Source organism: Marivita sp. (assembly GCF_020055675.1).
Lineage (GTDB): Bacteria > Pseudomonadota > Alphaproteobacteria > Rhodobacterales > Rhodobacteraceae > Marivita.
This window is the reverse complement of the sequence record NZ_JAIPUS010000001.1, coordinates 1-57,187: the sequence shown is the minus strand read 5'-3', so window position 1 is coordinate 57,187 and position 57,187 is coordinate 1. Positions and strand designations below refer to the sequence as shown.

General features: G+C 60.1%; 52 protein-coding genes (1 of these 52 cut by a window edge). 19 read left to right on the top strand and 33 right to left on the bottom strand.

Annotation, left to right across the window (positions count from 1 at the left end; translation table 11 throughout):
* The 8 genes from LCF59_RS00260 to mutM form a co-directional block, all read right to left on the bottom strand.
* Positions 1–901 carry the 5' portion of an acyl-CoA dehydrogenase family protein gene (locus LCF59_RS00260; RefSeq protein ID WP_292284480.1) on the bottom strand. Its footprint begins 329 nt before the window's first position, so 901 of the gene's 1,230 nt are visible here — the first part of the coding sequence; the start codon lies at positions 899–901; its stop codon lies off the left edge, out of view.
* A gap of 158 nt (positions 902–1,059) precedes the next feature.
* A complete protein-coding gene (gene gyrB, locus LCF59_RS00255; protein WP_292284478.1) occupies positions 1,060–3,477 on the bottom strand; it encodes a DNA topoisomerase (ATP-hydrolyzing) subunit B in 2,418 nt (805 codons plus the stop codon).
* A gap of 107 nt (positions 3,478–3,584) precedes the next feature.
* A complete protein-coding gene (gene recF / locus LCF59_RS00250; RefSeq protein WP_292284476.1) occupies positions 3,585–4,694 on the bottom strand; it encodes a DNA replication/repair protein RecF in 1,110 nt (369 codons plus the stop codon).
* Between the two features lie 29 nt (positions 4,695–4,723).
* Entirely contained in the window at positions 4,724–5,842 is a 1,119-nt protein-coding gene (gene dnaN / locus LCF59_RS00245; protein WP_292284474.1) for a DNA polymerase III subunit beta, read from the bottom strand.
* A gap of 154 nt (positions 5,843–5,996) precedes the next feature.
* A complete protein-coding gene (gene dnaA, locus LCF59_RS00240; RefSeq protein WP_292284472.1) occupies positions 5,997–7,361 on the bottom strand; it encodes a chromosomal replication initiator protein DnaA in 1,365 nt (454 codons plus the stop codon).
* A gap of 482 nt (positions 7,362–7,843) precedes the next feature.
* The gene (rpsT, locus tag LCF59_RS00235) at positions 7,844–8,107 is read right to left on the bottom strand and encodes a 30S ribosomal protein S20 (protein ID WP_292284997.1); all 264 of its coding nucleotides are present in this window, start codon (positions 8,105–8,107) and stop codon (positions 7,844–7,846) included.
* A 156-nt stretch (positions 8,108–8,263) separates the two neighbouring features.
* Positions 8,264–9,040, bottom strand: a complete 777-nt coding sequence (locus tag LCF59_RS00230; protein ID WP_292284470.1) for an enoyl-CoA hydratase — start codon at positions 9,038–9,040, stop codon at positions 8,264–8,266.
* Positions 9,041–9,105: 65 nt separating this feature from the next.
* Positions 9,106–9,957, bottom strand: coding sequence for a bifunctional DNA-formamidopyrimidine glycosylase/DNA-(apurinic or apyrimidinic site) lyase (gene mutM / locus LCF59_RS00225; protein WP_292284468.1), 852 nt, complete (start codon positions 9,955–9,957; stop codon positions 9,106–9,108).
* Positions 9,958–10,041: 84 nt separating this feature from the next.
* Here mutM and ubiE point away from each other — a divergent pair, with 84 nt between their 5' ends.
* From ubiE to LCF59_RS00190, 7 genes are all read left to right on the top strand, one after another.
* The gene (gene ubiE, locus LCF59_RS00220) at positions 10,042–10,794 is read left to right on the top strand and encodes a bifunctional demethylmenaquinone methyltransferase/2-methoxy-6-polyprenyl-1,4-benzoquinol methylase UbiE (RefSeq protein WP_292284466.1); all 753 of its coding nucleotides are present in this window, start codon (positions 10,042–10,044) and stop codon (positions 10,792–10,794) included.
* Between the two features lies 1 nt (position 10,795).
* A complete protein-coding gene (gene ubiB, locus LCF59_RS00215; protein WP_292284464.1) occupies positions 10,796–12,328 on the top strand; it encodes a 2-polyprenylphenol 6-hydroxylase in 1,533 nt (510 codons plus the stop codon).
* Positions 12,329–12,422: 94 nt separating this feature from the next.
* Entirely contained in the window at positions 12,423–13,070 is a 648-nt protein-coding gene (locus tag LCF59_RS00210; RefSeq protein WP_292284463.1) for a lytic transglycosylase domain-containing protein, read from the top strand.
* A complete protein-coding gene (gene flhA / locus LCF59_RS00205; protein ID WP_292284460.1) occupies positions 13,070–15,154 on the top strand; it encodes a flagellar biosynthesis protein FlhA in 2,085 nt (694 codons plus the stop codon). The genes LCF59_RS00210 and flhA overlap by 1 nt, the downstream gene beginning before the upstream one ends.
* Positions 15,155–15,156: 2 nt before the next feature.
* On the top strand, positions 15,157–15,924 hold the full coding sequence (locus tag LCF59_RS00200; RefSeq protein WP_292284459.1) for a flagellar biosynthetic protein FliR: 768 nt from the start codon (positions 15,157–15,159) through the stop codon (positions 15,922–15,924).
* Positions 15,921–16,994 carry an EscU/YscU/HrcU family type III secretion system export apparatus switch protein gene (locus tag LCF59_RS00195; protein WP_292284458.1) on the top strand — a complete coding sequence of 358 codons (1,074 nt, stop codon included), beginning with the start codon at positions 15,921–15,923 and terminating at the stop codon, positions 16,992–16,994. The genes LCF59_RS00200 and LCF59_RS00195 overlap by 4 nt, the downstream gene beginning before the upstream one ends.
* Complete coding sequence (locus LCF59_RS00190) at positions 16,991–17,413, top strand: hypothetical protein (protein WP_292284456.1); 423 nt, start codon at positions 16,991–16,993, stop codon at positions 17,411–17,413. The genes LCF59_RS00195 and LCF59_RS00190 overlap by 4 nt, the downstream gene beginning before the upstream one ends.
* Here the strand turns inward: LCF59_RS00190 and LCF59_RS00185 are convergent.
* The 9 genes from LCF59_RS00185 to LCF59_RS00145 are packed head-to-tail and all read right to left on the bottom strand — an operon-like array spanning position 17,410 to position 21,957.
* Complete coding sequence (locus LCF59_RS00185; RefSeq protein ID WP_292284454.1) at positions 17,410–17,907, bottom strand: flagellar basal body-associated FliL family protein; 498 nt, start codon at positions 17,905–17,907, stop codon at positions 17,410–17,412. The genes LCF59_RS00190 and LCF59_RS00185 overlap by 4 nt on opposite strands.
* 18 nt (positions 17,908–17,925) lie before the next feature.
* Complete coding sequence (flgH, locus tag LCF59_RS00180; RefSeq protein ID WP_292284453.1) at positions 17,926–18,657, bottom strand: flagellar basal body L-ring protein FlgH; 732 nt, start codon at positions 18,655–18,657, stop codon at positions 17,926–17,928.
* 1 nt (position 18,658) lies between these two features.
* Complete coding sequence (gene flgA / locus LCF59_RS00175; RefSeq protein ID WP_292284451.1) at positions 18,659–19,078, bottom strand: flagellar basal body P-ring formation chaperone FlgA; 420 nt, start codon at positions 19,076–19,078, stop codon at positions 18,659–18,661.
* Complete coding sequence (gene flgG, locus LCF59_RS00170) at positions 19,078–19,863, bottom strand: flagellar basal-body rod protein FlgG (protein ID WP_292284449.1); 786 nt, start codon at positions 19,861–19,863, stop codon at positions 19,078–19,080. Before flgG ends, flgA begins: the two co-directional genes overlap by 1 nt.
* A gap of 10 nt (positions 19,864–19,873) precedes the next feature.
* On the bottom strand, positions 19,874–20,587 hold the full coding sequence (locus tag LCF59_RS00165) for a flagellar hook-basal body complex protein (RefSeq protein ID WP_292284447.1): 714 nt from the start codon (positions 20,585–20,587) through the stop codon (positions 19,874–19,876).
* 1 nt (position 20,588) lies between these two features.
* Entirely contained in the window at positions 20,589–20,858 is a 270-nt protein-coding gene (locus tag LCF59_RS00160) for a flagellar biosynthetic protein FliQ (protein ID WP_292284446.1), read from the bottom strand.
* A 4-nt stretch (positions 20,859–20,862) separates the two neighbouring features.
* On the bottom strand, positions 20,863–21,150 hold the full coding sequence (fliE, locus tag LCF59_RS00155; RefSeq protein WP_292284444.1) for a flagellar hook-basal body complex protein FliE: 288 nt from the start codon (positions 21,148–21,150) through the stop codon (positions 20,863–20,865).
* Between the two features lie 24 nt (positions 21,151–21,174).
* Entirely contained in the window at positions 21,175–21,564 is a 390-nt protein-coding gene (flgC, locus tag LCF59_RS00150; protein ID WP_292284442.1) for a flagellar basal body rod protein FlgC, read from the bottom strand.
* A 9-nt stretch (positions 21,565–21,573) separates the two neighbouring features.
* Positions 21,574–21,957: a FlgB family protein gene (locus LCF59_RS00145; protein ID WP_292284440.1), complete on the bottom strand. Its 384-nt coding sequence runs from the start codon at positions 21,955–21,957 to the stop codon at positions 21,574–21,576.
* 86 nt (positions 21,958–22,043) lie between these two features.
* On the opposite strand from LCF59_RS00145, the gene LCF59_RS00140 reads away from it, so the two are divergent.
* Positions 22,044–23,378: a FliI/YscN family ATPase gene (locus LCF59_RS00140; protein WP_292284438.1), complete on the top strand. Its 1,335-nt coding sequence runs from the start codon at positions 22,044–22,046 to the stop codon at positions 23,376–23,378.
* Positions 23,379–23,409: 31 nt separating this feature from the next.
* On the opposite strand, the gene LCF59_RS00135 is transcribed toward LCF59_RS00140, so the two are convergent.
* The 4 genes from LCF59_RS00135 to LCF59_RS00120 all read right to left on the bottom strand — a co-directional run bounded on the left by LCF59_RS00135 (position 23,410) and on the right by LCF59_RS00120 (position 26,328).
* Positions 23,410–24,168 carry a DUF1217 domain-containing protein gene (locus LCF59_RS00135; protein WP_292284436.1) on the bottom strand — a complete coding sequence of 253 codons (759 nt, stop codon included), beginning with the start codon at positions 24,166–24,168 and terminating at the stop codon, positions 23,410–23,412.
* Between the two features lie 47 nt (positions 24,169–24,215).
* Entirely contained in the window at positions 24,216–24,620 is a 405-nt protein-coding gene (gene flbT, locus LCF59_RS00130) for a flagellar biosynthesis repressor FlbT (protein ID WP_292284434.1), read from the bottom strand.
* Positions 24,617–24,988: a flagellar biosynthesis regulator FlaF gene (flaF, locus tag LCF59_RS00125; RefSeq protein ID WP_292284432.1), complete on the bottom strand. Its 372-nt coding sequence runs from the start codon at positions 24,986–24,988 to the stop codon at positions 24,617–24,619. Before flaF ends, flbT begins: the two co-directional genes overlap by 4 nt.
* Positions 24,989–25,056: 68 nt before the next feature.
* The gene (locus LCF59_RS00120; protein WP_292284430.1) at positions 25,057–26,328 is read right to left on the bottom strand and encodes a flagellin; all 1,272 of its coding nucleotides are present in this window, start codon (positions 26,326–26,328) and stop codon (positions 25,057–25,059) included.
* Between the two features lie 319 nt (positions 26,329–26,647).
* Between LCF59_RS00120 and LCF59_RS00115 the strand changes: the two genes are divergently transcribed.
* A complete protein-coding gene (locus tag LCF59_RS00115) occupies positions 26,648–28,138 on the top strand; it encodes a hypothetical protein (protein WP_292284428.1) in 1,491 nt (496 codons plus the stop codon).
* A 9-nt stretch (positions 28,139–28,147) separates the two neighbouring features.
* Positions 28,148–28,789, top strand: a complete 642-nt coding sequence (locus tag LCF59_RS00110; RefSeq protein WP_292284426.1) for a flagellar hook capping FlgD N-terminal domain-containing protein — start codon at positions 28,148–28,150, stop codon at positions 28,787–28,789.
* A gap of 246 nt (positions 28,790–29,035) precedes the next feature.
* Here the strand turns inward: LCF59_RS00110 and carB are convergent, their stop codons facing one another.
* Together carB and LCF59_RS00100 are read right to left on the bottom strand one after the other, a co-directional pair.
* Positions 29,036–32,368, bottom strand: coding sequence for a carbamoyl-phosphate synthase large subunit (gene carB, locus LCF59_RS00105; RefSeq protein WP_292284424.1), 3,333 nt, complete (start codon positions 32,366–32,368; stop codon positions 29,036–29,038).
* Positions 32,369–32,502: 134 nt separating this feature from the next.
* Positions 32,503–33,738, bottom strand: a complete 1,236-nt coding sequence (locus tag LCF59_RS00100; RefSeq protein ID WP_292284422.1) for a cyclopropane-fatty-acyl-phospholipid synthase family protein — start codon at positions 33,736–33,738, stop codon at positions 32,503–32,505.
* Positions 33,739–33,907: 169 nt separating this feature from the next.
* Between LCF59_RS00100 and aspS the strand changes: the two genes are divergently transcribed.
* Entirely contained in the window at positions 33,908–35,686 is a 1,779-nt protein-coding gene (aspS, locus tag LCF59_RS00095; RefSeq protein WP_292284420.1) for an aspartate--tRNA ligase, read from the top strand.
* Between the two features lie 8 nt (positions 35,687–35,694).
* On the opposite strand, the gene LCF59_RS00090 is transcribed toward aspS, so the two are convergent.
* The 5 genes from LCF59_RS00090 to LCF59_RS00070 form a co-directional block, all read right to left on the bottom strand.
* Entirely contained in the window at positions 35,695–36,177 is a 483-nt protein-coding gene (locus LCF59_RS00090; RefSeq protein ID WP_292284418.1) for an RNA pyrophosphohydrolase, read from the bottom strand.
* A gap of 226 nt (positions 36,178–36,403) precedes the next feature.
* The gene (locus tag LCF59_RS00085; RefSeq protein ID WP_292284416.1) at positions 36,404–37,744 is read right to left on the bottom strand and encodes a S41 family peptidase; all 1,341 of its coding nucleotides are present in this window, start codon (positions 37,742–37,744) and stop codon (positions 36,404–36,406) included.
* The gene (locus LCF59_RS00080; protein WP_292284414.1) at positions 37,741–38,871 is read right to left on the bottom strand and encodes a peptidase M23; all 1,131 of its coding nucleotides are present in this window, start codon (positions 38,869–38,871) and stop codon (positions 37,741–37,743) included. Before LCF59_RS00080 ends, LCF59_RS00085 begins: the two co-directional genes overlap by 4 nt.
* Positions 38,868–40,385 carry a 2,3-bisphosphoglycerate-independent phosphoglycerate mutase gene (gpmI, locus tag LCF59_RS00075; protein WP_292284413.1) on the bottom strand — a complete coding sequence of 506 codons (1,518 nt, stop codon included), beginning with the start codon at positions 40,383–40,385 and terminating at the stop codon, positions 38,868–38,870. Before gpmI ends, LCF59_RS00080 begins: the two co-directional genes overlap by 4 nt.
* A 110-nt stretch (positions 40,386–40,495) precedes the next feature.
* Positions 40,496–41,101, bottom strand: coding sequence for a CDP-alcohol phosphatidyltransferase family protein (locus tag LCF59_RS00070; RefSeq protein WP_292284995.1), 606 nt, complete (start codon positions 41,099–41,101; stop codon positions 40,496–40,498).
* A 157-nt stretch (positions 41,102–41,258) separates the two neighbouring features.
* On the opposite strand from LCF59_RS00070, the gene LCF59_RS00065 reads away from it, so the two are divergent.
* The 3 genes from LCF59_RS00065 to LCF59_RS00055 all read left to right on the top strand — a co-directional run bounded on the left by LCF59_RS00065 (position 41,259) and on the right by LCF59_RS00055 (position 44,829).
* Positions 41,259–42,467, top strand: a complete 1,209-nt coding sequence (locus tag LCF59_RS00065) for an ABC transporter substrate-binding protein (RefSeq protein WP_292284992.1) — start codon at positions 41,259–41,261, stop codon at positions 42,465–42,467.
* Between the two features lie 87 nt (positions 42,468–42,554).
* The gene (locus LCF59_RS00060) at positions 42,555–44,198 is read left to right on the top strand and encodes an ABC transporter permease (RefSeq protein ID WP_292284990.1); all 1,644 of its coding nucleotides are present in this window, start codon (positions 42,555–42,557) and stop codon (positions 44,196–44,198) included.
* Positions 44,191–44,829: an ATP-binding cassette domain-containing protein gene (locus tag LCF59_RS00055; RefSeq protein ID WP_292284411.1), complete on the top strand. Its 639-nt coding sequence runs from the start codon at positions 44,191–44,193 to the stop codon at positions 44,827–44,829. The genes LCF59_RS00060 and LCF59_RS00055 overlap by 8 nt, the downstream gene beginning before the upstream one ends.
* 13 nt (positions 44,830–44,842) lie before the next feature.
* Here LCF59_RS00055 and LCF59_RS00050 read toward each other — a convergent pair whose 3' ends face one another.
* Positions 44,843–45,631, bottom strand: coding sequence for a WecB/TagA/CpsF family glycosyltransferase (locus LCF59_RS00050; protein WP_292284409.1), 789 nt, complete (start codon positions 45,629–45,631; stop codon positions 44,843–44,845).
* A gap of 218 nt (positions 45,632–45,849) precedes the next feature.
* Between LCF59_RS00050 and LCF59_RS00045 the strand changes: the two genes are divergently transcribed.
* The 5 genes from LCF59_RS00045 to LCF59_RS00025 all read left to right on the top strand — a co-directional run bounded on the left by LCF59_RS00045 (position 45,850) and on the right by LCF59_RS00025 (position 51,543).
* A complete protein-coding gene (locus LCF59_RS00045) occupies positions 45,850–46,977 on the top strand; it encodes a Gfo/Idh/MocA family oxidoreductase (protein WP_292284407.1) in 1,128 nt (375 codons plus the stop codon).
* Positions 46,965–47,900 (top strand): NAD(P)-dependent oxidoreductase, encoded by a 936-nt coding sequence (locus tag LCF59_RS00040; RefSeq protein WP_292284405.1) that lies wholly within the window; start codon positions 46,965–46,967, stop codon positions 47,898–47,900. The genes LCF59_RS00045 and LCF59_RS00040 overlap by 13 nt, the downstream gene beginning before the upstream one ends.
* On the top strand, positions 47,897–49,150 hold the full coding sequence (locus LCF59_RS00035) for a glycosyltransferase family 4 protein (protein WP_292284403.1): 1,254 nt from the start codon (positions 47,897–47,899) through the stop codon (positions 49,148–49,150). The genes LCF59_RS00040 and LCF59_RS00035 overlap by 4 nt, the downstream gene beginning before the upstream one ends.
* On the top strand, positions 49,150–50,118 hold the full coding sequence (locus LCF59_RS00030) for a glycosyltransferase family 2 protein (RefSeq protein WP_292284400.1): 969 nt from the start codon (positions 49,150–49,152) through the stop codon (positions 50,116–50,118). The genes LCF59_RS00035 and LCF59_RS00030 overlap by 1 nt, the downstream gene beginning before the upstream one ends.
* Positions 50,119–50,325: 207 nt before the next feature.
* Positions 50,326–51,543, top strand: coding sequence for a P-loop NTPase (locus LCF59_RS00025; RefSeq protein ID WP_292284398.1), 1,218 nt, complete (start codon positions 50,326–50,328; stop codon positions 51,541–51,543).
* Between the two features lie 114 nt (positions 51,544–51,657).
* Here the strand turns inward: LCF59_RS00025 and alaE are convergent, their stop codons facing one another.
* The 4 genes from alaE to LCF59_RS00005 all read right to left on the bottom strand — a co-directional run.
* Positions 51,658–52,065, bottom strand: a complete 408-nt coding sequence (alaE, locus tag LCF59_RS00020) for an L-alanine exporter AlaE (RefSeq protein ID WP_292284396.1) — start codon at positions 52,063–52,065, stop codon at positions 51,658–51,660.
* A gap of 59 nt (positions 52,066–52,124) precedes the next feature.
* Positions 52,125–53,459, bottom strand: coding sequence for a Wzz/FepE/Etk N-terminal domain-containing protein (locus LCF59_RS00015; RefSeq protein ID WP_292284394.1), 1,335 nt, complete (start codon positions 53,457–53,459; stop codon positions 52,125–52,127).
* Between the two features lie 166 nt (positions 53,460–53,625).
* Positions 53,626–54,582 (bottom strand): hypothetical protein, encoded by a 957-nt coding sequence (locus LCF59_RS00010; protein WP_292284392.1) that lies wholly within the window; start codon positions 54,580–54,582, stop codon positions 53,626–53,628.
* Positions 54,583–54,586: 4 nt separating this feature from the next.
* On the bottom strand, positions 54,587–57,187 hold a 2,601-nt coding region (locus LCF59_RS00005; RefSeq protein WP_292284390.1), incomplete at its 5' end, for a MupA/Atu3671 family FMN-dependent luciferase-like monooxygenase.

Genomic DNA, 57,187 nt, shown 5'->3' with positions numbered 1-57,187 from the left:
ACTCGACCAGAGGTTTGCCGAACGCCGCGCGATCCAGACCTCGTCGACACAGCAGTTCCAGCGCTTTTTCCGCCAACCCGATGGACCGCATGCAGTGGTGGATGCGGCCCGGCCCAAGCCGCCCTTGCGCCACCTCGAACCCGCGCCCTTCCCCCAGCACGATGTTTTTTGACGGAACGCGCACATCTGTAAATTTCAGGTGCATATGCCCATGGGGGGCGTCGTCCTGTCCGAAGACATGCATCGGGCGCAGGATATCGATACCGGGTGTGTCGGCGTCCATCACGAACATCGTGTGACGGTTGTGCTTGGGCGCATCGGGATCGGTGCACGCCATCAGGATGTAAAGGGCACAGCGCGGATCACCAGCGCCAGAAATCCAGTATTTTTCGCCGTTCAGGATATATGCATCGCCGTCTTTCCTGGCGTCGAACGCCAGTTGCGCAGCATCCGATGACGCGACATCCGGCTCTGTCATCACATAGGCGGAGCGAATCTCCCCCTCCAGGAGCCGCACCAGCCACCGGTCCTTCATCCAGTCGGTGCCATGGCGTTCCAGGACTTCCATGTTGCCGGTATCGGGCGCATTGCAATTGAACACCTCCGCCGCCAGATGGACCTTGCCCATTTCCTCGGCGAGATAGGCGTAGTCAACCGTGGTCAGCCCGTGGCCCTTGGCGCTGTCGGTCAGCCAGAAATTCCAGAGACCACGCTCCTTGGCTTTGCCCTTGAGCTCATCAAGGATCGCAATCTGCCGGACGGTCAGTTGAAATCGATCGCCAGACGGGTGCGTGCCAATCTCTGCGTGATACTCCGCATCAAGCGGTGTGATCTCGTTCTCGACCATGTCGCGCACCTGATCGACCAACGCCGATACGCGATCTGACAGCCCTAAATCCATTCTGATCCTCCCCGCCGCATGTTTGTCGCATGGTAGGATGAGTTTTCGGGAACAACCAGATCCCGTTCAATCTTCTTTGTTTTAAAAATATCCCGGGGAGCGCGAGGGGCTGGCCCCTCGCACCTGTCGGATTGGCGCAGCCAATTCGAAACCCGGGATCAAAAATCCAGGTTCTCGACACTCAGCGCGTTCTGCTGGATGAAATCCCGGCGCGGTTCAACCACGTCGCCCATCAGCTTGGTGAACAGGTCATCGGCCTCGGCAATGTCATCGACCTTGACCTGCAAGAGCGTCCTCGCATCCGGGTCCAGCGTGGTTTCCCAAAGCTGATCCGGGTTCATTTCGCCCAGACCCTTGTAGCGTTGCAGCGTGAGCCCCTTTTCGCCTTCCTCGAGGATCGCCTGCAAGAGATCGAGCGGGCCGTGGATCAACTGTCGCCGATCCTTGCGCTCCAGCGTGGCCGGGGTGTTGTAGACCGCCTGAAGGCTGTGTGTGAAGCTGCCGGTCTTGCGCGCCTCGCCAGAGCGCATCATCGGCCCGTCCAGCGTGCGCACCTCTTCCACGCCGCGCAGGATACGGGCGAGCCGCACACCGCGATCCTGCGTGATCCGGCCCTGCCAGCCGCGTTCGTATTCGAGCGCGATCAGGTCAAGCCGTTGCGCCACCCGGTCGGCCACACCTTGCAGATCCGCATCCACCGCGCCCTGCACGAAGGCGCCGGCAATCGCGGCCTGTTCGAGGATGTGTCGCGGGTAATGGGTCGGAAAGGCTTCGAGGACACGCTTGAGCTGACGCGCCTCGTCCACGATACGGGTCAGGTCCTGCCCGATGATCACTTCGCCATTGCCCTGCACGAGGTGCGCGCCGTCCACCCCTTGCTGGATCAGGTAATCGTCCAGCGCGCCCTGGTCCTTGAGGTAAACCTCGGATTTGCCCCGCGCGACCTTGTAGAGCGGCGGTTGCGCGATATAGAGATACCCGCCTTCGATGAGTTCGGGCATCTGGCGGTAGAAGAAGGTCAGCAACAACGTCCGAATATGCGCGCCGTCCACGTCGGCATCCGTCATCAGGATGATCTTGTGATAGCGCAGCTTCTCGATATTGAACTCGTCGCGGCCGATCCCCGTTCCCAACGCCATGACAAGGTTGCCGATTTCCTGACTGCTGAGCATCCGGTCAAACCGGGCGCGCTCCACGTTCAGGATTTTACCCTTGAGCGGCAGGATCGCCTGGGTGCCACGATCACGCCCGGTCTGCGCAGAGCCGCCCGCGCTGTCCCCCTCGACGATGAACAACTCGGTCTTGGAAGGGTCTTTTTCGGAACAATCCTTGAGCTTGCCCGCCAGGAAATTCACATCCATCGCCGTCTTGCGCCGGGTCAGATCGCGGGCCTTGCGGGCGGCTTCGCGGGCCAGCGCGGCCTCGATGATCTTGCCGACGATCACCTTGGCCTCGTTCGGGTTTTCCTCGAACCATTCCGACAGCTTTTCGCTCACGAGACTTTCCACCGCCGGACGCACTTCGGAAGAGACCAGCTTGTCTTTCGTCTGGCTGGAGAATTTCGGGTCCGGCACTTTCACGGACAGAACGCAGGTCAGCCCTTCGCGGGCGTCGTCGCCGGTGAAGTTCACTTTTTCTTTCTTCGCGATTCCGGATGATTGCGCATAGGCATTGATCGTCCGGGTCAGCGCGCCACGAAACCCGGCCATATGGGTGCCACCATCGCGCTGCGGGATATTGTTCGTAAAGGGCAGGACAGTCTCGTGATAGCTGTCGTTCCACCACATCGCGACCTCGACTCCGATGCCGTCCTTTTCCCCGGTCATGAACACCGGGTCGCTCATGATCGAGGATTTGGAGCGGTCCAGGTATTTCACGAATTCCCGCACCCCGCCTTCGTAGAACAATTCGGACTTGAGCGGTTCTGCCGGGCGTTGGTCTTCGAGGATGATGCGGACACCGGAATTCAGAAAAGCCAGTTCGCGCAGCCGCTTTTCAAGCGTGTGAAAATCGTAATCGAGGTTTGAAAAGGTTGTGGTAGACGCGAAAAAGCGCACCTCTGTGCCCTGTTCGCCGTTCGCGTCTCCGACAACTTCAAGATGCTTTGTGGTGTCGCCGCGTTCGAACCGTGCGACGTGTTCCTTGCCTTTGCGCCAGACCCGCAGTTCCAGCCAGTCGGACAGCGCATTCACGACGGACACGCCGACGCCGTGCAGACCGCCGGACACCTTGTAGGAGTTCTGATCGAATTTGCCGCCCGCATGAAGCTGGGTCATGATGACTTCGGCCGCCGAGACGCCCTCTTCCTCATGGATATCGACTGGAATGCCGCGCCCGTTGTCGCGCACCGAAACGCTGCTGTCGGCATGGATTTTCACGCGCACGAAGTCAGCATGACCGGCCAATGCCTCGTCAATGCCGTTGTCGACAACCTCGTACACCATGTGGTGCAGGCCCGAACCGTCGTCGGTGTCACCTATATACATGCCCGGACGCTTGCGGACAGCTTCCAAGCCCTTGAGAACCTTAATGGAATCTGCACCGTAATCTTCGCGTGCCTGTGCGGGGTCTGACATGAACGTGCCCTTTGTTAATTTGCTTATTTTATACCCGAAACCCAAAGGCTTGTCACGCAACTGACACAAGATTTGGGGGTCCGTGGAATTGCCTTGGCGATGGGTTGTCAGACCGTGTCCCGAGGGGTGAGCACTGTACCGGTATCGGTCTCCGTCACCTCGTAATACTGGGCCCGATCTTGCAGTTCGATGAACAGGTCCGGTTCGGTCCCGGTCATCCATGCCTGTGCGCCAAGGGCCGATATCTCGTCGTAGAGGGCTGCGCGGCGGCCTGAATCGAGATGCGCTGCCACCTCGTCCAGCAGAACAATCGGCGGCGCACCAAATTCATCCACCAGAGCGCGCGCGTTTGACAGGACGAGAGAGATCAAAAGGGCTTTCTGTTCTCCGGTAGAGCTGTCTGCGGCAGGCACGCCCTTGGCGGCGAATACACCATAAAGATCGGCGCGATGCGGCCCCACCAAAGTTCGCCCGGCGGCCAGATCTCGATATCGGCTTTCTTCGAACGCATCGCGCAGATCGTTTTCGGTTTCGGGCATTTCGCCCTCGGTTTGCACAAGGTCGAGCTGCGCGGCGGGGAATTGCGTGCTGGCCTGATCCTGCGCGCTGGCGATCCGGTCCAGCGCGCGATGCCGGTTGGCGTGTATTTGCGCGCCGGAGACCGCCATCTGGGATTCCAGCGCCCTGTACCACATCGGGTCGCGTATCTGCTCCTTGAGCAAGCGATTGCGTTCGCGCATCGCCTTTTCATAGGTCAGTGACAGTTCGCCATGAGCCGGAAAAAAGCTGAGCGTCATGCGGTCCAGGAAACGGCGACGCCCTTCGGCCCCTTCGATCCAGAGCCGGTCCATCGATGGCAGCAGCCACAACAAGCGCACCAGTTCGCCAAGGCGGGACTGTGGCGCGGGTTTGTCATTGATCCTGACCTGACGCGGCGCGCCCCGTTCGGACTGGAACGCGATGTCCTGCACCCCCCCGGGGCTTTGCACAACGCCGCTTACCTTCCAGCCGAGCGCTTCTGGCCGGCGTGTCATGTCCTGCGCCGAGGCGCGACGCATCCCGCGACCGGGGGAGAACAGCGACACCGCTTCGATCAGGTTGGTCTTGCCAGCGCCATTGGGTCCATACAGCACCACCGGCCGCGCATCGGGTGACAGCGAGACCTGCAGGTGTGAGCGGAAATGCGATAGTGTGAGGCGGTTGAGATGAAGCGGCAACGGCGCCCCCGTTCAAAGGCGCAGGTAGGTCAAACCCGCATGGGCATGACGACGTAGACCGCGCTTGTGTCATTGCCTTCACGCATCAGCGTGGGATCACCGGCAGAGTTGAACATGAACACTGCATTTTCGCGATCCACCTGGCTTGCGATTTCGAGCAGATACTTGGCGTTGAAGCCAATTTCCAGCCGTTCATCTCCATAGGCCACGGCAAGCTCTTCCTCGGCGGCGCCGCTGTCCGGCGCGTTGACCGAAAGGACAAGGCGGTCCTCGTCCAGGGACAGTTTCACAGCGCGGGACCGTTCAGACGACACCGTGGCCACACGATCTACCGCCTTTGCAAACTCTGCCGCGTCCACTTCGAGGCGGCGGGTGTTTCCTTGCGGGATCACACGCGTGTAATCGGGGAATGTGCCATCAATGACCTTGGACGTCAGGGTGATGTTCGGGGTCGCAAACCGCACCTTGGTTTCCGAAACCGATACGGCGATTTCCATATCATCATCGTCCAGAAGCTTGCGCATCTCGCCCACGGTTTTGCGTGGCACAATCACTCCGGGCATGTCCGCCGCGCCATCGGGCAGCGGCGCGTCGATCCGGGCGAGGCGGTGCCCGTCTGTCGCCACGCAGCGCAGCACCTTGCCGTCTTCCGAATCCGAGACATGCATGTAGACGCCGTTCAGGTAATAGCGCGTTTCCTCGGTCGAGATCGCGAATTTCGATTTATCGAACAGGCGGCGCAAGACCGGGGCCGGAGCCGAAAAATTGGCGCTGTATTCCGACGAGGCCATGACGGGGAAGTCTTCTTTCGGCAGTGTCGCCAAAGAAAAATTCGAGCGCCCAGCCTCGACCGTCAGACGGCCCGAGGCGCTGTCCTCGGAAACAGACACCAACGCGCCATCCGGCAGTTTGCGAACGATTTCATGCAACGTCACGGCAGAGACGGTTGTGGCTCCAGCGCGTTCCACCTGTGCCACGGCGCGGTCAACGACCTCGATATCAAGGTCGGTTGCGCGAAACTGCACGGTTTCGCCATCGGCTTCGATCAAAACATTCGCAAGGATTGGAATGGTGTTGCGCCGTTCGACAACGGATTGCGCCTGTGACACCGCCTTGAGCAGTGTTCCGCGTTCCATGCTGAATTTCATGCGTTCATCCCCCGACTGGCCGGACGTTGACAGTAACCCGCATCAGGGTTGCTCTCCAAGCCCTTGTTTTCCAATTTCTTGGCTGGATTCCAGCCGGGGTCAAGGGCAGGAGTCCAGTAAGACACGCAACAGCCCTTTTTGTTGTCTCCGGGTCTCAGGCTTCCAGCGACCGACGAAGCAGATCGACGTCGTCCGCGATCTGGGCATCCTGCTTCCTCAACTCTTCGATCCGGCGCACACCATGCATCACCGTGGTGTGATCCCGTCCGCCAAAATGACGACCGATCTCGGGCAGGGAGCGTGTGGTCAATTGCTTGCACAGATACATCGCGATCTGCCGCGGCCGGGCAAAGGTGCGCACCCGCTTGGGTCCGACAAGATCCGAATGACGGATCAGGTAATGATCCGCGACCTTGCGTTGAATTTCCTCGATTGACACCTTGCGTTCGGACACACGCAGAATGTCGGTCAGGCATTCCTGTGTCAGGTCCATCGAAATCGGTTTGTCCACGAGCGATGCGAATGCGAACAGGCGGGTCAAGGCGCCTTCGAGGATACGCACATTGCTGACGATACGCGCCGCGAGGAATTCCAGGATGCCGTGTTCGACTTCGAGTCCGGGATACATCCGGGAATACATCTCGGACTTGGCCTGAAGAATACCGAGCCGCAGCTCATAATCGGTCGGGTGCAGATCAACAACCAGACCGCTTTGAAGGCGCGAGCGGATCCGGTTCTCGAGCGCCTTGATCTCGTCCGGGGCGCGATCGGCCGAGATGATGATCTGCTTGTTCTGGTCGACGAGCGCGTTGAACGTATGGAAGAACTCTTCTTGCGTGCTGTCCTTGCCGGCGATGAATTGCACGTCATCGACCATCAGGACATCCACAGAGCGAAACAATTCCTTGAAATCCATCATCTTGCGGTCGCGCAACGCCTGCACAAAGCGATACATGAATTGTTCGGCTGACAGGTTCAGGACGTTCAGATGCGGGTGGCGGGTGCGCAATTCCCACGCGATTGCGTGCATCAGGTGCGTTTTGCCCAGTCCGACACCGCCATATAGAAAGAGCGGATTGAAGGTGACAGGGCCGCCTTCCGCAACGCGCCGAGCCGCGGCATGGGCCAGTTCGTTGGGTTTGCCGACCACGAAGGCGTCAAAGGTGAACCGTTTGTCGAGCGGTGACCCATTCAGGCTGTCGGACATCTGGTGTGACTTGGCCTGCGTGACAGGCGCCGGAGCTGACTGCGGAGCAGGTTTCGGGGCGTTTTGGGTTTCCGTGACCGTATCGAACACGACGCGCCGGACGGATGGGTCGATCCGATTGATCTTGGACAAGAGTATATCGCCGTAGTTTTGCGATACATAGTTGCCCATGAAATTGGTCGGAACTGCAAAGTGTGCGATGCCGTGTTCCGAGCCCAAGTATGTCAGGGGTTCGATCCAGCTTTGAAAGCAGTTGGCACCCATGGTCTGATGTAATTCATCACGAATAGTCCCCCACTGGTCCTGCGTCATGTGTCCCCGTTCCATCATTTGCATGCTGAGCCACATGCTGTCTCTATCTTGCGCGACATGCTCTTGTCGCGATGGCGGCACATCATAGGAGATACCTGTCTTGCGGACGCACCAGCGGTTTCTGGACGACCAAAAAACACGGACGTCGCGCCCCAGGCAACTAGGAGCACGCAACAGCCCTTGGCAACAATATGGACGAGGCGGTTGAACTTTTACCAATTTTACCGACGACTTCGGACCGAACAACAACACACATGTTCAATTTCGAAGCAGCAGCGCCTGGCCCCCCAAAACGCGATGTGACTCGCAGGACTGATTTATAAGGGTGGGGGGAAGACCATCAACTGAACTTCGCAGTTGACTCGGGGAATGTTCGAAAAGAATCCCAAACTGGTGCGCGGGTGCGCGGACGCAACAAAAAACGCCGCCCCGGATGGAGCGGCGACTTGATTTTATCAGTCGAGTTGGATCGACTGCGATTCTCAGCCGAGCGCTTTGACGCGCGACGCGAGGCGGGAAATTTTACGGGACGCCGTGTTCTTGTGGAAAACACCCTTCGTCACGCCGCGCATCACTTCCGGTTGTGCGATGCGCAGGGCGGTTTTAGCCGCGTCCTTGTCGCCGGATGCGATGGCTTCTTCGACCTTGCGAAGATAGGTGCGGATGCGCGAGCGACGCGCCTTGTTGATGGCGAAACGCTTTTCGTTGCGAATTGCGCGCTTCTTGGCCTGGGGCGAATTTGCCATGTGATCTATCCTGGTTCGTTCTGGTTCAAGTCGGGTTGCAAATGACAGCACGCCCGGAACCATTGACCGGATCGAATCTTGCCTGGGCGGGCATCACACGCATGTAGCCATGCGTATAGCGTCAGCTTTCGATGATGGAAAGTCCCTATTTCGGGTTTACCTGTCGCGGAATTGGGCTGTGCGTTTCTCCAGAAAGGCATCCATGCCTTCTTTCTGGTCCTCGGTCGCAAAAAGTGAATGGAACAGGCGGCGTTCGGCCAGCAGCCCCTCGCTGAGCGTTGTCTCGTAGGAGCGGTTGACGGCTTCCTTGACAGCAAAGGTCGCCAGCATGGATTTCTCTGCGATCTTGGCAGCGGCGGTTTGCGCTTCTTCCATCAGGGATTTCGCGGGCACCACGCGGCTGACCAGCCCGGAACGTTCGGCCTCCTCTGCATCCATGAAACGGCCCGTGAGGTGCATATCCATGGATTTCGATTTGCCGACAAACCGCGTGAGCCGCTGTGTGCCGCCGATTCCCGCAACAACGCCAAGGTTGATCTCGGGCTGGCCGAACTTGGCGGTGTCCGACGCGATGATGAAGTCGCACATCATCGCCAATTCACATCCACCGCCCAGCGCGTAGCCAGACACGGCTGCGATGACCGGCTTGCGTGTCTTGCAGACTGCAAGTGACTCTTTCCCGAAGAAGTCCGACATGAACATCTCGACAAAGCTCTTTTGCGACATTTCCTTGATGTCGGCGCCGGCAGCAAAGGCTTTTTGTGATCCGGTGAGAATAATGCAGCGAACTTTCTCGTTGGAATCTGCTTCTCCAAGAGCCGATGCCAGTTCTGAAAGCAACTGGCTGTTGAGCGCATTGAGCGCGTCGGGCCGATTCAATTTTATGGTGGCAACGTGATCTTCGATTTCGACGATGATCGTCTCATAAGCCATGGGTGAGGGCTCCGTTCGGTGGTCTCAGGAGTGAAGCCTTACGCATGTGCATTGCAGCGTTCAAGCTATCTTTGACAGCTTGGACAGTAGAAGGTTGACCGGCCGGATTGAACGATCCGGCGAATCGTCGACGTGCAGCCGGGCGTCCGGCATGGCGCCCCCTCGCGGCCGTAGACATCAAAGCTATGCTGGAAATATCCAAGTTCGCCATCAGCTTGGCGAAAATCGCGCAACGACGAACCGCCCGCCTCGATCGCATCGGACAGCACGGTTCGGATAATCGGTACGAGCCGCGAAATACGGTCTTTCGATACCCGGCAGGCAGGGCGCGTTGGATGAATTTGTGATCGAAACAGGGCTTCGCAAACATAGATATTGCCCAATCCGGCGATTGTTTTCTGATCCAGCAACACAGTTTTCATCGGTGTTTTGCGGCCGGTCAACGCTGCGACAAGGTACGGCTCATCAAAACTGTTCCCGAAGGGTTCGGGCCCGATGGTCGCCAGCAGCGGATGCGCTTCGGCTTGATCGGTCGCGAACAGGTCCATCGCTCCGAACCGGCGCGGATCGTTGAAGGTGATCCGCGCACCGTTCTCCATGTGCAGTACAACGTGATCGTGTTTCTGCGCCGCGGGATGGTCGTGCACGAATTGGCCCAAAGGGTCGCCAGAGACCAGCATCCGGCCCGACATGCCAAGATGGATCAAGGCAGTTTCGCCGCTGTCGAGATCGGCCAGTATGTATTTCGACCGGCGCCGCAGCCGCAGAACGCGTTTTCCTGTCAGCCGATCCGCCATGTTCGCGGGAAACGGCCAGCGCAAATCGGGGCGGTTCACCTCTGCCCTGGCGATCACGTCCCCCTCCATCGCGGGCGCCAGCCCGCGTCTTACCGTCTCAACTTCTGGCAATTCTGGCATTTGGGGGTCCTGTCTCGTGTCGTCGCATTGTAACGTCGGGTGGGCGCTCTATAAGAAAGCTTGGCAGGGGAAACGACAAGGCTTATGACAGACGACTCCCAATCAACCACTCATTTCGGTTTTCAGGATGTGCCCGAAGCTGAAAAGGCAGGCCGCGTGCAGGGCGTGTTCAGCTCTGTCGCGTCGAAGTACGACGCCATGAACGATGCCATGTCCTTTGGCGTCCACCGCATTTGGAAAGACGCGATGATGGACTGGCTCGCGCCGCGTGCCGGTCAGAAACTGCTGGATGTGGCGGGCGGCACCGGGGATATCTCCTTTCGGTTTCTGAAACGCGCAGGTCAGGGCCACGCCACCGTTTTGGACCTGACCGAGCCAATGCTGGTCGAGGGTCGCAAGCGCGCCGAGGCGAGCGCGATGGGCGGCAGCCTCGATTGGGTCGTGGGCGACGCGATGCAGTTGCCGTTTGAGGACAACAGTTTCGATGTTTACACGATTTCCTTCGGCATTCGGAATGTGACGCGCCCGCAAGAGGCGTTGAACGAGGCGTTTCGCGTGTTGCGCCCCGGTGGCCGGTTGATGGTGCTCGAGTTCAGCCAGATCCCGAATGACCTGATGCAAAGGGTCTATGATCTCTATTCGTTCAACATCATCCCGCGCATGGGGCAGGCAATCGCGCGCGATCGCGACAGCTATCAGTACCTTGTCGAATCCATTCGCAAGTTTCCAGATCAGGACATGTTCCTGGGCATGGTGCGCCAAGCCGGGTTCGAGAACGCCAAGTACCGCAACCTGAGCATGGGCATCGCGTGTCTGCACTCGGGCTGGAAGATTTGACGTGAGGGGCCCCCACAACATCCTGCGCCTGGTCCGTACGGGCGCGACGCTGGAACGTACGGAGGCGATGGGAGTCGTTCTGGATGCTTTTGACGCGCCCAAACCGTTGCGTGTTGCCGCAAGGCTGTTGGGCTGGCCTTTCAAATGGCTTGGCTACAATGGTGATCCGTCGGTTCCACCCGCTCCCAGAGCGCTGACGGCGTTGGGTCCGGCCTATATCAAGTTCGGCCAAGTCCTCAGCACCCGGCCCGATGTCGTTGGCGACAAGATGGCCAGAGAATTGCGCGTGCTGCAGGACAAGCTGCCCCCTTTCTCGGTTGCCGAAGCCAAGGCGATGGTCGAATCCGAATTGAGCGTGCCGGTCGATACCGTGTTTTCTGAATTCAGCGAACCCGTCGCCGCCGCTTCGATTGCGCAAGTGCACAAGGCCAAGTTGGCCAAGACCGGCGAGACAGTGGCCGTCAAGGTGCTGCGCCCGAATATCGAAAAGGATTTCCGAAAGGATATCGACGCATTCTACTTTGCGGCCGGCTTGATCGAGGGGCTGTCCCCGTCTTCCCGGCGCTTGCGGCCCATGGACGTGATCACCCATTTCGAAGGCGTCGTGATGGGCGAATTGGACCTGCGACTGGAATCCGCCTCGGCCTCCGAATTTGCCGCGAACACCGCCAACGATCCGGGCTTTGAACTGCCCGAGGTGAAGTGGGAACTCTCGGGGCGGCGCGTCATGACGCTTGGCTGGGCCGAAGGGCTGCCATTGGGGGATAATGACGCGCTGGACGCCGCCGGACATGACCGGGTCGCGCTGAGCGAGCGAGTGCTTCAACTTTTCCTGCAACACGCGCTGCGCGACGGGTTCTTTCACGCCGACATGCATCAGGGCAACCTGAAGGTAGCACCCAATGGCAATATCATCGCGCTTGATTTCGGGATCATGGGCCATATCGACGAATACACGCGCCGCGTCTATGCCGAGATCCTCTATGGCTTTATCCGGCGCGATTACAAACGCGTGGCCGAGGTGCATTTCGAGGCGGGATATGTCCCCGCTGACCGCGATGTTGACGAATTTGCCCGCGCTTTACGCGCGGTGGGAGAGCCGATTTTCGGCATGGATGCCACCCGGATCTCCATGGGGCGGTTGCTCAGCTACCTGTTCGAGGTAACCGAGCGGTTCGGTATGGAAACCCGGACCGAATTGATTCTGTTGCAACGCACCATGGTGGTTGTCGAAGGCGTCGCGCGGTCATTGAACCCCAAGATGAACATCTGGGATGTCGCGAAGCCGATTGTCGAGGATTACATAAAGACAAGCATCGGACCCCGTGCCTTTGCCAAGGACCTGGGAAAAACCGCTCTTGTGCTGGCCCGTTTTGGTCCCCGCCTTCCGGGGCTGATGGAACAGGTCCTGATTGCCCAGGGCCGCGATACCCCAGAGCCGCCTCCGAACCGGTTCAAGACCGCTGCTCTCTGGTCTCTTCTCGGGGCGGTGGTCGGTGGCGCGCTGGTCGCGCTGGTCGAAGCACTTTTGTAGGCGAACCGCCTTGTCGTAACCGAATCCTAACGCTCTGCCGTTTAGCATCTGCCAAACCGCAGAATGCGAGGGCCGTTGCGTGACCGGGATGTCGGTGAAATCGATTGTTTTTGGCGTGGTCATCGCGGCCATGGCCGTGTCCGGAGCAAACGCGAACATCTGCGATTCGGCTGCGCGCCATGCAGCAGCCGAAACCGGCGTGCCGGTCGATGTGATGCTGACCATAACGCGGCTGGAGACCGGGCGCGGCTCACCGGCCGAGCCATGGCCCTGGGCTGTCAACAACGCGGGCGACGGGTCGTGGTTTTCGTCCGAGGACGACGCACGGTCCTACGTCTTTTCTAGGGTGAAACGCGGCATAACCAACATTGATATCGGTTGTTTCCAGATAAACTATCGCTGGCACGCCGACGAGTTCCGCTCCCTTGACGACATGTTCAACCCGGAAATGAACGCACTTTACGCGGCGCGATTCCTGTCAGAGCTATACCGCGAATTCGGTGACTGGACCGAGGCGGTTGGCGCCTATCACAGCCGCACGTCAAAATACGCCGACCGCTACCTGTCAAAGTTCCACGATCTGCGCGGGGATGTCGCAAGGCTGGAGCCTCCTGCCCCGACTGAGGCGAAACCTGCAGATCAATCCCTCTTTGGACGGCAAGGCCGTGCCCGCCCCGGATCGGTCTTCATGAGCGATGCAACGCTTACCCAGCCCTTTATCCAGTTCAACAGGACCAACTGATGCCGGACCCGACGCGCTCCGTCTTTTCCAAGCCGACGGTGGCTCTCGCCGTCGCGCTCATGGCGGTCATCGTGATGATGATCCTGCCAGTGCCGGCTTTCGTTCTAGATATCGGGTTGGCGACCTCGTTCGCGCTGGCGATCCTGATCTTCACGGTGACGCTTTTCGTGGAACGGCCTTTGGATTTTTCCGCCTTTCCGACGATTCTGCTGGCGTCCTTGATGCTGCGCCTGTCGCTGAACATCAGTTCGACGAAGCTCATCATCGGGCAGGGGCATACCGGAACGAACGCCGCGGGAAATGTCATTCAGGGGTTTGCAGATTTCGTCATGGGCGGCAGCGTTTTTCTGGGATTGGTCGTCTTTTGCGTTCTGCTCATCGTCAACTTCATGGTGATCACCAAGGGGGCCGCGCGCATGGCCGAAGTCGGGGCGCGCTTTGCGTTGGACGGGATGCCGGGAAAGCAATTGGCCATCGACAGCGACATGGCCGCGGGCGCCATCACACATTCCGAAGCGCGCGCGCGGCGCGACCGGGAGTTGCAGGAGACCACATTTTTCGGATCCCTCGATGGGGCCTCGAAATTCGTCAAAGGTGACGCCATTGCCGGGCTTTTGATCACGCTTCTCAACATCGTGGTTGGCCTGATCATGGGCACGGTTGTCCACGGGATGCAGATCGGCGCGGCGTTCGAAACCTATGCCATTCTGACGGTCGGCGATGGGCTTGTAACCCAGATTCCGGCTGTCATCATTTCCATCGCGGCTGCGCTTCTGCTTGCGCGGGGCGGGGCGACCGGCGCGACCGATCTTGCCATCACCTCGCAACTGGGTCGCCATCCGGCCGCCTTGGCCACGGTTGCCGTGCTCATGGTTGTGTTTGCGCTGGTGCCGGGCCTGCCGTTTGTCCCCTTCCTGACCGGTGGTCTGATCCTTGCGGGGCTGGCCTACTGGGTTCATTGCAATGCCGAGGATCCACAGGACGAGAGTGCAGCCGAAGAGGAGCCGCTGCCGGTCAAGGACCGTCCGATCGGGGATGTGCTTGACCTTGACGACATCCATGTCGAATTCGCGCCAGATCTTGTGGACATGGTGCTTGATCCCGCCAGCGGATTGGATTCGCGGATCTCCAACATGCGCACACATGTCGCCAAAAGCTTTGGCACGATCATGCCCGAAGTGCGCCTGACGGATGATGCGACGCTGGTCGACGGCACCTATGTCGTGCGACTCCATGGAGTCGAAGTGGCGCGCGGCGTGCTGCATCCAGACATGATGCTTGCATTGATCCCCGAAGGCGCTGCCGCGCTGCCCAATGGAACGGACGTGGAAGAACCTGTCTATGGCGCGCCCGCCCGTTGGATCCAGGATGCAGAGCGTGAAGACGCCCAGCTTGGTGGTCTGACCGTTGTTTCACCGAGCGAGGTTCTGGCCACACATCTGCTCGAGATCATCAAGCGCCACCTTGGGCGCCTGATGACGATGAAATCGCTCAAGCGTCTTCTGGACGAACTGGGGACACTCTCCAATCCGGGTCGCGCCGAGGCGAACCGTGCGCTCATCGATCAAACGGTGCCGGACAAAGTGCCGATGGACACTCTGCTGCAGGTCTTGAAGCTGTTGCTCGATGAGCAGGTGTCGATCCGGAACTTTCAGCTCATCCTCGAAGCCATCGCGGAGATGCGCGGTCAGGGATATTCGGCCGAGACGATCTGCGAGCATGTTCGCCAACGGCTCGGGTTTCAGCTTGTCGCGGCCATGCGCCGAGAGGACGGGACGATTCCCCTGGTTCATCTGGCGTCCGATTGGGAACGGCGGTTTGAAGAATGTGAAGTGTCCAATGACCGCGGCGCACCGGATGTGGCCCTGCCGCCTAAGGATTTTGAAGACTTGGCAAAACGGATTGCCGAGGAATTGAATCGCGCTGGCCAAAAGGGCGTGTTCCCTGCGCTGGTCACGCCGGGCCGACGCCGACGTTTTCTGCGAAGCTTGCTGTCGGCGAAGGGCATCAGTAACCCGGTGATGGCGTTTGAAGAGATCGGGCTGGATGCCAAACCCGCCTTGGTTGGCACCGTGGCGGTCTAGCCATGATCGAGGGGGTCTACTCCGAGATTGCAGCGCAGTTCTGGCTGGTCGCGGCTGTGTTCCTGAGGCTGCTGCCGGCCATCTCCCTCGCGCCCGGATATGGGGAATCATTCGTTTCGGCGCGTGTCCGATTGGTCGTCACGCTGCTCCTGTCGGTTGCGGTTGCTCCGATCCTGGAACCGTACCTCCCTTCAGAAGCGCCGAACCCGGCAGACATTCTGGCCTTTGTCCTGAAGGAAACTGTCATCGGGTTCTTCCTTGGGCTGGTGGCTCGAAGCATCATCTTTTTGCTCGAAATGGCTGGCGCGGTGATCAGCCAATACGTGTCGCTTGCCCAGATGCTGGGAAATGCAACCGAACCCATGCCGGTGATCAGCCATATCATCACAACTGCCGGGCTTGCCATCATATTTGCCACGTCGCTGAGCGACCAGATCATTTATGGCTTTGTGGCGAGCTACTTTGTCGACATCCCCGGTTTGGCGGACCTCACGGGATATTTGGGGGCCAAAGTTTCCGCGCTGGGCAACTATATCTTCAACGAGGGTGTGGTCCTTGCAGCCGGTTTCGCCAGCTTGATGTTCGTTTATTACCTGTGCATCGGCTTCATCAACAAGGCGATGCCGCAATTCATGGTCTCGTTCATCGGCATCCCCTTCGTCGCGCTCTTCTCGATCTACTTCCTGCATGAACATGCGGAACTCATGCTCACCGTCTGGCAGGAAAAGGCGCTGACGATCCTGAAGATGCCCTTCGAGTCACTGCAATGAGCGAAACGGAAGAAAACCAGGCAGACAAGCCCTACGAAGCCACCCGTCGAAAGCTTGAAGAGGCGCGCCGGAAGGGCGAAATCGTCCGTTCCCAGGACGTTGTGAACCTCGTGGTTCTGGTGATGTTCCTGATCGCGGTCTACGCCATGTTCAGCGGGGTCATGTCGGGGATTATTCTGGACATCATGAGGTTTCTGGAAAATGCGATTGCCGCGCGCTCACCTCTGGATGGCGCGGGGACGCTAACTGTCGTGCTTGGCTGGCTCCTTCCGCTGATTGGCATCATTTTTGTCCTTCCATTTGTCGTCGTACTGTCCGGGTTGCTCGGCACGAAACAGCTCTTGTTCACCGGCGACAAACTGAAACCCAAGCTGAACCGGATTTCCCTGATCGCGAACGCGAAGAAGAAATACGGATGGTCGGGTCTGTTCGAGTTTGCCAAGAACTTTCTGAAATTTGCAGTGTTTGCCGGGATATTGGCGCTTTTTGCATTCGATAGCTACCGCCTGTTCCAGGTTGCCGTGTTGCGCGGTGAACATATGGCATTGGCCAACCTGTACGAAGTGGCTGTCCGGTGGCTCTGGTTCACGCTTGTCGCCTATATCGCGTTTGCGGGGTTGGATGTGCTCTGGCAGATGCACGAACACGCCAAGAAAAACCGCATGTCCCACAAAGAGATGAAAGACGAACACAAAACCGAAGAGGGTGACGAAAATATCCGACAGCAGCGGCGCGCCAAAGCTGAGGACATCGCGACAAACCGAATGCTGCTTGATGTTCCGAAATCGGCGGTTGTGATCACCAACCCCACGCATTTCGCGGTTGCCTTGCAATGGTCAGGCGAAGACAACACGGTTCCAAAATGCGTTGCGCGTGGGACCGACGAAACAGCGCGCAAAATCCGGGAAGTCGCGATCAGTTCTGGTGTGCCGCTCTATAACGATCCCCCGACTGCGCGGGCGCTCTATGCCGAGGTCAAAGTGGGCACCATCATCGACGAGGACCACTACAAGGCGGTTGCGGCGGCAATCGGCTATGCGCGCCGGATCCAGAACATGGCAAAGCGATGAACGATGTCACCGGCCTCCGCCAGGCGCTCGAGGTGCTTGATGCGCGGGTGCAGGCGATCGAAACCCTGATGGCGCGCGAATTGCATCTGCGGGACGAGCTGCGCGCACGCCAGACCGCGATCACACATCAGGAACGTGCTTTGGCCGGTTCATTGAATGAAATGGCGGCGTCGGATCCAGCGTCTTTCCGGTTCCATGAATTGAGGATTGCAAAGCTGTCCGAGGATCAGCGCCAGCTGCAACCGTCCTTGGCCAAGGCTGCGATCCAGCGGCGGAACGTGCAGGATGTATTGAGGTCGCTCTTGCGGCAAAGGCTTGGACTGCAACTCCAGATCAAGAAGATGAGCGAAACAAAAAAGGTCTTTGAGACCGAGCAGGAGCGTCAGCATTTCTTGTTCGAAATGCAAAAGCGTCGTTAAAACGCGTCCTGGCGTGCCATGTCCGTGATCAGCACGGTCGCGTTATCCATCCCGAGGACCTCCTTGGATCGCTCTGTCAACGCGCGTTTCACCAGCGTCAACGTTTTCCGCGAGATCAGTTCATCCTCGAACCCGCCCATCGCGGCGAGGCTGAACAATTCGGCCAAGAACGTGTCGCGCAGTTTTGGCTCAAGAGTGCGGACCTTGTCGCCCGTCCCGGTCTCCACCTCTAGCGCAACAGCTAGAATGACCATGGCCCGGACCCGGTTGTTCAGGATCACCGGGACCACGAATTGGTTGGGCAGCTTCACGATTTCCGTGTCGCCGTCAGCCCCATCACCGGGCTTTTCCGAAGGCGCGACAGATGTCTCGGCACTGGCTGCTGAATCGTCCATGCCTTGTTCTGCTTCGGGTGGAGCCAGAAGCATTGCAGCGCCACCGCCGCCGGCCAAACCGAGAAGCAGCGCCACAACGGGGAAGAGTTTCTTGATCATTTTCGTGTTCTTTCGTGATCAGAACGGCAGGATTGCATCCAGCATCTGCTGGCCGATGCGTGGTTGTTGCACGTCGCTGATCTGCCCGCGGCCACCATAGGAAATCCGGGCTGACGCCATCTTGTCGTATGTGATCTCGTTCTGGCGGGTTATGTCGGCGCGTCGGACAAAGCCCGATACGAAGAGTTCCCGCAATTCAAAGTTGACGCGAACTTCCTGGGTGCCTTCAATTCTAAGAAGTTCATTCGGCAAGACCTCCACGACGGTGGCCGCAATCCGGAGCGTGAGTTTTTCGTTTCGGCGCACCGATCCGTTGCCCTCACTCTGGCTGGCGGAATCAAGCTCAACCGCGTTGTCGAGGGTGGCGCCATCGGGCAGGTCTGCGTTGCCTCTTTGTGGAAGGCCGAACAACTGAGGCATCGCCAGGCTTTCTCGCGACGACCGCCCGCGGGACGAAGTGTTGGAGATCTCGGCCCGATCGTCGATCTCGATCATCACGGTGAGGATATCGCCCGTGGTATGGGCACGTCGATCGCCGAACAGCGATGTCTGATGTCCGCTCCAGAGCGAGGCTTGCCGATAGGTCGAAGTATCGGCCGTGGTGCCGGGCAGACCGGAGTAGACCATGGCGCTGCGTTCCACGCCCTCGTCCTGCGGAGACAGCGTGGGCGGCTTGCCCATGTGGTCCATGCGGGCGCAATTCGGAAGCACAAGCAGGGCGAAGAGGGAAACGAGCACGGGAGTTTTCATGTCAGGGGAGTACCTTCAATCGGCCATCGTCCATCACTTCGGCCCGGATCGGCGCACGCGATGTCAGGTTCATGGCGCGGATCACGTCACCAGCCGCCCCGCGCTCCATCGCGCGGGCTTCGGTGGCTATGGTCAATCCGTTCAGTGTGAATGTGGCAGCGACGATCTGGTTGCGTTCAACCAGCGCGGCCCGCGTGAGATTTGATGTCAGCACGGGCTGCCCGGAATAGACCGCACGCTTAACTTCCGCGCCGATCACGTCATCAATCCCTTGCGCGGCGCCAGCTATGTCGGCCTGTTGAAGCTGCACCGATTGCGCGGTGATAACCTCTTTCGGGCGCAGGGTCTGGGTGGCGACCACCGAGTCCGTGAAGGCGGGTGCCGGCAGCGTCACCAGAGCCAATATCATCAAATGCCGCATCAGCGCACCTGCGTGGTTGCGCCAAGCATCTGGTCGACAGCGGATATCACCTTGGCGTTCAATTCATACCCGCGTTGCGCCTCGATCAGCTCTGTCAGTTCGCGCACCGGATCGACCGAGCTGTCCTCGAGATAGCCTTGGCGCAAGGTGCCAAGCCCGTCCTCTCCGGGCGTTGCGGCCAGCGGTCCGCCCGATGCCTCGGTTTCGGCAAAGAGATTGCCGCCCAACGCCTCAAGACCCTTGGCGTTGGCAAATCCCACCAGGTTCATTTGTCCCAATAGCTGCGGTTCCGCAGTGTCCGCGAAATAGGCGTAGACTTCGCCTTCGGGATTGATCGAGATGCTGCGTGCGTCTTGTGGAATGACGATCTCGGGTGCGACGGGGAACCCTTCAGAGGTCACGATAAGCCCTTCAGCGTCTCGTTTGAGCGACCCGTCGCGGGTGTAGGCGGTCTGGCCGGTGGGCATCGCGATTTCAAGGTAGCCGTTTCCATCGATTGCGATGTCCAGATCGGAATTTGTCTGGCTGAGTGAACCCTGGGCCAAGTGGACCGAAACGGCTGCGGGCCGAACGCCAAGCCCGACCTGAACACCGGTGGGAAGAACCGTGCCATCGGCAGCGTTCACAGTTCCGGCCCTGGCGATTTGCTGATAGTGCAAGTCCGAGAATTCGGCCCGCCGCGCGTTGTAGCCGGTCGTGTTCATGTTCGACAAATTGTTGGAAATTGTCTCAACGCGCATTTGCTGAGCCGTCATTCCCGTTGCCGCAATTTTCAGGGCGCGCATGTCGCTTCCTTTATTTTATAAGGGTTTGAAGAGCGGTTTTGGTCCGTTCGTGATCCATATCCAGAAGCTTTTGCCCCATCTCGTAGGCGCGCTGGACTTCGATCATGCGGGTCAGTTGTGAAATCGCGTTCACGTTGGACCCTTCGAGGTGGCCTTGCAGGACCAGCCCATCTTCGGACGGGGCCAGAGCGGCGTCAGTTTTGAATAAAACACCGGATTCCCGTTCCAAATCGGCGCCCGGTTCCGGTGCGACCACGCCGATCCGGCCCAAGAGCCGATCTCCTACGCTGATCGTTCCATCTGCTGCGATCTTGGCATCCGCTTCGCCGGGGGGGACATTGATCGGCGCGCCGCCAATGTCCAAGACGCGGTGACCATCGGCAGAGACAAGATCGCCCAGAGGATCGACCTTGAACGCACCGGAGCGTGTCAGCCGGAGGCCGTTTGGCGTCTCTAGTTGAAAATACCCGCTGCCTTCGATTGCCAGGTCCAGCGCGCTGCCTGTTTGGGTCAGGATACCCTGCGCAGAGGATGTTTTCTTTACCCTTGCCGCGGCCATAGACAGGCTTTCACCACCCTCGACGGCCTGGACGTATTCGGAAAAAACAAGCCCCTGCTGGCGAAATCCGGTGGTCGCCGCATTGGCGATATTGTGCGCGATAATTTCCATTTCTCGCATCAATCCGCTTTGGCGGGTTAATGTGACATAGCCGGTGTTTTCCAAGTCAACCTCCTGCGATGGATGTGATGATCGTCGACTGGAAGAAGTCGATCAGGCTTTGTGTCATGAAGTTCATCGACATCCAGAAGACGGCGAGCATCGCCACCAGTTTGGGCACGAATGTCAGCGTCATTTCCTGAATGGATGTGAGCGCCTGGAAGAGACCGATCGACACACCTGTCACCAGCGCCGCGATCAGTACCGGGGCCGAAATGGTGACGGCAATCCGCAGTGCTTCTCGCAGAACATCATAGATGTAGCCTTCGGTCAGCATCCGGTCAGACCGGCATCCGCAGGATTTCCTGATACGCCTCGACCACACGGTTGCGCACAGTCACAGCCGTTTCGACGGCAAGTTGTGATTGCGACAAGGCTTCAACAAGAGCATGTGGGTCGGCATCGCCATACATCGACCCCATGGCTGTTTCCTCGGTCGATTTCAGGGTTTGCGCGAAATCCTCGGTAATCTTGGAAAAGCTCTCGGCAACCGATTCTCGTGGGTCGGGTTCGGTCGCCGGCTTCAGGGCGGCATATTGCTGCGAGGCAAAAAGCGATTTCACGTCCATCGGTAGTCTCCATTCTGGAAAGGGTTATTTGCGCAAAAGTTCCATCAGGCCGGACGACATCTGCCGGGTCTGATCGAACATCTTGAGATTTGCCTCGTAGCTGCGTTGCGCTTCGCGGGCGTCGGCGATTTCGACAACGATATCCACGTTCGAGCCGGTATAGTGCCCGCTCGCATCGGCCATTGGATGGCCGGGATCGTAAATCTTTTCTCCCTCGCGCCGGTCGAGCGAGACCCTGTCCAGCGCTACCTTGGCAATGCCCGACATCTCGGCCTGTTCGGAAAAGGAAACGGTCTTGCGGCGATACCCGGGCGTGTCTGTGTTGGCGATGTTTTCTGCCACAATGCGGAGCCGATGTGACTGTGCCTTGAGACCACTGGCTGATGCGCCAAGCGCGTTTGAAAATGCAGACATCTGTCCCTCCTATTGCTTGCTGAGCGCGCTGCGCAGCATGCCAAGCGACGCGCGATACACGGCCAAGGCGCGATCGTGCTGGCGTTTTGCGTCGACTGAATTCAGGATTTCGTTTTCCAGTACCACGCTGTTGCCGTTCGGCTCACTGTTTTCGCGATGCGTCACGGTTGCGGTGGATGCATCGGTCGTGGCGGCAAGGTGATTTGCGCGCGTCATGCGCAAGGCAAAGCCATCCGTGTTTGGTGGCACGAGATCGGCAAAAGGGCGGATCGATTGAGCGCGATAGCCAGGTGTGTCGGCGTTGGCGATGTTCTGTGACGTCAGCGCCTGTTGGGTACCGGCATGCCGCGCCATTGTCATGGCGGTTTTGAACAAATCCAAATTCTGGAACATGGCAGGGCTTCTCCCTCGTTTGGTTCAACGAAGGCTTAACCCTGATTCCTTTAGAAAGGGTTTTCAGAACACAAATGGAGCGTACGATGCAGAACGCCGCACTGTTGGACCTCAAAAGCAAGCTCGCCGATATTTCGCGAACGCGAACTGTTGGCCGCGTTGTGTCGGCCGATGGCCATACGCTCCGTGTGTCAGGACTCGAGGAAGAGGTGAAACTGGGGGACCGGCTTCGTTTGCTGCGCGAAGATGGCAGCTTCCTCATGGGCGATGTGCTTTGTCTCGGGGCCGATGGTGCCATCATGCTCCCCGATGATCCGCCTGCACGCGTTGCGCTGGGCGACCGCGTTGTCGCGCAGGGGGCGGTACGGATCGCTCCGGATCAATCCTGGCTCGGTCAAGTCATTGATCCCTATGGACATGCTTTGAACGGCCGGTTCTTGAAAAAGGGCGGAGCAGAATTCGATATTCAGAATGAACCTCCTGCCGCAGTTATACGAAAAGGGCTGGGTGAACGACTGGACACTGGATTCCACCTATTCAATACGATTTTGCCGATTGTCCGCGGTCAGCGTGTTGGCATTTTCGCAGGTTCGGGGGTCGGGAAGTCCCGTTTGCTGGCCGATCTGCTCAAGGCCATGGATGCCGACGTTGTTGTTGTGGCCCTCGTCGGAGAGCGTGGACGAGAAATCAACGATTTTACGCAAAATATCTTGGGCGAAGCCGGGCTGTCGCGCACGGTGGTGGTCGCTGCCAGCGCTGCCACCGCCGCCACCGCACGCATGCGCTGCCCGATGACAGCGATGCGTGTCGCAGAGTATTTTCGAGACCAGGGACAACACGTCTTGCTGTTTGTCGATTCGATCACGCGCTTTGCGGAAGCTCAACGAGAGGTCGCCATCTCTGCTGGCGAGTTTCCCAGCCTCCGGGGCTTTCCTCCATCCCTGCCGTCAAGAATCACGAAGCTTGCGGAGCGCGCTGGTCCTGGCGCCAAGGGAAGCGGCGATATTACAGCGGTGTTCAGTGTTCTTGTCGCAGCATCGGATATGGATGAACCCGTGGCGGACCTGCTGCGCGGTGTATTGGACGGACATGTCGTGTTGGACCGCCAATTGGCAGATCAAGGACAATTTCCGGCTGTCGACATTCTCAAATCTGTATCCCGCGCATTGCCTGCTGCCGCGACTCCAACCGAAAACAGTATGCTGGCCAAGGCACGCAGCCTCGTTTCGAAATACAACGAGTCGTCTGCACTGGTCAGGTCAGGGCTGTATACAGAAGGTGCGGATGTGGCTTTGGATCAGGCAATCGCGTTCCACCCGGTGTTCAAAGACTTCCGCGCCGGGCAAACACGTGATGGAATCGGGGCAAGTTTCGAACGATTGCGATTGACATTGCGAAGAAGTGGAGCGCTTACAGACTGAGTTATTCCCACTCTGCAAAATCCATCCCCTTTTAGAGCGGAGCTTTGTAAGATGCCGAACTCAATAAGACCAGGGCGGTCTGAAGCGAATTGTTCGAATTCATAGAACTTGCTTCTCGCATCACAAGGAAGCGACGTGTCATCTCTTCAATCTTAGATGGATCCGCCAGCTCTGAAAGGTCTTTGGTCCCAAAGACCCGGCTCACTTTCTCCTGAATACGTGTATGCTGATCATCGATGTCAAGCTGTGAAAATTCGGACGGTAACCCAATGGCGGTTTGTATTACCTCCCGCAGCGGTGGTGTCGCAAGAATCTGAAACCAGGCGGTCGAGTTTGAATTTGAAGACGCGATTGTCTCTTTCAGCGATCTTGTGAAGCCAAGTGCCAACCGCATATCAGTGTCGCTCTCTCCAATTGCAACTTCAAATGATTGGGCAAGGTAATTTGAAATTGTTCGCCCCGCCAAACCCGGACTTGAGGATGGCCCCAGCCCAATTTCTGAAAAATCATAATCTTGAGCGAGAGCTTTATACCGCTGATCAGAGAGCTTGTTGGCAAGTGCGGATCTGTCAGTTACACCCTCTGCCATGATCGTTTTTATGAAGTGCCGGTTGTCGATATCATCGGACAGCCCATAGGCGCCAAGTACGACGCGCAAAATTCGGCGATCTGAAACGATGTCCTCTGGTGTATTGAGCTGGGAAAATTTTTCCTTGAAATATGTCGTGTCTGACTGCGTTGCATAGTTTGCTTTGTACGCCGCTTTTTGGACTGACAAAGTTGTCTTCAAGAGAGACCATCCTGCCAGCCCGGACCCGAGAGTGAACGGCTGGAAGCTCATTGTTGTTTCTGAAAAAGAAGGCGTTCTTCCAGTGGGAGGAGCTGTCTTAGTAGCTTCAGGCAGGAATACGCGTTTTGTTCAGCCACCGCTTGGGATGCACGTCCGAGAATCTCGGTACTTTGTGGATCGCGGAGAATGTCGGCAAGGGACCCGATTTGACCTTCAAGACGGACCAGAAGTGTAGAAGCATCTACTTCACCGCTGAGAAGCAGTTGCGCCAGATAACAGGCACGCCGGACAGGTGTATTTGCTTCATCAGGATGGATGGCATCTTTTAATCGAAGAATATTCGCGCGCGATGTCAAAACTGTGATGCGGGATCTACGATCTCCGTTTTCAACAACCGCCCCATTTATCAGAACCCGCTCCTTCGGTCCAAGTTTCAGGACAAGCCCGCTCATTTCTGTGTTCCTTTCCCGCCCAACCCACGAAGAATTGCAATATTTACGTCTAGTAGTGGTTCAATGCTCAGATCATCCTTGAGAACTTTTTGAGTGTAATTCTGAACAAATTCGGAAAGATAGAATATTTGCGCCCGAAGGCTGCCTGGCAGCGGATTTTCAGAATTTGCAACATCCGCTGCCAAAATCGTCCAGAGCTTTCTGTTTCTATGTAAGCAGGATGTGAATTCGGCAAAATGTGATATGCGTTTGTAAGCAGCCGTTTTCAGTTGACGCGTCGTTTCAAGAATAATCTCAATTTCTGTATCCTTCTGGGATTTTGTTGATGATGACGCATAATTCTGATACGCTTGAACGGATGTACGCAAAATCCTAACCTCTGTCTAGCCGACGTTTTGAAGGTGATATGGGCCGCCAAGACGGCCCAAAATCAAATTTAGCGGAACAATGATAGCAAGGACTGAGGTGCTTGGTTCGCGATCGACAGTGCCTGGGTGCCCAATTGTTGTTGTACTTGCAGGGCCTGCAAGCGGGCGGAGGCTTCCTCCATATCCGCGTCCACCATCGTTCCAATACCGGATTTGAGAGAGTCTGTAAGACTAGAAATGAATTCGGCCTGCGTTTCGATCCGCCCTTGAGCAGAGCCGAAAGACGCTCCTGAATCGATAGCATTCTGGATCATGAATTCCACAGAAACCAGCGCAGCGTCAGCCCCACTATCCGTGGTTACGTCGATATCGTTCAGTTTTTCCAGGCCGCCACCGATCGTCACTTCTGTTGGAGATGTCAACGTATCGATGCGGGCCTCAACTGTATCGGTAGCATCAGTTACCGTTGAACTGATGTTCAGATTACCGCCGGAAGCCGTGACATTGAAGACATCGGTATCCATACCCTCCTCAGACGCATAAATTGCATAGGCCTGTTCCAGGCCTTTTGCGACATCGCCTGCGGTGTCACCATCACGTGCAATGTACATGATTTTTTGAGCATCCGTGTCCGTCGTTCCAGTGGTGTAATCGGCTGGATTGAAGTTGCTGCCATCGGTATCAACTCCGGTGATCCCGAGGCTGAAAATTTGCCCTGCACCTGTTGGATCTGTAACAGCGAGAGTTCCGGTTTGTGTAGCGTCAAGCGTTTCTGCGCTGGTCAGGTTTGCGACTGTCCCTCCCGTAACCGCGCTGGCGGCTGTGCTGAGGTCCTTCTTGTTGACGGAGATGTCACTTGCCGAAACACCGCTGTCTGAACGGTCAAGTGATGCCAGGACCTTGACAGTGCCTGATCCGGCGTCTGTTTCCCGGTTCGAGAGCAAATTCAGCCCATTGAATTGTGCTGCCCCGACCACCGCATTGATCTGATCGCGCAAGGCGACGATGTCGGTCTGGATCTTGGCACGATCGACGTTTTGCTCCTGTGATGCGACAATCTTGCCCTTCATCTCCGTTAGAAGATCGGTCACTGTTTCAGCGCCGTTCCTCGCGACAGCGACCGTAGATTCGCCGAGGTTGAGGCTGTCAGAGATTCCCTGAAATCCTTTTACGTCGGATTCCATAACTTTCGAAATCGCCCAAACAGCTGCATTGTCTTTTGCCGTTGCAACCGTTTTACCTGTAGAAATCTCGTTTTGTGTGTCGGTCAATTTTGTGTTGATCGACTTGAGAGTTTGTAGCGCAACCATCGCGCCATTATTTGTCAGAATGCTGGACATTGTGTTCCTTTCAACCGTGCTTTGCACATATGATTTCCATGTATCCGTAGTTTGGAACATGGATATTAAGGTCGTTCTGACTCATACAGAGATGAAGATCTCGCGCCACTTGTGGTGTGCAAGGCAAAGCTGAAAGAAAAAGATGAACAATTTATAAACGTGAGGCGGATGTGCTCTTTTAGTGCATGTAAAAGTTTAAGAAAAACTCCATCTGAGTTAGCATGTTAGAAGTATCTCATTATATAATCTGTCCTTAGAGTAGAAGACTGCGTCTGTAAAATTTCAACCTATCATAATCACTATGGTCTGGGAGTGGTACATGGCATCCACCACAATTTCAAATAGTTCGATAAAGATTACAGGTGCCAGTTCTGGCGAGGTTCACAAGCCCCGCGATCCTGGGCGGTTAGATCCCGTAGAAAAAGAGCCAAATTTGGATAATCGTCGGTTACAATTTTCCCTGGGGGAGGCAAGTGATCTTGCATTTGAAGGATCATCAGTGCCTCTGAAAGACGATTATCTTTTATCTAAAAAATATGAGTATGAAGATGAAAACAAAGATTTAAAATATGAGGTGAGAGGAAGCTTCCAATTTGGAATGTCCCCGAAATCTATTGGAAGCCAGGTACAAGCCAGAGTTGGCGATATTGATGAGATGGATTGGAGTGAAGTTAAAATTACTCACGATTTGAACAAATATAGGGTAATTTTGGAGAGCGATGGCCTTAAGCTCGTTTTTCAACATGAAGAAGCGACCTGGGGGGGAATCCAGAGGCAGACGGAGGATATTTCCCTGATTGAGCCCCAGTACCAGAAAGACCTGAATTTCGGTTCGATTGAAAATCGAGAAAAAAACTATTATTCACTTGGCAAGTTGGGAGCGAAGGATAGTTCACAAGCAGTAGAATTTATCAGGGAGCAGCCTGTCGCTCAGTTTGGGATGAATGGGGTTAATCCTTTCAGTAATTCGTTGCCGAATTCACGCCATGTGGGTAATCTAGAATCAGATAATTCAATTGAGTCAAATTCATATGCAACAAACTATCTGAGGGGCAAACCATCCCATAAGATTCCAAAAAGCATTTCACCATTAAAGTTGACTGTGTCGTCCAGTATTGATTTTCGAGGTGGTCATGAAAATACTAAGCCTGGGAATGAGGGAGAGCGAAAATTTGCCATCGCAGCTTCTGGCAATTGGTATCATCAACATAATGAGATAAGCCGTGGTTGGGTTGCAGAGGCAGATGTGGATGTTTTGGCAAATGCGAATCAGAGAACCTCAAGCATTCAGATCGATACTTTTGCTGAGCAAAAAATGAAAGGTCATCAAGAAACTCGAGAGCAAAATGCTCAGATGCCTTGGTCGCGCGAGCCTAAGGTTTTTGCGGCTGAACGGTTCGAGGGCCAGCTTTACAAGCTTGAAAGTAATATTGTGTCCACGCCCCAAACGAAATCAATTCCGCAGGTTGAATTTACCAAAGCGCATATTGTGGATTTGCCAAAACGTAAGCCAACTATAGGTGTGCATGTGCATAGAAATTTGGAATTTTCAGAGATTCAGATTGTTTCAGAAAACTTTGAAATAACTGAGCTATTGACCAAAAACCAGGCGGACTTGAAGTTTTCACTCAAAAAAATTGGAGTGGAGAATTTTTCTCTTTCTTTCAGTAACGATCAAGGCTTTTCGGGTAAAAAGTACGGATTAGCAACGGGAGCGACCGAAGACGGTACGGTTTCTCCGGAGACTACCAAGGCATCAGAAGTTGCCTATTCGACTGCTTTGGTGGACGGTTTGGATATTTTGATTTAGGAGATGACGGTGGACGTAACATCGATTGGTCAGACATCCGAGAAAGTAGATTCTGGGAATGTTGGTGCGACGACGAGTGATTTTGAGACATTTCTTCGGATGTTGACGACGCAAATTCAAAATCAGGATCCGTTGAGCCCGATGGAGGCGGAAAAGTTTGCGAGCCAGTTGGCATCGTTTTCGATGGTTGAGCAGCAGACGTTGACAAATCAGAAACTTGAGGCCGTGTTGCAGGGGCTTTCGAGCGGTGGGTTGGCTGGATACTCCGGGTTGGTTGGGCGCGAAGCTGTGCACGCCGGGGCAGTTCGGTTCTCGGGAGCGGCGGTGGAGTTTGAGATCGAGGGAACAGGAGGGGCGCCGGAAAATGCGATCCTGGCTGTTCTGGATGATGACGGTGGTCCGGTTGCGGAGCTGGCGCTGGGGGCCGGGCAAGAGCGTGTCACCTGGGATGGGACTGCGTCGGATGGACTGTCCGTGATGCCTGGTATTTACGAGGCAGAGCTGCGGCGGATATCCGATGGGGAGGCGTTGGAAAACCCGGTGGCGACCTCGGCTGTTGTGGAGGAAGTTCGATTTTCCGGGGATGAGGTGGAATTGCTGCTGGCAGATGGAAGCGTGATTCCGGAAAGCGGTGTTTCGAAGCTTCGATGAGCCGTCCCATGCGTGGGACAGTTTTGCCGCTAATGAAATCAAAGGCTTGCACGGGCAGTTTAACCGATTTTTAACCTTTGCTTGGCTTGCAGGACAGCGAGGGCCGGCCTTTTGTCTGGCCAGAGCGTGTCGCGGTCACTTGGATTTGGACGAGGTGCTCTGACCGTCGGATGAAGCAAAACCGGTCCGCAGGGCAGCAGGTGTGGCGCATATGTCTCGTCGACAGGCGCAAACGGACCGGCGCGCTTATGCCTGGAGCGGCTTGACCACCAGGTCGCCTTCTTCACGGGCCTTGATCGCCATTGCGGCGGCGTGGGCGCCTGCGGCGGTGGTGAAATAGGGAATCTTGTCGTAGAGCGCGACGGAGCGGATGTCCCTGCTGTCTTCGACAGCGGCGGTATCCTCGGTGGTGTTCATCACCAGATCAATGCCGCCATCCTTCATCAAGTCGACGATATTGGGCCGGCCTTCATAGACTTTTTTCGTCGTTTCGCAGGCGATATCATGCTCGGACAGGAAGGCCGCGGTGCCGGCGGTGGCGATGATGGAAAAGCCCAGATCGGTCAGAACGCGGGCGGTTTCGACAAGTTGATCTGTCTTGTCCTCGGTCTTGATCGAAAAGAACACGGTGCCGGTGCGGGGCAGGTGGTTGCCCGCCCCCATCTGCGCCTTGAGGAAGGCGCGCGGAAAGGAGCGGTCCCAGCCCATCACTTCGCCGGTTGAGCGCATTTCAGGGCCGAGGATCGTGTCGACACCGGGAAAGCGCGCAAAGGGCAGCACTGCTTCCTTGACCGAGAACCAGGGCATCATGGGATCGGCCAGCGTCATGGGATCGGCCAATGGCAGCACGGTGTCGTAATCCGCGTTTTCCGGATAGGCATCGCGCATCGGGAAGCTGTCCAATGTTTCGCCGGCCATGACGCGCGCGGCGATGGAGGCAATGGCCGAATCCGTTGCCTTGGCCACGAAGGGCACGGTGCGCGAGGCGCGAGGGTTGACCTCGATGAGGTAGACCTCGTTGTCCTTGATCGCGAATTGCACGTTCATCAGGCCGACAACATTGAGCGAAAGGGCCAGCTCCTCGGTCTGGCGCTTGATTTCGGCCATGAGCGAGTCGGAGATCGAATAGGGCGGCAGAGAACAGGCGCTGTCGCCGGAATGGACCCCGGCCTCTTCGATATGTTGCATGATGCCGGCGACATGCACGCGCGTGCCATCGCAAATCGCATCGACATCCAGTTCCACCGCGCCGGAGAGGTAGCTGTCGAGCAGCACGGGGCTGTCGCCAGAAACCACCACGGCGTCGGTGATGTAGCGTTCCAGATGCGCCATGTCGCGCACGATTTCCATGGCGCGGCCACCCAGAACGTAGGACGGGCGGATCACCAGCGGGAAGCCGATGGCATCGGCGATGGACAGCGCCTGCGCGTCGGAAGACGCGATGCCATTGCGCGGTTGTTTCAGGTTCAGCTTTTTCACAAGCGCCTGAAAGCGTTCACGGTCTTCGGCGAGGTCGATCGCGTCGGGGGTTGTGCCGAGAATCGGGATTCCTGCGGCTTCGAGCGCATTGGCGAGCTTCAGCGGGGTTTGGCCGCCGAATTGCACGATGACGCCATGCAGGGTGCCGTTGTCCTGTTCGACCCGCAGGATTTCCATCACGTTTTCAAAGGTGAGCGGTTCGAAATAAAGGCGATCCGAGGTGTCGTAATCCGTGGATACGGTTTCGGGATTGCAGTTGACCATGATGGTCTCGTAGCCCGCATCGGTGAGCGCGAAACAGGCGTGGCAGCAGCAATAGTCGAATTCGATGCCCTGGCCGATCCGGTTGGGACCGCCGCCAAGGATCACGACCTTCTTGCGATCCGAGGGGCGAGCCTCGCATTCCACCTCGCCCATCATGGGCGCTTCGTAGGTCGAATACATATAGGGCGTCTGCGCTTCGAATTCGGCGGCGCAGGTGTCGATACGCTTGAAGCTGGCTTTGACGCCGAGGCCAAGGCGCTTGCTGCGCACGGCCTTTTCCGTCTCGCCGGTAAGCGCGGCGAGCCGCGCATCGGTGAACCCCATCATCTTGAGCCCGCGCATGCCGGATTCGTCCTGCGGCATCCCTTTTGCGCGGATGTCTTCCTCGGTGTCGATGATTTCACGGATACGGGCGAGGAACCACGGATCGAACATGGTCGTTGCGTGGATCTCGTCGTCGCTCAACCCGTGGCGCATGGCCTGCGCAATGGTGCGCATCCGGTCCGGCGTTTGCTGGCTGATCGCCTTGATCACGGCGGATTTTTCCGGCGCGCCTTCGATATCGACCTCATCGAAGCCGGAGAGGCCCGATTCCATCGACGCCAGCGCCTTTTGCAGTGATTCGTGGATGGTGCGGCCAATGGCCATGGCCTCGCCCACGGATTTCATCGCTGTCGTCAGGTGCGGCTCGGATCCGGGGAATTTCTCGAAGGCGAATTTCGGAATCTTGGTCACGACATAGTCGATCGTCGGTTCGAAGCTGGCCGGTGTGACCTTGGTGATATCGTTGTCAAGCTCGTCGAGCGTGTAGCCCACCGCCAGCTTGGCGGCGATCTTGGCGATGGGAAAGCCCGTCGCCTTGGAGGCCAGCGCCGAAGAGCGCGACACACGCGGGTTCATTTCGATGACCACCATACGCCCGTCTTCGGGGTTGATTGCCCATTGCACGTTGGACCCGCCGGTTTCGACCCCAATCTCGCGCAGCACGGCGATCGAGCCGTTGCGCATGATCTGGTATTCCTTGTCCGTCAGGGTGAGCGCCGGGGCGACGGTGATGGAATCGCCGGTGTGCACGCCCATCGGATCGACGTTTTCGATGGCGCAGACGATGATCGCATTGTCGGCGCGGTCGCGCACGACCTCCATTTCGAATTCCTTCCAGCCGAGAAGGGATTCGTCGACGAGGATCTGGCCCACGGGGGAGGCATCCATGCCCGAGCGGCAATAATGGATATAGTCCTCGCGGTTGTAGGCAACGCCGCCGCCTGTCCCACCGAGCGTATAGGCGGGCCGTATAATGGCCGGCAGGCCGACATAATCCAGCGTTTCCAGCGCCTTGGCGACACCGGATTCGAGATCAACAGTGCCGTTTTCATCCTTCGGCGCGGTGACGATCGTGGCCTTGGGGTTTTCCAGCCCGATGCGGTCCATCGCCTCGCGGAAGAGCTTGCGGTCCTCGGCCATCTCGATGGCCTCGCGGCGCGCGCCGATCATCTCGACGCCGTATTTCGCAAGCACGCCCATTTCCTCGAGCGCAAGGGAGGTGTTGAGGCCCGTCTGGCCGCCCATGGTGGGCAAAAGCGCGTCGGGGCGTTCCTTTTCGATGATCTTGGCGACGATGTCCGGTGTGATCGGCTCGATATAGGTGGCGTCGGCCAATCCCGGGTCCGTCATGATCGTGGCGGGATTCGAGTTGACGAGGATGACACGGTAGCCTTCCTCGCGCAGCGCCTTGCAGGCCTGGGCCCCGGAGTAGTCGAATTCGCAGGCCTGGCCGATGACGATTGGTCCGGCTCCGATGATCATGATGGACGTGATATCGGTGCGTTTGGGCATGGTTGACCTCGTTTCAGGCGCGGCACGGCAGGGACAGCTGCTCCGCAAATTGTTGCGGGTTATAGGCATGCCGAACCTGTGTGCAAGGGGCGAATGCCGTTTGCGGCCCGCGGTCGGGCGGGGCGTTGATGTGGCTATTGCGCGGCGTGCGATGCGCTGTGCTGTTGCGGACGGTAAAGGTAGTCGCGCGTGGCCGGCACGACATGCTGGCGGTGGCTCAGCTGGATCTGGAACACCGCCTGATGCTGTTCCTCGAAGGCCATTTCGCAGGCGACAAGGTAAAAGCGCCACATGCGGATGAACCGTTCGTCGTACATCTGGCGGACCGTGTCGAGATTGGCCTCGAAGTGTTGGCGCCAGCGGTTCAGCGTCGGGCCGTAATGGCCGCGCAGCACCTCGATATCGGCGAGCCAGAAATCGGCCCGTTCCATCGGCGCGGCGAGGTCGGACAGGGACGGGACATAGCCGCCGGGGAAGATGTATTTCTCCAGCCAGGGCGAGGTTGGCAGCGGCGGGGCGACGCGGCCGATGGTGTGGACCAGCGCGATGCCGTCCGGGTCGAGAAGGTCGTGTATCTTGCCGAAATAGGTGGGGTATTGCGGCAGTCCAACATGTTCGAGCATGCCGACGCTGACGATCCTGTCGAATCGGTCGGTCACTTGCCTGTAGTCCTGCAGGCGAAACTCGGTCCGGTTTTGCAGGCCAGCCTCTTGCGCCCGGCGCTGGGCGGTTGCGTGCTGGTTCTGCGACAGGGTGAGCCCGGTCACGTGAACGCCGTGGTCGCGGGCGAGGGTCAGGGCCATTCCGCCCCAGCCGCAGCCGATGTCGAGAACCCTTTGCCCAGGCGACAGGCAGAGCTTGGCAGCGATATGCGCCTTCTTGGCGGCCTGCGCCTCTTGCAGTGTCATGTCGGGATCCGCGAAATAGGCGCAGCTATACTGCATGTCCGGGTCGAGAAACTGCGTGTAGAGCGTGTCGGAGATGTCGTAGTGATGCGCCACATTGCGATGCGCCCGGCGGGGATCGTTGCGTTGCATCCATTTGCGTAAGCCGGCACGCACCCGTGTCAGCCCGCGGTGGAAGGCGGGCATATTGCCCGCGTTCTGGTTGCGCACGAGAAGGGTGAGAAAATCGAACAGCCGGTGCTGGTCGATGATCAGCGTGCCGTTCATGTACCCTTCGCCGAGTGCAACCACCGGGCGCAAGCAAAGCTCGCGGGTCAGGGCCGGGTCGGTGAGTTGGATGCAGACCGGTCCGTCCTGGCTTTCGTCTTTTCCATATTGCCGGGTTGTGCCATCCGGATACGTGACGTTCAGCTCACCACAAGTGATCAGGCGGGCCAGCATTGCGTCGAGAGCTTTATCCCACATCGCCACCTCCTTTTTGATCATGGAACGGGACTGGGTGCGTGTTTGCCGGTGCCAAGCCTATCGCGAAAACGCTTTCCTGCCAAATCCCTTGGCGCGTCCCTTGACTTCCCCGCTGTTCGCAGGTGTATCGGCCCGTAATTCACGTACACGTTTTTCAAGGGGCATGACCATGCACGCCTTTCGCACCCATACTTGCGCAGATCTGACAGCGGCAAATGTCGGCGACACCGTTCGGCTGTCCGGCTGGGTGCATCGCATCCGCGATCACGGTGGTGTGCTTTTCGTCGATCTGCGCGACCATTACGGGATCACGCAGCTGCTCTGCGATCCCGACAGCCCGGTCTTCGCCGCGGTGGACAAGGTGCGGTCGGAATGGTGCATTCGCATCGATGGCGAGGTGAAGGCGCGTGATGCAAGCCTTGTGAATCCAAAGCTCCCCACCGGTGAAATCGAAGTGTTCATCCGCGATATCGAGGTTCTGGGCGCGGCGGAGGAATTGCCGCTGATCGTCTTTGGCGATCAGGAATATCCGGAGGAAACGCGCCTGCGCTACCGGTTCCTTGACCTGCGGCGCGAGGCGATGCAGCGCAACATGACGCTGCGGGCGGATGTTGTCACGTCGATCCGCAAGCGGATGTGGGACCAGGGGTTCCGTGAATACCAGACGCCGATCATCACCGCGTCGAGCCCCGAAGGCGCGCGCGATTTTCTTGTTCCCAGCCGTCTGCACCCGGGCAAGTTTTATGCGCTGCCGCAGGCGCCGCAGCAATTCAAGCAGCTGATCATGGTCAGCGGATTCGACAAGTATTTCCAGATCGCGCCCTGTTTCCGCGACGAGGATCCGCGCGCCGACCGGTCGCCGACGGATTTCTACCAGCTTGACATGGAAATGTCCTTTGTCAGCCAGCAGGACGTTTTCGACACGATCCAGCCGGTGATGCAGGGCGTGTTCGAAGAATATGGTGGCGGCCGCGCGGTCGATACCCACTGGCCGCAAATCTCGTACCGCGATGCGGCGCTGTGGTATGGCACCGACAAGCCCGACCTGCGCAACCCGATCAAGATGCAGGTCGTGTCCGAGCATTTCCGCGGTTCGGGCTTTGCCATCTTCGCCAAGCTGCTGGAGCAGGACGGCACCGAGATCCGCGCGATTCCCGCGCCGGGTGGCGGCAGCCGCAAGTTCTGTGACCGGATGAACGCCTTTGCCCAGAAAGAGGGTCTGCCCGGCATGGGCTATATCTTCTGGCGCGATCAGGGCGATGGGCTGGAAGCCGCCGGCCCGCTGGCCAAGAATATCGGGCCGGAGCGCACCGAGGCAATCCGCCAACAGCTTGGCCTTGGCGTCGGGGATGCGGCGTTTTTCCTTGGTGGTAAGCCATCGAGCTTCGAGACCGTGGCCGGCAAGGCGCGCGTCGTCATCGGCGACGAGCTTGGCCTGACCGAAACGGACCGGTTCGCCTTTGCCTGGGTCGTGGATTTCCCGATGTACGAGGCGGACGAGGAAACCGGCGTCGTGGATTTCAGCCACAACCCGTTCTCCATGCCGCAGGGCGGGATGGACGCGTTGGATGGCAATCCGCTGGATGTGCTGGGCTACCAGTATGACCTTGCCTGCAACGGCTACGAGCTGGTGTCGGGCGCGATTCGGAACCACAAGCCCGAGATCATGTTCAAGGCGTTCGAGCTTGCCGGCTATGGCGCGGACGAGGTGCGCAAGCGCTTTGGCGGCATGGTCAACGCGTTCCGTTTTGGCGCGCCGCCGCATGGTGGCTGTGCGGCGGGCATCGACCGGATGGTGATGCTTCTGGCCGACACGGCGAATATTCGCGAGGTCATCATGTTCCCGATGAACCAGCGGGCCGAAGACCTCATGATGGATGCCCCGTCCGACCCGTCAAGCGATCAGCTGATGGAGCTGGGCCTTCGGGTCATCCCGACCGAGGACTGATACGCGTATCACAGGTGCTCTGTAAACGCGGCAAGCACGCGTTCGTAGACGTGGCGCTTGAACGGGACGATATGGTTGATGAGCTGCTCTGGCGCCATCCATTTCCAGCGGCTGAATTCCTGATGTTCGGTCGCGATGTTGACCTGGTCGTCTGATCCGGCAAAGCGCATCAGGAACCATTTTTGCTCCTGCCCGCGATAGCGCCCCTTCCAGAGCTTTCCGACCAGGTCAGGTGGAAGGTCATAGGGAATCCAGTCCTTGGTTTCCGCTTCGATCCGCACGAGGTCGGAGGTGACGCCGGTTTCCTCCCACAGCTCGCGCAGGGCGGCATCGCGCGCGGCTTCTCCCTTGTCCACGCCACCCTGGGGCATTTGCCAGGCCGGGCCGGGGTTGTCGATGCGCTGGCCGACGAAGACATGGCCCTCGTGGTTCACGAGCATGACGCCGACACAGGGGCGATAGGGCAGGCGGGCGATCTCTTCGGGGCTCATCGTTGGGGGTTCCCGTTTCACTCTTGCGCAGCGGCCGTGGCCCTGGTCAGGCTCCACAGGACCGCCGTGCCGCACCAGGGTTCGATACATAAACGCGCGGCGATTTCAAATGCCAAGACGGGCGGTGACGCCTTGGCCACCCTTTGCCTTGATCGGTTCAGCACCAAACCCGGAGGCTGCCAGGCCTCCGGGTTCGAGCGTGTCAGGGACCGGGTCGCAGCGCGCCCTAGTCGTCGGAGGGTTGCAGCGCCGTCAGACCCTTGAGGATGTCGATGGCATAGGCCAGCTGGTAATCCTCTTCGCGCAGCTCGGCAGCCGCTTCGGCCTTGGCGCGGTCCTCCTCGATCTGCTGGATTTCGTCTTCGCTCAGGCTGTCATTGCCGAGGCTGCCGCGCAGATCGGCTTCGGAGCGGCTGAAGGGGCTTGTCTGCTCTTCTTCCTCTTCTCCGGCCACCGGGCGGCGGGGTTGGGCCACAACGATGTCGGGCGATACCCCAAGCGACTGGATCGAGCGGCCGGACGGGGTGTAGTAGCGTGCCGTGGTCAGGCGCATGGCGCCGTCGCCGCGCAGGGGCATGACGGTCTGGACCGAGCCTTTGCCAAAGCTCTTGGTGCCGACGACAATGGCGCGGCGGTGGTCCTGAAGCGCGCCCGCGACGATCTCGGAGGCCGAGGCGGAGCCGCCATTGATCAGCACGACGATCGGTTTGCCTTCGGCAAGATCCCCCGGGGTGGCGTTGTAGCGGTCGCCGTCCTCGGGCTGTCGGCCGCGGGTGCTGACGATTTCACCTTTTTCGAGGAACGCATCGCTGACGCGGATCGCCTGGTTGAGCAGACCGCCGGGATTGTTGCGCAGGTCAAGCACGATGCCTTCGATCGCGTCCATGCCGCCGGCGGCTTCGACCTGTTCGGAAAGACCCTCTTCGAGGTTCGAGAAGGTCTGGTCGTTGAAGGTGGTCACACGCAGCACAACCGTGTCGCCCTGCAAGCGGCTGCGCACGGCGGTGAGCGTGATCGTGTCGCGGATGATCGACACGTCGAAGGGTTCGGCTTCGCCCTCGCGCACCACGGTGATGATGATTTCAGATCCGACCGGGCCGCGCATCATGTCGACCGCTTCGTCGAGAGTCAGGCCAAGGACCGACTCACCGTCGACATGGGTGATGAAGTCGCCCGCCTCGATCCCGGCGTCATCGGCCGGGGTGCCGTCGATGGGCGAAACCACCTTGACGAACCCGTCCTCTTGCGTGACCTCGATCCCGAGACCGCCGAATTCGCCGCGCGTCTGGACGCGCATGTCGGCCGCATCCTCGGGCGAAAGGTAGCTGGAGTGCGGATCGAGCGAGGTGAGCATCCCGTCGATCGCGGCTTCGATCAAGTCGCTTTCATTGACGTCCTCGACATATTGCGAGCGAATGCGTTCGAAGATATCGCCAAAAAGGTCGAGCTGTTCATAGACGCTGGATGACCGCTCGGTTTCCTGTGCGACCAGGGGGCCAACCAACTGGGTCGTGGCAAGGATGCCCGCCAATGTCCCGCCGAAGGCCGCCATCAAAATCTTGTTCATTCGGTTGTTCCCTTATCTGCTGTGAACCACCCAAGGGGGTCCTCTGGCGTGTCGCCCGATCTGACTTCAATATAGAGCGTTTCGGACAGCGCTTCGCCAGTCCTTTCACCGGATGGTGATTGAATATCGTCGCTTTGCCCTGCCGGTCCACCCATCAGGCCCACCGGGCTTGCCTCTGGCAGGACCTGTCCGATTTCGCCAAACACCGTATCAAGCCCGGCCAACACAAACAGGATATCGGGTTCAGGTTCAAGGATCGTGACCAGACCATAATCCAGAAGGGGCCCCCGGTAGCGGATGGTGGCGGCGGTGGGTGTTGTCACCAGGGCGCGGGGCCGCGTGGCGATCAGGACGCCGGGGCGGGTCACGCCGGCGGCGTCGGTTTCTCCGGCGCGGCGCAGCACTTCGCCCGACACCGGCAGCGGCAGGCTGCCCTTGCGGGCGCGCGCCGCAGGCAGATCGAGATCCGTTTCGTTTTCGGTGATCTGGCTGAGACCGGCGGCAAAGCCATCGAGCGTTTCGCTCGCTCCGATCAGGATCGCGGTGCGCACGGGATCCTCGGTGAACTTGCGCGGCAGGTCGGTGCGGTCGGCGATTGCCTGGGACAGCGCGGTGCGCGCGGTCTGAAGATCGGCCAGCCCGGATTGCAGGGTGTTGGCCGCGTCCTGTTGCAACTGGCGCAGGGCGGTCGCCTCTTCAACATCGGCCCGCAGACCGGCGGCGGCATCGGACAACGCGGGTGTGACCGCCGCCATCAAAAGCCCCGCGCGGGCTGCCCCGATGGGGCCATCGGGATGCACGAAACTCTGTGGTCCGGCATCTGTTCCCAGCGCCGAGAGCGCGGCGAGCAGCCGCGTGACCTCGCCATCGCGCGCATCGAGCACGCGGCGCAATTCGGTTTCGCGGATCGAGGCGGCGCGCAGGCCGTCGCGCATCGCGGCCAGCCCGGTTTCGAAGGCGCGGACGGCCTCTGTCAGGGCGCGGACACGGTTGCGCGCGCTTTCGGCAGCGTCAAGCTTGCGGGTCGCCGCTTCCAGCTGGGATATGGCGGTACGCGCCGCCTCGGCCGGGGTTTGCGCCTGCACCGGCATGCCAAGCAGACAGAGAATCAGCGCCAGGCGCGTCACGGGCGAATCAGGCTTTGGCCCGTCATTTCCGCGGGCTGCGGCAGGCCCATCAGCGCCAGAAGCGTCGGGGCGAGGTCGGCAAGGCGGCCATCGGCCAGGCGCGCGTCCTCCGGCCCCCCAAAGAGCACCACCGGCACGAGGTTTGTGGTATGTGCGGTGTGCGGGCCGCCGGTGACGGGATCGACCATGGTTTCACAATTGCCGTGATCGGCGGTGACGATTATCGCACCGCCAGCCGCGTCGACAGCTTCGAGAACGCGTCCCAGCCCGGCATCGACCGCTTCGCAGGCCGTGATCGCGGCATCCAGATCGCCGGTATGGCCGACCATGTCGGGATTGGCGTAGTTGGTCACGATCAGGTCGTAGCCTGCGTTCACCGCGGCGACGAATTTTTCGGTCACCTCGGCCGCAGACATTTCGGGCTGCAAATCATAGGTGGCCACCTTCGGGCTTTTGGGCATGGCACGGTCTTCGCCGTGCTGTGGCGTTTCCTGCCCGCCATTGAGAAAGAAGGTGACATGCGGGTATTTTTCGGTCTCGGCAAGGCGGAACTGCGTGCGCCCCTGTTTGGCGATCCATTCGCCCAGCGTGTTGCGGATATCCTGCTTGGGGTAGGCCGTTGTCATGTAGGCGTTATGGTCGGTGGAGTAATCCACCATGCCCAGAAGCCCGGAGAGGTCGGGCCTGTCGCGGTCGAACCCGTCGAAATCCGGCGCTCCGATGGCGGCGAGGATTTCGCGCGCCCGATCAGCGCGGAAGTTGAGGCAAAAGACCCCGTCGCCGCTGGCCAACCCCTGATAATCGCCGATCACGCGCGGTTCGATGAATTCGTCGGACTGGTCCTTGGCATAGGCGTCTTCGATCGCCGCAAGCGCGCTGTCGGCGCGGGCTCCTTGTCCCAGGATCATGGCTTTGTAGGCGCGTTCGACCCGGTCCCAACGCGTGTCGCGGTCCATCGCGTAGTAGCGCCCGATCACGGTGCCGATGGCGGCATCCTTCGGCAGGCTCTTGCCCAGGTCGGCGATGAACCCCTTGGCCGAAGTCGGCGCGACGTCGCGCCCGTCGGTGATCGCGTGCAGCACGACATCGACGCCCAGCTCTGTGAGCATTTTCACCGCGGCCTTGATGTGGCTGATATGCCCATGCACCCCGCCGTCTGACACGACACCCATGAGATGCGCGCGCCCGCCGGCCGATTTCACCGCCTTGGCGAAATCGAGAATCGCGGTGTTTTCGAAAAAGCTGCCATCTTCGATGGCAAGGTCGATCTGGCCCAGGTCCATCGCCACGACGCGGCCCGCGCCGATATTGGTGTGTCCGACTTCGGAATTGCCCATCTGGCCCCTGGGCAGGCCGACATCGGGACCGTGTGTGACCAATGTGGCGTGCGGGCAGGTCGCCAGAAGGTGGTCCATCGTCGGGGTATGCGCCAGTTTCGGGGCATTTGCTGTCGCGTCATCGCGCAGGCCCCAGCCGTCGAGGATGGTCAGAACAACAGGTTTGCGGGTGATCATGCGGTGTCCTCTGCTCGGCCCGGTATCGTCACGCGGTGTAGCAGAGGTGAGGCGGGATGGGGAAGGGGGCGCTTGGTCCGTTTGATCGAACGGCTTGCGCGGTCGAGGCCCTAGCCGAACATCCGCCACCCGGCCAGCCACCGGCTCAGCGTGGTGATCGTGCAAAGCGCTGCGAAGGTATAGGCCAGCCAGGGAAAGGCTGCCGGCAACAGGCACATGGCAACGAACAGCGCGATGGTTTCGGTGCCTTCGGTCAGGCCACCAAGATAATAGATACCCTTGGTCGGGTAGTCTTGCGAGGTCAGCCCGCGTTTTTCGGCGATGATCGAGAAGGCGAGAAAGCTTGATCCGGTGCCGATGAAGCTGCAGATCAGCACCGCGGCGGGCAAGGCGTTGACGGCCGGGTCATGCAGCGCGAAGCCAAGTGGAAACAGGCCATAGACCATGAAATCGAGCGCGATATCGAGGAACGCGCCGCGATCGGTGGGCTGGGTGAGCCGCGCCACCGCACCATCGAGACCGTCTGCCAGACGGTTGAGGGCCAGTCCCAGCAGCGCCAGCCAGAAGAGGCCCGCCCAGATCGCCAGCACCGCCATGAGACCGATGGCAAAGCCCGCCAGGGTAACCTGGTCGGCGCTGACACCACGTGCCGCCAGCGCATGGGCCGGGCGGTCTAGGCTGCGTTTGACAAGCGGCACGAGCGCGGCGTCGAGCATGGTCTGGCCTTTCGAAACGGTCAGCCACGCCATATCGCCGCCTGGCCAAGCGGGCCATTGAAATCTTGCACACCGGTTTGTCATTTGACCGCAACCCGGCCCCGCTGGTTTACAGCGCGGACAGAACTGTTGCCCGAAGGACAGAGATATTATGACCATGCGCAGATTCATTGTCGCGGCCGCACTGGCTGCCTTTTCCACGGTTGCCGTCAGGGCCGAGCCGGATCCATCGGATTGGGGTGCGGTGACTGACGACGCACGGGGTCAGACGGTCTATTGGAACGCCTGGGGCGGGTCGGACACGATCAACGGGTTTATCGCGTGGATCGGCGACCGGGTGGCCGATGAGTACGGGGTGACGCTGGAGCATGTGAAGCTGTCGGACACTGCGGAGGCTGTCAGCCGGGTTCTGGCAGAGCGGTCCGCGGGCAAGGATACGGGCGGCGCGGTGGATCTTGTCTGGATCAACGGCGAGAATTTCGCCGCCATGAAGCAGCAGGATTTGCTGTTCGGTCCGTGGGTTGAGCAGATGCCGAGCTGGGCCAATGTGGATGTCGCGGGCAAACCGGCCGTGGTGTCGGATTTCACCGTGCCGACAGACGGACTCGAGGCGCCGTGGGGCATGGCGCAGGTGGTGTTCTATTATGACAGCGCTCGCCTGGAGCAGCCGCCGAAGACGATGTCGGCGCTGGCGGAGTATGCCGCGGCCCATCCGGGGCGGTTCACCTATCCGCAGCCGCCGAATTTCCTCGGCTCGACCTTTCTCAAGCAGGCTCTGACAGAGTTCGTGCCGGACGCGGAGATTTTGCAGGGCCCTGTCGAGGCGGCCGATTATGCCGCCGTGACCGCCGACTTCTGGGCGTTCCTGGAGGCCTTGGCGCCCAACCTTTGGCGACAGGGGCGTGCCTATCCGCAGAACGAGGCGCGGCAGATCCAGTTGATGGCGGATGGCGAGATTGACCTTGCGATCAGCTTCAACCCGAACGAGGCCAGCAACGCGATCGCGAATTTCCAGTTGCAGGACAGCGTGCGATCCTACGTGATGGATGCCGGGTCGATCGGCAATGCCAGCTTTGTCGCCATTCCGTACAACGCCAATGCCAAGGCCGGCGCGATGGTCGTTGCGAATTATATCATGTCGCCAGAGGCCCAGGCCAGGATGCAGGACCCGGAGGTCTGGGGGCTGGGCACGGTTCTGGACCTCGACACCCTGACCACGGCCGAACGTGCCCGGTTCGAGGCGCTGGAGCTTGGTGTCGCGACATTGCCGCCCGACGAGCTGGGATCAACCCTTCCCGAGCCGCATCCAAGCTGGATGGTGCGGCTTGAAGAGGACTGGATGGACCGGTTCGGCGTCGCGCGATAGAAGGGCGCGCGCGTGGCGGCAACCTGCGAGACACAATCGGTCCGGGCCCGGGTGCTGCCTTGGGCCCCGGTGCTGACGCTCGGCATCATGCTCGGTCCGGTGGCGGCCGGGGTGCTGGGCACGCTTGGCCCCGCCTTCGGGTACATGCCCGCGCTCGGGGGGACCGAGATCGGACTGGATGCCTTTGCCATGCTGTTCGACTGGCCCGGACTTGTCCCGGCCTCTGTCCTGAGCGTGACAACGGGTCTCGCGGCGACGGCGCTTTCGCTCTTGCTGGTGGCTGTGATCTGCGCGGCCTGGAGCGGATCGGTCGTTTTCCGGATGATCGAGCGGCTGCTGTCACCGCTCTTGTCGGTGCCGCACGCGGCGGCGGCGTTCGGGCTGGCGTTCCTGATCGCACCGTCGGGGTGGATCGCGCGGGCGGCCTCGCCCTGGTTGACCGGCTGGCATCGACCGCCGGATGTGCTGATCCTGCAGGACCCGCTGGGCCTGTCTCTCACCGCTGGGCTGATCGTCAAGGAAGTCCCGTTCCTGTTGCTCATGACGCTGGCCGCGATGTCGCAAATCCGGACGGCACAAGCGCGGGATACGGCAATGGCCCTTGGTTATGCGCCGGTCACGGCATGGTTCAAGACCGTGTTTCCGCGCGTCTATGCGCAAATCCGCCTGCCGGTTTACGCCGTGTTGGCCTTTTCCATGACCGTGGTGGACGTGTCGCTGATCCTCGGGCCGACAAAGCCACCGACGCTGGCGGTCCAGATCCTACGTTGGATGAACGACCCGGACCTGAAGCTTCGGTTTCTTGCCTCGGCCGCGGCGGTCTGGCAATTGGGGCTCGTGATCGCCGCCTTGCTTCTGTGGCGGATGTGCGAGGTCGGTGTCGCAGGTCTGGGGCGCCGCTGGGTTGCCTCGGGTGCGCGGGGCGGCGCGACACGAACGGTGCGCGCGCTGTCGCTGGTTGCGGCGCTGCTGAGTGGCGGTGCGATCCTGTTCGGCCTTCTGGGCCTGGTCGTCTGGTCCTTCGCCGGGTTCTGGAGCTTTCCCGCTCTTTTGCCCGACGGGTTCAGCACCAGGACATGGATGCGCCACGCAATGAGCCTATGGCCTGTCGCGACCGAGACACTGGTGATCGCGGCAAGCGCGACATTGGTGGCGCTGTTCCTGACATTGGCGTGCCTTGAGGCAGAGGAGCGGCACGGCCTGCGGCCCGGCGCGCGGGCGCTCTGGCTGCTTTATGTGCCGCTGATCGTGCCGCAGATCGCATTCCTGACCGGGTTGCAGACGCTGGCAATTTTCGCCGGTCTGGATGGCAACCGCATGGCCGTCATTGCGGTGCATATCATTTTCGTCCTGCCTTACGTGTTCCTGTCGCTGGCCGACCCGTTCCGCGCCTGGGATGCCCGATATGGCCATGTGGCGCGGGCCCTCGGGGCCGGATGCGACGGAGTTCTGTGGCGCGTGCGCCTGCCAATGCTGCTGCGGCCCATCCTGACAGCGGCGGCGGTGGGATTTGCAGTGTCGATCGGGCAGTTCCTGCCGACGCTTCTCGCCGGGGCGGGCCGGGTGCAGACGCTGACCACCGAGGCGGTCGCGCTGGCCTCTGGCGGCGACCGTCGCGTGATCGCTGTCTACGCGCTGAGCCAGACCGCGCTGGCGCTGCTTCCGTTTGCCCTGGCGCTGCTGGTGCCCGCCGTGGTTTGGCGCAATCGCAGGGGGTTGCGGCATGGCTGAGACCGGACTGACACTGGATGGCGTGGTGATCCGCCGCGACGGGCGCAGGCTGGTCGATATCTCGGACCATGTCGCACCTGGGGAGGTGTTGACCGTGATGGGGCCCAGCGGGTCCGGGAAATCAACGCTATTGTCATATGTCATCGGCACGTTGGCGTCGGGGTTCGCCGCGCAGGGGCGGGTGCGGTTGAACGGTCAGGACATCACAGATCTGGCCCCCGAAGCGCGGCACGTGGGCATCCTGTTCCAGGATGAATTGCTGTTTCCCCATTTGTCGGTGGGTGACAACCTTGCCTTCGGGCTGCGTGCGACGGTCCGTGGCCGTGCGGAACGGGCGCGCCGGACTGCGGCGGCCCTGGAAGATATCGGGCTGGGCGGGTACGGCGACCGGGATCCCGATACGCTTTCGGGCGGTCAAAAGGCGCGTGTTGCGCTGATGCGGATGCTGCTGTCGGGACCGAAAGCACTGCTTCTGGACGAGCCGTTTTCACGGCTGGATACGGAGCGGCGCGACAAGATCCGCGACCTGGTATTTGCCCAGGCGCGGGCAAAGGGGTTGCCCGTCCTGCTTGTGACCCATGACCACGCCGATGCCGAGGCGGCCGGGGGCCGTGTTCATCTGTTGGACTAGCGGCGCCTGGACACTAGCCGATGCGGAGTGCGAGCGCATGCGCCGCTTCGGCGGGCAGGATCAGGCCGCACTTTGCATAGCGTGGGACCATGCGGCGCGGGTGCTGCAGGACACGCCAGACCCATTCCATCGCGATGGCGCGCACCCATCGGGGCGCGCGGACCTGCGTTCCGGCGAAAAAGTCCAAACCGGCGCCGATTGACACGAACCCGACCGAGGGCAGTTTGCGCCGTCCGTAGGCCGCGAAGAGTTCCTGTTTCGGAGCGCCAAGCGCGAGATAGGCAAGATCGGCGCCTGCGCCCTCCAGTCTGGCCAGCACATCATCTGCCGACGCTCCTGTCGGATCAAAGCCCATGCACGGGGCAATCGTCGCCACGACGCGCGCGCCGGGGACTTCGCGTTCCAGATAGGTTCTTGCGCCGGTCAGCGCCTCCTCCGTGCTGCCGACGAGGGCGATGGTCCGGCGATGATCCGCAGCCAGCCGTGTGATTGGCAGGATCGCGTCCGAGCCGGGGATCAGATCGACATCGTGACCGGCCAGCCTCGACAGCCAGACGATGGGGTTGCCATCCGCGACAACCATGTCCTGAGCGCCATATGCCTCGCGGAAGCGGGGATCAGAGCGCAGTTTGACAAGGTGGTCGAGATTGATCGTGGCAAGGGAGAAGCCCTGATCTGCCGTGAACCGGGACGTCAGCTCATCAAGCAGGGCTGGCCAGTTGGGAACAGTCACCGGCACGTCATAGCCGGCGCCCCAGAAGCGCATGGGTTCGGCTCGAATGGATTTGTCATCTTTTGCCATGGCGTCACATCGTCGGGTGATCGGTGCAAAATCAAGACAAACCAAAGGAATTCCTGAGTCTTCATCAATAAAATGAGCTTTTGTCGAATTCTGACCATGATTGGTTGGTGTAAGCACGCCCAAGGCGATAAAAAGACCAGAGAGCAGAGTGTGACAGACAAGCGCGTTCGACTTCCACAAGCCATGGTATCCGCCCGTTTTCCAGTTGGAGGTTCAGTGTGAGCGGTGTCGTGTCGATCATTGGCTGCGGGTTCGTGGCCGACCTTTACATGACGTCCTTGCAGGCCATGGACGGGATTACCGTTGCCGGCGTGTACGACCACGACGCGACGCGTCTGGCGCAATTCTGCGCGCACTGGAACGTGCCGGCGGCGGAGTCGCGCGCGGCGTTGCTCGACCAGCATCCGCGGGATGGGGTGGTGCTCAACCTGACCAACCCCTCTGCGCATTTCGAGGTGAATTCGGCCTGTCTCGCCGCTGGGTGTCACACCTATTCGGAAAAACCGCTGGCACTGCGGCTGGAAGACGCCAAGACCCTGCATGCGAGCGCCGACGCGGCGGGGGTGATGCTGGCGTCTGCCCCGTGCAGCGTGCTGGGCGAGGCGGCTCAGACATTGGGTCATGCGCTGCGCCGCGGGACGTGTGGCACGCCGCGCGCCATCTATGCCGAGCTGGATGACGGTTTCGTGCCGCAGGCTGCCTACAAGAAATGGATTTCCGATTCGGGCGCGCCATGGCCGTTCGAGGACGAGTTCAAGGTGGGCTGCACGCTTGAACATGCAGGGTATTACCTTGGCTGGCTGATCTCGTGGTTTGGATCGGTCCGCACGGTCGTGGCGGCCTCGGCCGAGACGATCCCGGACAAGGAGGGTCGCGGTCCTCATGCTCCGGACCTGTCGGTGGCGACGCTGTTCTTCGACAACGGGCCGGTGACGCGGCTGACCTGCTCCATCGTGGCACCGCATGATCATCGGATCAGAGTGATCGGCGACCATGGCGTGTTGTCGTGCAAGGCGGCATGGGACAATTCGGCCAAGGTGACATTTGCCAAGCGCATGACGGTGCGGCGCCGGTTGATGGAATCGCCCTTTCCCAGAAGGCTGAAGCTGTCACGGCCGACGCATCCCAAGGTGAACCGCTGGGGCGCGGCGGCGATGAATTTCATGCTTGGCCCGGCAGAGATGCTCGACGCGCTCCACGAAGGGCGGCCGTCGCGCCTGTCCAATGATTTTGCGCTGCACATGACCGAAGTCGCGCTGGCGATCCAGAACGCCGGGGAACATGCGGGCGCACAGGCCATGACCACGACGTGCGACCGAATGGAGCCGATGCCATGGGCGATGTGACACGGGTCGCGATCACCGGGGCGTCCGGCTTTATCGGGCGCGCCACCGTTGCCGCTGCCGTCAAGGCTGGGCTCGAGGTGGTGGCCGTTCAACGCTCTGCTGTCGCGCTGGGCACCGGTGTGGCATCTGTGGCGATTGATCTGGGCGACGATGCGGCGGTTCCGGCGCTGGTTGACGCGTTGGATCGCGTCGATGCCGTGATCCACCTTGCCGCCGCCATGTCCGGCGATGCGCAGGAGCATGCGCGGCTGACCATCGGTGGCACCGCGCGGCTGACGCGGGCGATGGCAGAGGCCGGGACGCGGCGGCTGACATTGGCCAGTTCCATCGCGGTGTTCGACACCAGCCATGTGCCGATCGGCGGGACGCTGACGGATGATTGCCCGCTGGTGACCCCCGAGGCGCCGCGGGACGCCTATTCCGGCGCCAAGGTGGCGCAGGAAAACCTGGCAAAGGCGGCGGATCTGGACACGCTTGCGATCCTGCGCCCCGGTATCGTGCATGACGCGGATCACCTTTGGAACGCGCATCTCGGAATGGGTGTTGGGCCGGTGCTGTTCAGGAGTGGCGGCGATGATCCGTTGCCGATGTGCCATGTGAATCATTGTGCCGCGGCATTGGTGCAGGCGACAGTGCGGCAGGTGGATGGCGCATTCACCGTGATCGATCGCATTGTGCCGACACGGGCCAAGGTGATCGACGCGTTGCGCCGGGGCGGCTGGCCCAAGATGGTGGTGCCTGTCCCTTGGCGCGCGGTGTCCAGCCTGGCCAAACGCTTGCAGAAACAGCGCAACAAGCTGCCAGGGCTGCTGCGCGAGGAGGTGTTGCGCCAGCGGATGTTGCCCATGCGATACGATTTCACGCGGCCCGACTGGGCCAACGCCCTGCCCGAGGAAAAAACACCGTGGGGAGCCGTGCAATGACATTGCCAAAAATCGCCTATCTGACCGGCGAATATCCCCGCGCCAGCGATACGTTCATCCAACGTGAAGTGGCCAATTTGCGTGCGCTGGGCCATGAGGTTCTGACCTGTTCGATCCGCACAACCGGGGCCGAACATCTGGTCGGGCCGGAACAGCGCGCGGAGCATGCGCGCACCTTCGGAGTTCTGAAAGCGGTGCGTGATCCGGTCACCACAATCAAGGCGCATTGGCGCTGGATGCAGTCGCCGGGGCGCTATGTCTCGGCGCTGGGACTTGCATGGCGCACCGCACCCAAGGGGATCAAGGGGCGGCTCTACAACCTGATCTACTTTGTCGAAGCGGGCGTTCTGGCCGCCAGGTTGACCGATGACGGTGTGACCCATTTGCACAATCATATTGCCAAGGCGTCTTGTACCGTTGCGATGCTGGTTGGTGCGATGTCGGGAATCCGCTGGAGCTTTACCATCCACGGACCCGATATATTCTTTGAACCGCATCACTGGCGCATTGATGAAAAGGCCGCGCGCGCGTCGTTCGTGGCGTGCATCAGCCATTTCTGCCGGTCGCAGCTGATGTGTTTTGCCGGACCGGAGACCTGGAACAAACTGCATATCGTGCATTGCGGTGTGGATCCGTCGCGTTATTCCCGCGTGCCGGACCGATCCGGAGCCCAGGTGCTGTTCGTTGGCCGGCTTGCCGGGGTCAAGGGCGTGCCGATCCTGATCGATGCAGTTGCGCGGTTGGTGGACAGCTATCCTGACCTGACCGCGCGGCTGGTCGGGGACGGGCCGGAGCGCGCCGCACTTGAGGCAGAGGTCAAGGCGCGCGGCTTGCAGGACCGTGTGGTGTTCCTTGGCTACCGGTCACAGGCCGAAGTGGCCGAGGAATTGGCACAGACGGACGTGTTTGCCCTGCCCAGCTTTGCGGAGGGCGTGCCGGTGGTCTTGATGGAAGCGATGGCCGCGCAGGTGCCCGTGTTGACAACACGGATCGCGGGCATTCCCGAATTGGTTGAAGACGGGGTCAGCGGGCGCGTGGTGGCACCCGGCGACGGCGTTGCCTTTGCCGGGGCGATGGACGCGCTCCTCGCCGATCCCGAACAGCGCAAGCGCTATGGCGCGGCCGGGCGGGCCAAGGTCATGGCCGAGTATGACGCGGCACGGGAAGCGCGCTGGCTTTCCGACCTTGTCTGCTCTTACGCGTCAGGTGGACCCACCCTTGGTCTGCGCCCGCACCCGGAGGACAAGTGATGAGTGTTGATGTTGTTTTGATCGGACGCAACGAAGGAGAGCGGTTGGTTCAATCGCTGGCCACCGTTGTCCCGCAGGCGCGCAGGGTCGTTTATGTTGACAGCGGCTCGACGGATGACAGCGTGGCCAACGCGCAAAAGGCCGGGGCGGAAGTGATGCACCTCGACATGTCGGTTTCCTTCAGCGCTGCGCGGGCGCGCAATGTGGGGTTGACTATGCTGATGGCGCATGACGATCCGCCCGACTTCGTGCAATTCCTGGATGGCGATTGCCGGATGGTGGCGGGCTGGCTCGATGCTGCCGAGGCCAGGCTGCGGGCGGCGCCGGATCTTGGCTTTGTCACCGGTCGTCAGGCCGAACTGGATCGCGATCAAACGGTGTTCAACCAGATGTTGGATTTCGAATGGAAGCGTCCGGAGGGCGAGATCGAGAGCTGTGGCGGCAACATGGTCGTGCGCGTGTCGGCCTTCCAAAACGTTGGCGGGTTCGATCCGTCTGTGATCTCTTCCGAGGATGATGAATTCTGCTCTCGTCTGCGCAAGGCGGGCTGGCGGCTCGAGCGGATCGGGGCGGACATGGCGTTGCATGATGGCGGGCGGCTTCGGTTCGGCCAATGGTGGATGCGGGGTGTCCGCGCCGGGCACGGGTTTGCGCATGTGGGCGGTATGCACCCGGAGTATTTCGTGCGGGAGCGGCTGCGTGGATGGGTTTACGGGCTGATCTTGCCAATGATTGCAGTGCTCGGGGTTTTTGTGTCACCGATTGTGCCATTGCTTGTCCTGGCGGTTTACGGGCTGTCCTATCTCAAGACGGTGTTCGGCTTGCAGCGCTCTGGCTTGCCGGGTCACGAGGCACGGGCCCATTCGGTCTTGCTGACAGTGTCGAAGTTTCCCAATTGCCTCGGCATGATCCGCTATCACCTCCGGCGACTGAGCCACAGACAGATGCGACTCATTGAATACAAGTAAAAGATCGAGGCGAATGACGTCCTTCAAGACACGGGTTGGTCTGATCGGGGCCGGGCCACCCCGTTCGGGTCCTGAAACAGGATGTCCGATCAACAATGCCCTCAAAACCGACGTATTCTTGACAGAATGACCTGTCACCCAGGCAGGGAGTGATTATGTCCAGTAGATGGATCGAAAGGCGACCATGCCGCGTAACGAGGCTGAAACATGACTGACCAGCCGAAATTCCAACGCCGGAAACGGCGTGGGCAGGGAAACTCTGTGGACGCGCCGAACATTGCGCGCCCTGATCCCGACACCGAAGCGCTCTTGGCCCAGAAAGACGCGTTGTTACAGCGCAAGGCCGAGCGTGACGCCGAAGATGCGAGGCGCGCCCGGCACGAGACGGATGTCACCGCGGAACAGCAGCGCGCGGCCAAGCAGAAAGCCGAACGGCAGCGACTTGCAAAAGCGGAGGCGTCGCGTCAGCGCGATGCGGGCAGGAAGGCCGAACAGGCCCGTGCGGAGGAGTTTGAGGCGGAGCTGCGCCGATTGGGACAGCTTGAGGAGGAACAGGTCCAAGAGGCCGAGCGTCAACGCGCAACCGAATTGGAGGCGCAAAAGCCGCGGATTTCCAAGGCGCCCGCCGCGTCGAAGACACCGCTGGTACTGGCCAGCCCGTCGGTGGCGCAGACCCGGCCGGAGCCCGTACATGACCCCGAAGAGGCATGGCGCGGGCTGGACCGGTTCGAGATTGATGTAAAGCGCCTCACCAAGTCGAACATCGTCACCGCGCTGCGCGAGGACCCGGCGCATACGCGGTTCGACATTCTGCGCACGCGGATGCTTCAGGCTTTGGTGGAGAACGGGTGGAAGCGGGTCGCGATCACCTCGCCCACAAAGAACTGCGGCAAGACCTTTACCGCAGCAAACCTCGCGGTGAGCCTGTCTCGACAGGAGAATTGCCGCACGGTTCTGCTCGATCTGGATATGCGCAGCCCAAGCCTTCACAAGATTTTCGGAGTTCGCGATACCGGCTCTATCGGTGACATGCTGCGCGGCCAAATCGCGGTCGAGCGGCATTTGCAGGGTTTTGCGCCCAATTCGATTTCGGCAGGAAGCCATGTGGCGTTGGGGTTCAACGGGATCACGGAGCCATATGCGGCGGAATTGCTACAGGACCCGTCGACCAGCCGGGCGCTGCGCGATATCGAGACACAGCTTGACCCCGACGTGATGCTGTTCGATCTGCCGCCTGCGTTGCTCAATGACGATGTGATCGCGATGCGTCCGCATATTGATGCGCTTTTGATCGTCGCCGCCGGCGGGTTGACCAAGGCGAATGACATCAAGGAAACGGAACGCCGGCTGGGCGAAACGACACCGCTTCTGGGCGTTGTGCTCAACAAGGCTGAACAGAACGAGTCCAGCGAATACGCCTATTAGGGTCCAGGCCTTGATTTGTGTGGCGATCATGTGCCGTCATGTGGCAGCCCTTTGCGTCTCGTGGTGCAGAAACCCGATCGCCGGGCTTGGAGTGGGGATACCCGCTGCGAGGTATCACCGGACGGACGTGCCCGCCCATTGTCTCAGCGCATCGAGGAACAGCCCGTATGGACGGCTCAGCACGATCATGAAGACGATAGCAGCCCCGACGGCGGAAACGATCTCGGCAAGTGTTGCACCGGCAATTGCGAGTGTCGTCACGTAGACCGGTACCTGAAATGTCAGGAATGCAAGGATATCACAGATGACACCCGCAAGTCGCCGTTGCGGCCTCAGCATGTTGAAGACGAAGTCTCGCCATATGCCATAAGGTCGCCCGGTCAGCATCATCACCGGTATCATGATGAGCCGCGCGATCAGGACCTGAGCGGGGTGCATCCCGGCGATTATCAGTTCACTGAAGCCAGCAACGGTCGTGAAAAACACGACCGCCCCGAGGGTGTCGACAAAATAGCCTTTCATGCGCGTGGGTTATTCGGTTCCTCACGCCCTGTCGAGCATTTTGCCCCAGTGTCTGGACCCTAAGGGGCGGTGCGCGGGTTGAGATTGAAGCCGATCAACCCGGCGAGCGGTTTCGCGATCAAGGCAATCAGGCCCACAAGCATCGCCACAAGGACGCCCAGACCAAACTTCGATCGCTTTTTCTTGTCCGGTTTTGATTTCTGCGTCCCGGTGCCGAGCATCGGAACAGAAATAACCGGGCGAACACCGAGGGCGCGTTCCATCTGGCCGCTGGTGCGCAATGGCGGGTTGAGGATTTCCAGGACAAAGGCCACGCCCAAGGCGAACAGGCCGCTTGCAATCCCGCCCAGCATCGCGATTGACCGCTTGCTGCGCGAGATCGCGTAGCTGGGCGGGATCGCGGGTTCGAGAACCTCGAACCGGGTGAGCTGGCGCTGCTGCTCGAGGCTCTGGCTCATTTGCGCATCGGCCTGCCGGCGCGAGATGACGGTAAATTGTTCGTTGAGCTGCGAAAGTTCGCGCTCCAGCGCCGCCAGATCGCGCTCGACCGTTGGTGCGCGTGTAAGCAGGTCGTTGATTTCGGCAATCCGCTCTTCGATCAGGGCGATCTGGTCTTCCAGCCCGTCCACCTGCCGCGCCAGCGTCTCGGGGCGGACACGCGAGGTGTTGGATTGCAGGCTCAGGATTTGCTGGCGCAGGGTCAGAAGCGATCCGTTCAGTGTTGTCAGTTCGCCTTGCAGCACACTGACATTGCCGGGCAGCACCTCGGCATTGTCTGATTTGAACACGCCGATCGCCTCTTCAGCCGCAACGATCTCTTCGCGAATGCGCGCCTCTTCGGCATTGAAGAACTCAAGCTCGACCTGGGCGCGGCCCACGCTGCGCGCGCGAGCCTCGTCGAGCACGCGGGCCATGATTTCGTTGGCCACATCGGCGGCGGTCTCGGGATCGTCAAGGTCGACCTCGATCACCACGCCCGAGACGGCCCTGTTCGTCTGCCATGTCTCACCGGTGAGAATCGGATTGATCGAAGCGGCTTCGCGCATCCGGGCCAGACGCTGTGTCACTGTCATGCTGGGGTCTTCGTTGAAAAGACCATAGGTGTCCATGATGTCGACCAGAGAGCCACGCGACATGACCCGTTGTTCGATCAGACGCACGGTGCGGCGCGCATCAAGGCCACCGCGGGCTTCGGTCGGGGTGCCGGGTGACGAGTTGGTGCTGCTGACTTGCGCGTCCTCGATCTGAACGACCGCGGTCGCCTTGTACACCGGGATTTGCGACAGGGCGATCAGGACCGACAGGACGCATCCGATCAAGGTGATCAGGATGATCAGCCACAGACGCCGCTTGATCGCAGCGAAAACCTCGTCCAACGATTGAAAGTACACCACGTGTTCGGCTCCAAAACCAAGGCCCCCGCCTTGCCCAGCTTGCGGTCGAATTGTGACCGCACGCCTCGGACAAGACATAATCTAACTAAAATACGGCGCAACTGCGACCGCAAAGACCCGCGTGTCTGGAAACAACGCGTTTCCCGCGAGCCGTCGAGACGCGGTGTTATTTCGCGCCCTGCGAGATGCCGGTGACCGGCACGCGCGAAACGACATCCCAGACCGTCTGTTGCATCAGTTCGGCCAACTGCGGGCCCGGCGCCTTGGCTGGCGTGCCATCGGCGCGGTTCAGCTGCGCGGGAAGGCCGACAGGCGAGTCATGGTACAGAACCGCGTAATGGGTCAGAGCCACGAGATAGGCGCCCAGATCATTGAGGTGAATGGGATCCAGCGATCCGTCTTCCTTGCGGGCAAAGAGGTCCTCGCGCGAAGTCACGCCATCCACGCCATCGCCCGCTTCGATCCGGCGGGTGAATTCCGCCATCACGCGACCGGCCGGGATCACGTAGATCGGCGGTGCGTCAGGCTCGGTTGACATCGCCCGCGCCAGAAGCACGCCTTCCCAGTATCGGGCGGGATCCGCATCGAGCCGGGTGAGCCAGCCTTGGGGATCGGTCAATTCGTGCCAGGATTCGTAAAGGTAGACGCGGATTCCCGGGTTCCCGTCGCGCGCCGCCCTGGCCCACCTTGCGACATATCGGGGGGATGCGAAATGGTCGATCGCCGCCTCGATCTCTACCATCTCGGTCAGGATGAAGGCGTCGTAATCGCCGCTGGCCAGCGCCTTTTTGGCATCGCGGAAGTGATCATGGGCGTTTTCTGCATCAAAGCCATTGATCGGCGTATTCGGTTCCCAATGCGCCTTGAGCGGCGTGCCCCATCCAAGCTGCGACGCATGCAGGTGCCCTGCCATTTGCGCCAGCATTGCGGGCATGTCGCGACCGACAAGCGAATGGCCGAGATGATACACCGTCAGCGGGTCATTGGGGGGCGAAAGTGGCGTGTCGTACCGCGCGGCGAGTGCATCAGGCGACAGGGCTTCTGGCGGTTTGAGATAGGTCCAGACGGCGATGCCGCAGATGATCACGGCAAGCGCTGCCACCAGGATGATCGTTGGTTTCATCGCATTACGCCTGTCGCCTGGCGCGCATGGCGCGACGGCGGGCCATCGCATCGGCGCGGGCTTGCGCACGGTCCCGGCCGGCCGGTTTGGTCATGGGTGTCACGGTTGCCGGATCCGTTGAAGCTGATGCTGTGCCTTGAGCGGCGCCACCCAGTTTGGCCACGCGGTCGGCCAGACCTGCCAGGGTCGGATACTGGAAGATGTCGGTGATCGAGAGTTTGGCCAAGTCCAACCTGTCCCGGAGCGCGCGATGGGTCTGCACCGCAAGCAGCGAATGCCCTCCGAGGTCGAAGAAATTGTCGTCTGGCGCAATCGACTGAACGCCCAGAACCTCGGTCCAGATTTCTGCGACCCGGCGGCGCAGCGGCTCGTCGGCCTGCCCGGCCCCCTGTTGCGGCGCGGCAACCTGCGGTTTTTTGGGCGCCTCCGGGGCCGCTGAGAAGGCGGGCAGCGCGTTTCGGTCAATCTTCTGGTTCGGAGTGACGGGAAAGGCGTCGAGCGCCACGAAATGGGCCGGGATCATGTAATCCGGCAGGCGCGCGGCGAGATCGGCGCGCAGGGCTTTCGTGTCGATTGCCGTGCTTGCCGTGAAATAAGCCACGAGCCGCACGTCACCGGGTGTCTTCTCGTGGGGCATGACAACCGCATTGGTGATGCCGCCTGTCTCCTGGAGGGCGCTTTCGATTTCGCCAAGCTCGATGCGGAAGCCGCGCAGCTTGACCTGTGTATCGGTGCGGCCCAGGAAATCGATCCGGCCATCGGCGCGACGGCGGACCAGATCGCCGGTGCGGTAAACGCGGCCCTGCCCGAACGGGTTGGCGCGGAACCTGTCTGCTGTCATCGCGTCGCGCTGCCAGTAGCCACGTGTCACGCCATCGCCGCCGATCCAGAGTTCTCCGGTTTCGCCGATGCCCATCGGAGCGAGCGCGTCATCCAACACGTAAAGCTGCGTGTTGGCGATAGGGCGGCCGATATTGACTGTCGCCTCATGCGCCGAGCCGGGTTCGGTTGCGGACCAGATCGTGGTTTCTGTCGGTCCGTACATGTTGGTGATCGTGGCATCCGTTGCCCGGTTGAGCTGCGCGACCAATGCACCGGGGAGCGCCTCTCCTCCAAGAAAAACATGCTTGAGCCCGCGCAGCTGCGCCCGGGCGTCATCGTCCATGACAATCATCTGTGCCATCGAGGGCGTACACTGCATGTGGGTCACGCCGTGTCGTGCCAGCATGGCTGCCATGGAAAAGTCGGTTTCCTCGTGGTCGGTCTCGGGGGCCGATCGGTACACCACCTCGGCCAGCGGTTTCAATCCCTCCAGGACCTGATCCGTCGCGATGCCATAGTCGATCAGGCAGGCGATTTCGGACACGCCGATGGCCTTGAGCTGATCGACACGGGCCAGCGCGTCCTCGATCGTGCCAAACAGGCCGCTGTCGTTGAAATACCGCTCGAACGCGAAATCGAGAATGCCTTCGAGGTCTTCCTCGCTCAGGTCGCCAAGGTCCAACTCGAACGCGTTTTTCACACCGTCCGGCCGTTTGAAAGCCGGGAAGGCCCAGGCGTATTGCTTGATGAGACCGGCGGCGGAGCGCAGGTAGTCCTTCATCGGTTCGCGTGCAATCTCGCGTGCCGCGTCGCGCGTTTCGGCAAGGCAGGTGTGCAGCATCAGCGTAACGGTGAAGTCTTCCGGATCGTGTCCGGCATCGCGCAGGGCCTGACGGTACAGCGCGATCTTTTCCGCAACCTCCTCCACGGATTGACCCAGGAGATGGGTGAGGACATTGGCCCCCTTGGCCCCGGCCTCTCGCCACGTGTCAGGATTGCCGGCGGTCGTGACCCAGATCGGCAGTTCCCTGGAGACAGGGCGCGGCTGTGTGACAACCTCGTGCATCTGGCCGTCCTTGCGCGGAAAGGCCACCGCTTCACCGCGCCAGAGTTTGCGCACTTGCGCGATCGACTCGAACATCGCGGTCTTGTTTTCGGGCGGTGTGTTTTCCGGGCGCAGGACGAAATCATCCGGCTGCCAGCCGCTGGCGATCGCGAGGCCGGCGCGCCCGTTGGTCAGGTTGTCGATCACTGCCCATTCCTCGGCGATGCGGGCCGGATGATGCAGCGGTGCGACGCAGGAGCCCGCGCGCACCCCGATATGCTTGGTGATAGCTGCCACGGCGGCCCCGGTGACGGACGGGTTCGGGTAGAGCCCGCCGAAGGCGTGGAAATGCCGCTCGGGCGTCCAGACCGCCTGGAAGCCGTTCTCGTCGGCGAATTTTGCGCCTTCGAGGAGCAGGGTGTACTTGTCGGTTCCGACCCCGTCGTCGTTTCCCCAGTAATAGAGAGAGAAATCCATGCCGCCTTCCACCGCGCCATGCCCGTCGCCGCCGGTCTCGCCGCCCGCGACGAACTTCTCGTCACCCAGAAGCACCACCTCGAAGCCCCGCGAGAGGGTCCAGAAGAGCTCCAGCACTGAGATGTCGAAGGAGAGCGACGTGACCGCGAGCCAGACCTTGCGGTCGTCATGCGCAATCCGGTCGTCCATGCCGGTGAAGAAGTTCTGCACGTTGCGGTGCTCGATCATCACCCCCTTGGGCGTGCCGGTCGAACCGGAGGT

What these genes read in the sequence shown, in the direction of transcription:
- carB (WP_292284424.1), bottom strand. Translation starts at nt 32,368, where the DNA reads ATGCCCAAACGCACCGATATCACGTCCATCATGATCATCGGAGCCGGA.
- mutM (WP_292284468.1), bottom strand. Translation starts at nt 9,957, where the DNA reads ATGCCAGAATTGCCAGAAGTTGAGACGGTAAGACGCGGGCTGGCGCCC.
- LCF59_RS00100 (WP_292284422.1), bottom strand. Translation starts at nt 33,738, where the DNA reads ATGTGGGATAAAGCTCTCGACGCAATGCTGGCCCGCCTGATCACTTGT.
- LCF59_RS00190 (WP_292284456.1), top strand. Translation starts at nt 16,991, where the DNA reads ATGAACGATGTCACCGGCCTCCGCCAGGCGCTCGAGGTGCTTGATGCG.
- flgC (WP_292284442.1), bottom strand. Translation starts at nt 21,564, where the DNA reads ATGTCTGCATTTTCAAACGCGCTTGGCGCATCAGCCAGTGGTCTCAAG.
- LCF59_RS00120 (WP_292284430.1), bottom strand. Translation starts at nt 26,328, where the DNA reads ATGTCCAGCATTCTGACAAATAATGGCGCGATGGTTGCGCTACAAACT.
- LCF59_RS00230 (WP_292284470.1), bottom strand. Translation starts at nt 9,040, where the DNA reads ATGGCTTATGAGACGATCATCGTCGAAATCGAAGATCACGTTGCCACC.
- flgH (WP_292284453.1), bottom strand. Translation starts at nt 18,657, where the DNA reads ATGAAAACTCCCGTGCTCGTTTCCCTCTTCGCCCTGCTTGTGCTTCCG.
- LCF59_RS00010 (WP_292284392.1), bottom strand. Translation starts at nt 54,582, where the DNA reads ATGAAACCAACGATCATCCTGGTGGCAGCGCTTGCCGTGATCATCTGC.
- LCF59_RS00185 (WP_292284454.1), bottom strand. Translation starts at nt 17,907, where the DNA reads ATGATCAAGAAACTCTTCCCCGTTGTGGCGCTGCTTCTCGGTTTGGCC.
- LCF59_RS00025 (WP_292284398.1), top strand. Translation starts at nt 50,326, where the DNA reads ATGACTGACCAGCCGAAATTCCAACGCCGGAAACGGCGTGGGCAGGGA.
- ubiE (WP_292284466.1), top strand. Translation starts at nt 10,042, where the DNA reads ATGACAGACGACTCCCAATCAACCACTCATTTCGGTTTTCAGGATGTG.
- alaE (WP_292284396.1), bottom strand. Translation starts at nt 52,065, where the DNA reads ATGAAAGGCTATTTTGTCGACACCCTCGGGGCGGTCGTGTTTTTCACG.
- gpmI (WP_292284413.1), bottom strand. Translation starts at nt 40,385, where the DNA reads ATGATCACCCGCAAACCTGTTGTTCTGACCATCCTCGACGGCTGGGGC.
- LCF59_RS00195 (WP_292284458.1), top strand. Translation starts at nt 15,921, where the DNA reads ATGAGCGAAACGGAAGAAAACCAGGCAGACAAGCCCTACGAAGCCACC.
- LCF59_RS00115 (WP_292284428.1), top strand. Translation starts at nt 26,648, where the DNA reads ATGGCATCCACCACAATTTCAAATAGTTCGATAAAGATTACAGGTGCC.
- fliE (WP_292284444.1), bottom strand. Translation starts at nt 21,150, where the DNA reads ATGGACGTGAAATCGCTTTTTGCCTCGCAGCAATATGCCGCCCTGAAG.
- flgG (WP_292284449.1), bottom strand. Translation starts at nt 19,863, where the DNA reads ATGCGCGCCCTGAAAATTGCGGCAACGGGAATGACGGCTCAGCAAATG.
- LCF59_RS00090 (WP_292284418.1), bottom strand. Translation starts at nt 36,177, where the DNA reads ATGAGCCCCGAAGAGATCGCCCGCCTGCCCTATCGCCCCTGTGTCGGC.
- LCF59_RS00070 (WP_292284995.1), bottom strand. Translation starts at nt 41,101, where the DNA reads ATGCTCGACGCCGCGCTCGTGCCGCTTGTCAAACGCAGCCTAGACCGC.
- LCF59_RS00145 (WP_292284440.1), bottom strand. Translation starts at nt 21,957, where the DNA reads ATGTTCCAGAATTTGGATTTGTTCAAAACCGCCATGACAATGGCGCGG.
- LCF59_RS00060 (WP_292284990.1), top strand. Translation starts at nt 42,555, where the DNA reads ATGCTCGGTCCGGTGGCGGCCGGGGTGCTGGGCACGCTTGGCCCCGCC.
- LCF59_RS00085 (WP_292284416.1), bottom strand. Translation starts at nt 37,744, where the DNA reads ATGAACAAGATTTTGATGGCGGCCTTCGGCGGGACATTGGCGGGCATC.
- LCF59_RS00035 (WP_292284403.1), top strand. Translation starts at nt 47,897, where the DNA reads ATGACATTGCCAAAAATCGCCTATCTGACCGGCGAATATCCCCGCGCC.
- aspS (WP_292284420.1), top strand. Translation starts at nt 33,908, where the DNA reads ATGCACGCCTTTCGCACCCATACTTGCGCAGATCTGACAGCGGCAAAT.
- LCF59_RS00040 (WP_292284405.1), top strand. Translation starts at nt 46,965, where the DNA reads ATGGGCGATGTGACACGGGTCGCGATCACCGGGGCGTCCGGCTTTATC.
- LCF59_RS00140 (WP_292284438.1), top strand. Translation starts at nt 22,044, where the DNA reads ATGCAGAACGCCGCACTGTTGGACCTCAAAAGCAAGCTCGCCGATATT.
- LCF59_RS00055 (WP_292284411.1), top strand. Translation starts at nt 44,191, where the DNA reads ATGGCTGAGACCGGACTGACACTGGATGGCGTGGTGATCCGCCGCGAC.
- LCF59_RS00050 (WP_292284409.1), bottom strand. Translation starts at nt 45,631, where the DNA reads ATGGCAAAAGATGACAAATCCATTCGAGCCGAACCCATGCGCTTCTGG.
- LCF59_RS00030 (WP_292284400.1), top strand. Translation starts at nt 49,150, where the DNA reads ATGAGTGTTGATGTTGTTTTGATCGGACGCAACGAAGGAGAGCGGTTG.
- flbT (WP_292284434.1), bottom strand. Translation starts at nt 24,620, where the DNA reads ATGAGCGGGCTTGTCCTGAAACTTGGACCGAAGGAGCGGGTTCTGATA.
- LCF59_RS00160 (WP_292284446.1), bottom strand. Translation starts at nt 20,858, where the DNA reads ATGCTGACCGAAGGCTACATCTATGATGTTCTGCGAGAAGCACTGCGG.
- dnaN (WP_292284474.1), bottom strand. Translation starts at nt 5,842, where the DNA reads ATGAAATTCAGCATGGAACGCGGAACACTGCTCAAGGCGGTGTCACAG.
- dnaA (WP_292284472.1), bottom strand. Translation starts at nt 7,361, where the DNA reads ATGACGCAGGACCAGTGGGGGACTATTCGTGATGAATTACATCAGACC.
- rpsT (WP_292284997.1), bottom strand. Translation starts at nt 8,107, where the DNA reads ATGGCAAATTCGCCCCAGGCCAAGAAGCGCGCAATTCGCAACGAAAAG.
- gyrB (WP_292284478.1), bottom strand. Translation starts at nt 3,477, where the DNA reads ATGTCAGACCCCGCACAGGCACGCGAAGATTACGGTGCAGATTCCATT.
- flhA (WP_292284460.1), top strand. Translation starts at nt 13,070, where the DNA reads ATGCCGGACCCGACGCGCTCCGTCTTTTCCAAGCCGACGGTGGCTCTC.
- LCF59_RS00200 (WP_292284459.1), top strand. Translation starts at nt 15,157, where the DNA reads ATGATCGAGGGGGTCTACTCCGAGATTGCAGCGCAGTTCTGGCTGGTC.
- flgA (WP_292284451.1), bottom strand. Translation starts at nt 19,078, where the DNA reads ATGCGGCATTTGATGATATTGGCTCTGGTGACGCTGCCGGCACCCGCC.
- LCF59_RS00065 (WP_292284992.1), top strand. Translation starts at nt 41,259, where the DNA reads ATGCGCAGATTCATTGTCGCGGCCGCACTGGCTGCCTTTTCCACGGTT.